Origin of the sequence: Gilliamella apicola (assembly GCF_003202655.1) — a bacterium.
GTDB lineage: Bacteria > Pseudomonadota > Gammaproteobacteria > Enterobacterales > Orbaceae > Gilliamella > Gilliamella apicola_R.
Genome location: NZ_QGLR01000016.1, coordinates 1 through 42172 on the forward strand (window position 1 = coordinate 1; position 42172 = coordinate 42172).

General features: G+C 37.0%; 36 protein-coding genes. 23 read left to right on the forward strand and 13 right to left on the reverse strand.

What is annotated here, in order from left to right:
- Positions 1-442 precede the first annotated feature (442 nt).
- Positions 443-616: a DUF4184 family protein gene (locus tag DKK70_RS17730; protein WP_375335000.1), complete on the forward strand. Its 174-nt coding sequence runs from the start codon at positions 443-445 to the stop codon at positions 614-616.
- A 579-nt stretch (positions 617-1195) separates the two neighbouring features.
- Here DKK70_RS17730 and gmhB read toward each other — a convergent pair.
- Positions 1196-1732: a D-glycero-beta-D-manno-heptose 1,7-bisphosphate 7-phosphatase gene (gene gmhB / locus DKK70_RS14310; RefSeq protein WP_034884786.1), complete on the reverse strand. Its 537-nt coding sequence runs from the start codon at positions 1730-1732 to the stop codon at positions 1196-1198.
- Positions 1733-1848: 116 nt separating this feature from the next.
- Here gmhB and metN point away from each other — a divergent pair, with 116 nt between their 5' ends.
- The 4 genes from metN to tsaA all read left to right on the forward strand — a co-directional run bounded on the left by metN (position 1849) and on the right by tsaA (position 5345).
- Entirely contained in the window at positions 1849-2880 is a 1032-nt protein-coding gene (gene metN, locus DKK70_RS14315; RefSeq protein ID WP_110424368.1) for a methionine ABC transporter ATP-binding protein MetN, read from the forward strand.
- A 112-nt stretch (positions 2881-2992) separates the two neighbouring features.
- On the forward strand, positions 2993-3634 hold the full coding sequence (locus DKK70_RS14320; RefSeq protein ID WP_110424390.1) for a methionine ABC transporter permease: 642 nt from the start codon (positions 2993-2995) through the stop codon (positions 3632-3634).
- 15 nt (positions 3635-3649) lie between these two features.
- Positions 3650-4549: a methionine ABC transporter substrate-binding lipoprotein MetQ gene (gene metQ / locus DKK70_RS14325; RefSeq protein WP_034884566.1), complete on the forward strand. Its 900-nt coding sequence runs from the start codon at positions 3650-3652 to the stop codon at positions 4547-4549.
- A gap of 82 nt (positions 4550-4631) precedes the next feature.
- A complete protein-coding gene (gene tsaA / locus DKK70_RS14330; RefSeq protein WP_110434607.1) occupies positions 4632-5345 on the forward strand; it encodes a tRNA (N6-threonylcarbamoyladenosine(37)-N6)-methyltransferase TrmO in 714 nt (237 codons plus the stop codon).
- Between the two features lie 210 nt (positions 5346-5555).
- Here tsaA and hslO read toward each other — a convergent pair whose 3' ends face one another.
- Both hslO and hslR read right to left on the reverse strand, forming a co-directional pair.
- Positions 5556-6443, reverse strand: coding sequence for an Hsp33 family molecular chaperone HslO (gene hslO, locus DKK70_RS14335; RefSeq protein ID WP_110434608.1), 888 nt, complete (start codon positions 6441-6443; stop codon positions 5556-5558).
- On the reverse strand, positions 6421-6813 hold the full coding sequence (hslR, locus tag DKK70_RS14340) for a ribosome-associated heat shock protein Hsp15 (protein ID WP_110434609.1): 393 nt from the start codon (positions 6811-6813) through the stop codon (positions 6421-6423). The genes hslO and hslR overlap by 23 nt, the downstream gene beginning before the upstream one ends.
- Before the next feature lie 974 nt (positions 6814-7787).
- Here hslR and greA point away from each other — a divergent pair.
- Positions 7788-8264 carry a transcription elongation factor GreA gene (gene greA / locus DKK70_RS14345; RefSeq protein WP_110424373.1) on the forward strand — a complete coding sequence of 159 codons (477 nt, stop codon included), beginning with the start codon at positions 7788-7790 and terminating at the stop codon, positions 8262-8264.
- A 36-nt stretch (positions 8265-8300) separates the two neighbouring features.
- Here greA and yhbY read toward each other — a convergent pair whose 3' ends face one another.
- Positions 8301-8594, reverse strand: coding sequence for a ribosome assembly RNA-binding protein YhbY (gene yhbY / locus DKK70_RS14350; RefSeq protein ID WP_110424374.1), 294 nt, complete (start codon positions 8592-8594; stop codon positions 8301-8303).
- Positions 8595-8692: 98 nt separating this feature from the next.
- On the opposite strand from yhbY, the gene rlmE reads away from it, so the two are divergent.
- The 3 genes from rlmE to folP all read left to right on the forward strand — a co-directional run bounded on the left by rlmE (position 8693) and on the right by folP (position 12262).
- Positions 8693-9319: a 23S rRNA (uridine(2552)-2'-O)-methyltransferase RlmE gene (gene rlmE, locus DKK70_RS14355; protein ID WP_110424375.1), complete on the forward strand. Its 627-nt coding sequence runs from the start codon at positions 8693-8695 to the stop codon at positions 9317-9319.
- A 75-nt stretch (positions 9320-9394) separates the two neighbouring features.
- The gene (ftsH, locus tag DKK70_RS14360) at positions 9395-11275 is read left to right on the forward strand and encodes an ATP-dependent zinc metalloprotease FtsH (protein WP_110434610.1); all 1881 of its coding nucleotides are present in this window, start codon (positions 9395-9397) and stop codon (positions 11273-11275) included.
- A gap of 150 nt (positions 11276-11425) precedes the next feature.
- Positions 11426-12262, forward strand: coding sequence for a dihydropteroate synthase (folP, locus tag DKK70_RS14365; RefSeq protein WP_110434611.1), 837 nt, complete (start codon positions 11426-11428; stop codon positions 12260-12262).
- Positions 12263-12393: 131 nt separating this feature from the next.
- On the opposite strand, the gene DKK70_RS14370 is transcribed toward folP, so the two are convergent.
- From DKK70_RS14370 to rpiB, 3 genes are all read right to left on the reverse strand, one after another.
- On the reverse strand, positions 12394-13983 hold the full coding sequence (locus DKK70_RS14370) for a PTS transporter subunit EIIC (RefSeq protein ID WP_110434612.1): 1590 nt from the start codon (positions 13981-13983) through the stop codon (positions 12394-12396).
- Positions 13984-14226: 243 nt separating this feature from the next.
- The gene (gene rpe, locus DKK70_RS14375; RefSeq protein ID WP_110434613.1) at positions 14227-14880 is read right to left on the reverse strand and encodes a ribulose-phosphate 3-epimerase; all 654 of its coding nucleotides are present in this window, start codon (positions 14878-14880) and stop codon (positions 14227-14229) included.
- Positions 14873-15325, reverse strand: a complete 453-nt coding sequence (gene rpiB, locus DKK70_RS14380; RefSeq protein ID WP_110434614.1) for a ribose 5-phosphate isomerase B — start codon at positions 15323-15325, stop codon at positions 14873-14875. The genes rpe and rpiB overlap by 8 nt, the downstream gene beginning before the upstream one ends.
- A 171-nt stretch (positions 15326-15496) precedes the next feature.
- Here rpiB and DKK70_RS14385 point away from each other — a divergent pair, with 171 nt between their 5' ends.
- Positions 15497-16390, forward strand: coding sequence for an SIS domain-containing protein (locus tag DKK70_RS14385; RefSeq protein ID WP_219999829.1), 894 nt, complete (start codon positions 15497-15499; stop codon positions 16388-16390).
- A 744-nt stretch (positions 16391-17134) separates the two neighbouring features.
- On the opposite strand, the gene ubiA is transcribed toward DKK70_RS14385, so the two are convergent.
- From ubiA to DKK70_RS14410, 5 genes are all read right to left on the reverse strand, one after another.
- On the reverse strand, positions 17135-17965 hold the full coding sequence (gene ubiA, locus DKK70_RS14390) for a 4-hydroxybenzoate octaprenyltransferase (RefSeq protein ID WP_110434616.1): 831 nt from the start codon (positions 17963-17965) through the stop codon (positions 17135-17137).
- A 131-nt stretch (positions 17966-18096) separates the two neighbouring features.
- On the reverse strand, positions 18097-18678 hold the full coding sequence (locus DKK70_RS14395; protein WP_219999830.1) for a TorD/DmsD family molecular chaperone: 582 nt from the start codon (positions 18676-18678) through the stop codon (positions 18097-18099).
- Positions 18679-18708: 30 nt separating this feature from the next.
- The gene (locus DKK70_RS14400; RefSeq protein ID WP_110434617.1) at positions 18709-19548 is read right to left on the reverse strand and encodes a dimethyl sulfoxide reductase anchor subunit family protein; all 840 of its coding nucleotides are present in this window, start codon (positions 19546-19548) and stop codon (positions 18709-18711) included.
- Position 19549: 1 nt separating this feature from the next.
- Positions 19550-20164 (reverse strand): DMSO/selenate family reductase complex B subunit, encoded by a 615-nt coding sequence (locus DKK70_RS14405; protein WP_219999831.1) that lies wholly within the window; start codon positions 20162-20164, stop codon positions 19550-19552.
- A 14-nt stretch (positions 20165-20178) separates the two neighbouring features.
- Positions 20179-22629 carry a DMSO/selenate family reductase complex A subunit gene (locus DKK70_RS14410; RefSeq protein ID WP_110434619.1) on the reverse strand — a complete coding sequence of 817 codons (2451 nt, stop codon included), beginning with the start codon at positions 22627-22629 and terminating at the stop codon, positions 20179-20181.
- 222 nt (positions 22630-22851) lie between these two features.
- Between DKK70_RS14410 and parE the strand changes: the two genes are divergently transcribed.
- From parE to xylB, 9 genes are all read left to right on the forward strand, one after another.
- Positions 22852-24741 carry a DNA topoisomerase IV subunit B gene (gene parE / locus DKK70_RS14415; protein ID WP_110424384.1) on the forward strand — a complete coding sequence of 630 codons (1890 nt, stop codon included), beginning with the start codon at positions 22852-22854 and terminating at the stop codon, positions 24739-24741.
- A 27-nt stretch (positions 24742-24768) separates the two neighbouring features.
- Positions 24769-26997 carry a DNA topoisomerase IV subunit A gene (gene parC / locus DKK70_RS14420; RefSeq protein WP_110434620.1) on the forward strand — a complete coding sequence of 743 codons (2229 nt, stop codon included), beginning with the start codon at positions 24769-24771 and terminating at the stop codon, positions 26995-26997.
- 1 nt (position 26998) lies between these two features.
- The gene (gene djlA / locus DKK70_RS14425) at positions 26999-27856 is read left to right on the forward strand and encodes a co-chaperone DjlA (RefSeq protein WP_110434621.1); all 858 of its coding nucleotides are present in this window, start codon (positions 26999-27001) and stop codon (positions 27854-27856) included.
- A gap of 14 nt (positions 27857-27870) precedes the next feature.
- On the forward strand, positions 27871-29316 hold the full coding sequence (locus DKK70_RS14430; RefSeq protein ID WP_110434628.1) for a TrkH family potassium uptake protein: 1446 nt from the start codon (positions 27871-27873) through the stop codon (positions 29314-29316).
- Between the two features lie 143 nt (positions 29317-29459).
- Positions 29460-31025: a TerC family protein gene (locus tag DKK70_RS14435; RefSeq protein WP_110434622.1), complete on the forward strand. Its 1566-nt coding sequence runs from the start codon at positions 29460-29462 to the stop codon at positions 31023-31025.
- A gap of 251 nt (positions 31026-31276) precedes the next feature.
- On the forward strand, positions 31277-32587 hold the full coding sequence (locus DKK70_RS14440; protein ID WP_110434623.1) for an NCS2 family permease: 1311 nt from the start codon (positions 31277-31279) through the stop codon (positions 32585-32587).
- Positions 32588-32854: 267 nt separating this feature from the next.
- Positions 32855-34297 (forward strand): D-xylose transporter XylE, encoded by a 1443-nt coding sequence (xylE, locus tag DKK70_RS14445; protein ID WP_110434624.1) that lies wholly within the window; start codon positions 32855-32857, stop codon positions 34295-34297.
- A 38-nt stretch (positions 34298-34335) separates the two neighbouring features.
- Positions 34336-35655, forward strand: coding sequence for a xylose isomerase (xylA, locus tag DKK70_RS14450; protein ID WP_110434625.1), 1320 nt, complete (start codon positions 34336-34338; stop codon positions 35653-35655).
- A gap of 72 nt (positions 35656-35727) precedes the next feature.
- Positions 35728-37185 (forward strand): xylulokinase, encoded by a 1458-nt coding sequence (gene xylB / locus DKK70_RS14455; RefSeq protein WP_110434626.1) that lies wholly within the window; start codon positions 35728-35730, stop codon positions 37183-37185.
- 66 nt (positions 37186-37251) lie between these two features.
- Here the strand turns inward: xylB and DKK70_RS14460 are convergent, their stop codons facing one another.
- Entirely contained in the window at positions 37252-38433 is a 1182-nt protein-coding gene (locus tag DKK70_RS14460; protein ID WP_110434629.1) for a XylR family transcriptional regulator, read from the reverse strand.
- Positions 38434-38819: 386 nt separating this feature from the next.
- Here DKK70_RS14460 and rpsL point away from each other — a divergent pair, with 386 nt between their 5' ends.
- The 4 genes from rpsL to DKK70_RS14480 form a co-directional block, all read left to right on the forward strand.
- Positions 38820-39194 (forward strand): 30S ribosomal protein S12, encoded by a 375-nt coding sequence (gene rpsL / locus DKK70_RS14465; RefSeq protein ID WP_034883792.1) that lies wholly within the window; start codon positions 38820-38822, stop codon positions 39192-39194.
- 100 nt (positions 39195-39294) lie between these two features.
- A complete protein-coding gene (gene rpsG / locus DKK70_RS14470) occupies positions 39295-39765 on the forward strand; it encodes a 30S ribosomal protein S7 (protein WP_034883788.1) in 471 nt (156 codons plus the stop codon).
- A 108-nt stretch (positions 39766-39873) separates the two neighbouring features.
- A complete protein-coding gene (fusA, locus tag DKK70_RS14475) occupies positions 39874-41976 on the forward strand; it encodes an elongation factor G (protein WP_086359817.1) in 2103 nt (700 codons plus the stop codon).
- 69 nt (positions 41977-42045) lie between these two features.
- On the forward strand, positions 42046-42172 hold a 127-nt coding region (locus DKK70_RS14480), incomplete at its 3' end, for a GTP-binding protein (RefSeq protein ID WP_084390269.1).

Genomic DNA, 42172 nt, shown 5'->3' on the forward strand with positions numbered 1-42172 from the left:
TAGTCCGTAGACTTTTAATTTTTCGTCTCGTAAGTGCCCACACAGATTGTCTGTTTCTTCTTTTTAAAGAGCTGACAGCTTATTAATTAACTTCACAATTTCTTGTTTTAGTTTGCTGTCTCAAGGGCTGCGTATACTACGCTACACTTTTTCATTCGTCAAGATCTTTTTTTAAAATTTTTGACCTTGCTCACTAACATCGGTTTTGTCTGCTTATCGCTGACGCCGTGTCAGTGGATGCGCATTATAGGGCGTTAAAAAAAACGTGCAAGTGATTATTGCAATATTTCTTACTGTTTGTCTTTTTTTTACGCAGAATGAGCTAAAAACAACCTAAAATTGACATTTTGTAGTAATTTTTGCTTTGGAGCATTTAATCTGTTGGTAATATTTTCTACTATATAAAGTGACCAAATTGGGTAATTTCAGCAAAATTTACTCAATGCTTTTTACTTTTGCACGTCCAACTATAATCTTACCTTTTTATAAACAACCCTATTTATTCTTAATGACGGTCTTCATTATTGCTAGCATGTCCCCAATTTTTGAATATTTTATTAGAATGGCAGTCGAAAGCGATGTGAGTCATCATATAATTGGTATACTTTTATTTTGATTTGCTATTAACTCTCTTTATTGCTTTTCTCTTATACTCCATTATTCGCGATCGCTTAATTAACAATTTGCCAAACTTCTTTTATAAAAGATTTGCTACTTATATTGTTTTTAATTGGCGTCAATACTTTTATCGACACTGATTAGTGGTTTTGACATCCACTTTTATCGGTATTGTTTCTTATATATATTGGGATGGATTTACCCTGATATCGGGTTATTTAGTTAATCTGTCTGGTTTTCTAAAAATGATATTCATTAGGCTCAATGCTGATTCCAATCTATCAGCTACGACAACATAGTAGGACAACATAGTAGCACATTGATTAGTCTGACTTTTATAGTGATACTTATTTTACGGTTACCGATAATTATCCCCAAAATATCAAATCAGTGTGCAATACTGGCGTTTTGTAATAATTATTACCGCCACTATTTTGCCATTTTCGGATACTGTTTTTACTTAAATCAAATAGACAACATAGTTGTCATTTTAATTAGTGCAGCATTTTTAGGTTTAATGTTTACGCCACTTATAATCAAAAAAACAACAGCGTTTAAAATAAACGCTGTTGTTTTGTTATGCTTCTGCTTTAATCTTTTGCGGTAAATCCGCTAAACTATCAATTAACCAATCAGCCTGAGCTAAAGCTTCTTCGGTTATTACATCACCGGTTTTAACTAATACGGTTTTTTTAACCCCTGCTCGTTTACCGGATAATAAATCAGAAACTCGGTCACCAACCATATAGGAATTTGCAATATCTATATTTAGCTCTTTAGCGGCAGTTTGGATCATGCCTGGACTTGGTTTACGACATTCACAATCATCAACTAACGGATCATGTGGACAATAATAAATACCATCTAAATCAACACCACGGTCTTGTAGTGACCAATCCATCCATTCAGTTAACGTATTGAATTGTTCATCAGTAAATATATTTCTGGCAATACCTGATTGGTTAGTGGTGATAACAAGTAAAAAACCCATCTTTTTGAGCTCTTGCATCGCTTCAATAACACCATCAATAAAGTGAAACTTATCAATCGTGTGCACATAATTATAATCTATATTAATGGTACCATCTCGATCTAAAAATATAGCTGGTTTCATATTTAATTATCTTCCTTTTATAGGCGTATCTATCTTACTTTATATAGGATATTATTGATTGACTTAGATGTCTAGACGTCTTAATATTTAACTATTCATATTTTTTAGTTTATATCATGATAAAACTCGAACACATCTCAAAAACTTTTGAGCACAATAACACCACGATTCATGCTTTAAAGGACATCTCATTATATGTTCCTAAAGGTAAAATTTATGGTGTTATCGGCAAGTCAGGGGCTGGTAAAAGTACATTAATACGCTGTGTAAACCTGTTAGAAAATCCAACCAGTGGAAAAATATTTTTTGATAACCAAGAGATCACTCATCTCTCTAATCGAAAATTGATTGAAGTGCGTCGCAAGATCAGCATGATCTTTCAGCATTTTAATTTATTATCGTCAAGAACAGTATTTGATAACATCGCTTTTCCACTTGAATTAAATAAAACCCCTAAAGCGGTAATTAAACAAAAGGTAAAAGCGCTTATTGAGCTGGTTGGTTTAAGTGATAAGGCTGATGTCTACCCAGCTAATTTATCTGGCGGACAAAAACAGCGTGTTGCCATTGCCAGAGCGTTAGCCAGTGATCCGAAAGTATTATTATGTGATGAAGCCACCAGCGCACTTGATCCGGAAACAACGCGCTCTATTTTGGCATTATTAAAAGATATCAATCAAAAATTGGGGTTAACCATTTTATTAATCACGCATGAAATGGATGTAGTTAAACAGATATGTGACCAAGTGGCAGTAATTAGTAACGGCGAATTAGTTGAGCAATCTTCAGTCGGTGAAATGTTTTCACATGCAAAAACCGATATTGCAAGACAATTTATTCAATCAACCTTACACCTTACTATTCCTGATGACTATTTGGTAAGACTTACCCCCGAACATAAAGAAGGCCTCAATCCACTGGTTCGTTTGGAATTTTCCGGCGTATCGGTTGATTTACCTTTATTGTCGCAAATAGCAAAAGAATTCCAAGTTGATAGTAATATTATTAGTGCTCAGATGGATTATGCCGGTGGTGTTAAGTTTGGTTTAATGTTAACAGAAATGAAAGGAACACAGAAAAGTACAGCAGCTGCAATTGCGTTTTTAGAAAATAATAATACCAAAGTTGAGGTTTTAGGCTATGTTTGATTTTATTCCTTCATTTAAACCATTTGAATCACTATTTCGCTATTTAGCTCAACATGGCTTCTGGGCAGATTTTGTTGCTTTTTGTTCTTCATTTAATGGCTTTAACGAAGCAATGCTATTTAAAATGGCTCAAGCGACGGATGAAACTATATATATGGTCATCTTATCTGGTTTTTGGGGTACTGTAATCGGATTACCCATCGGTATATTGCTTTATACTACCCGAAAAGGGCAAATATTAGATTCTTATATAGCAAATAGTCTTATTTCATTTATAACCAATGTTTTCCGTTCTATACCTTTTATTATATTAATTGTATGGATTATTCCTTTTACAACAATTTTAATGGGAACATTTATAGGTAAACAAGCGGCTATTGTTCCACTAAGTATAGGTGTTTCGCCATTGATTGCTCGAATGATTGAAAATGCTTTACTTGATGTACCCAAAGGATTAATTGAAGCCTCTCGTTCTATGGGCGCAACACCATTACAAATAGTCTATAAAGTTTTATTGCCTGAAGCATTACCGGTGATTGTAAATAGTATGACCATTACACTCATTACATTAACAGGCTATATTGCTATGGCCGGAGCTGTCGGAGCTGGAGGATTAGGTCAACTTGCTATTCAATATGGTTATAACGGTTATAAACCTGCTATAATGAATACCGTTTTGATTATCTTAATTATGATTGTCTTTATAATACAATTTATTGGCAATAATATTGTTAAACGCGTTACCCATCATTAATTTTGGAGAAAATTTATGTCTATAAAAAAATTGGCACTGATCACTACATTGGCAAGTGCATTTTTCCTAACTGGTTGTGATAATAACAAAACGACTGTAGCTGAGAATAAACCTGAAGAACCCGCGAAAGTAACTACGCTTAAAGTTGGTGTAATTTCAGGTCCAGAACAAGAAGTGGCAGAGGTTGTTAAACAACAAGCTAAAGATCTCTATAATCTTGATGTTGAACTTGTCATTTTTAATGATTATGTTACGCCAAACCAAGCATTAAATGATGGATTAATTGATGTCAACGCTTTTCAACATAAACCTTATCTAGATGAACAAATCAAAGAAAGAGGCTATAAATTATCTGTTGTTGGTAACTCATTTGTTTATCCGATTGCCAGTTATTCACACAAGTTAAAACCAATTGATGAAAGCAGTGAAACAGGCGAAGGGGTAAAAGTGACTTCACCTCGTGGCGAAACATTCTTTATTCCTGCCAAATCAACAATTGCTATCCCTAATGATCCTACCAATTTAGGTCGAGCATTACTTTTATTACAACATGAAGGTTTAATTACTGTTGATAAAGAAAAAGGCTTATTACCAACTGTACTTGATATTACTAGCAACCCATATGAGTATAAAATTGTAGAACTTGAAGCGCCAATGCTTCCTCGTTCACTTGATGATGCACAAATCGATCTTGCTATTATTAATAATGCATTTGCTGGACAAGCAAATTTAACACCAAGTAAAGACGGTGTTTTTGTTGAAGATAAAGAGTCTCCATATGTTAACATCATCGTATCGCGTGAAGCTGATAAAGATAATGAAAACGTGAAAAACTTTGTTAAAGCTTACCAAACTGATGCCGTAGCACAAAAAGCTGACCAAATTTTCAATGGTGGCGCCATTCGTGGTTGGTAATACAATACTAACAAACTAAAATTTACCCCATTCCGTCGACACTGGTCGACGGAAACCCTTAAAATAATTAACTAATGAATCAATAATGACATATCAATTTGAACCAATTGCTGTCATCCGCTCACCTTACCGAGAAAAATTTGCTGTGCCACGACAAGCCAATTTGGTCAAGGCTGCCCAAGGTGAATTACATTTACTTGCACCCTATAACGATCCACTTAGTGTCAAAGGGTTAGAACAGTTTTCTCACTTATGGCTTCTGTTTCATTTCCATCATATTGACCCCAGCAAAAAGCGATTAACGGTACGTCCGCCACGTTTAGGTGGAAATAAAAGTTTAGGCGTATTTGCGACAAGATCCCCATTTAGACCTAATAATATTGGTCTTTCAGTTGTCGAATTGCTTGATATCGTTATTAAAAAAAATCAGGTGATTTTGACCGTAAGCGGATTAGATCTGGTAGATGGCACCCCAATAATTGATATAAAACCCTACTTACCTTATTGTGACAGCCTTCCTGATGCAAAAGCGGGCTACGCGCAAATGATTCCTGAACAGAAGCTTAAGGTTTCATTCTCAACCGAAGCTAGCTTATTTTTGCAATCCCAACAACAAGACTATCCACAACTAACCGAACTTATTGAACAAGTCATATCTCAAGATCCTAGGCCAGCCTATAAACAAAAAAATAGCCATGAACAAACCTATGCTATCTCATTATATGATTTTAATATTAAATGGAAGGTAGCCGGTTGCTTAGCTAGCATTGAAGAGATACAAATTGTTAGTCGCTAAAATTTATTTATTTAAATAATAAAATTTGACAATAATCTGTTTTTTCATTAGATTTTTTATTTGTAAAGAAAATTTACAAAATAGCTACGCGAAACCGATAATTTTAGTTGGTAAAAAGTTATGATTCTGTTAAATTGGATGTGGGTTTAATTCCCTATATTTCACTTAGCCACTAAAGTTTTAATAGTTTTAGTGGCATTTTTATTTAGCTCAATGATAATTAAGATGTCTCTTATTTCGCAATTGTGCAATATCTATCGCATCAAACAGATAATGTTTGCCACAATAATCACAATGAATATCGATCTTGCCACCCTCTTCATTTAAGATCTCATCAATTTCGCTGGCCGGTAACGTCATTAAACTATCTTCACAACGTTGTCGTGAACAGCCACATTTAAAGATAATTTGATGCGTTTCAAACAGACGAACTTCTTCTTGATTATAAAGACGATACAAAATTTCATCCGTAGGGAGTTGAAATAACTCATCGCCGGTGATAGTTTCGGTTAAAGCACTTAAGTGCTCAAATGAGGCTTGAATATTCTCATTTGCCGGTAATACTTGTAATAAAATACCTGCTGCCATAGGTTTGTTATTATGAACCCCTGTTTTGACAAATAAACGGGTTGGCAGTTGTTCAGATTGCATAAAGTAATTTTCTATACAACCAATTAAAGTCTCTTTTTCAAGACCAACAATACCTTGATAACGCTCGCCTTTTTTAGGTGTTATGGTAATAACAATATAACCGTTGCCAACCATCTGTTTAAGTGTGGCATCATCGGCAATTTCACCATTTACACGCGCGACTCCACGTAATTCTTGTTGGTTATTACCATTGACAACCGCTAACGTCAATGGACCATCGCCTTGTAACTGTACAGCAATATCACCATCAAATTTCAACGTCGCGGTTAATAAGCTAGTTGCGACTAATAATTCACCTAATAAGTTCTGAACCGCAATAGGATAATTATGGTTTTCTAAAATAGATTGGTATGTTTTTTCAAGTCGGGTAATTTCTCCGCGAACGGGATGATTATCAAATAAAAACCGATTTAAGGTATCCATATTAATTGCCTTGTTGTCTATCATATTTAAATTTAATTAGTGTACGCCGCTCTTTTTTATCAGGACGTCGATCCGGATGCGGCATGGTTAGTGCATTAAGTTTTCGTGCCTGAGCAATATTTTCACGCTTGGTGATACTTTCTAGGGTCTCTTGATAAAGGTATTCCGCTTCTCTTGCCGTTCGACGCTGATCACTAATGGCTAAAACGCGAATTGTCTTTTGTTCATTGCCTTGTCGCAGTGTTATCATTGCGCCAACTTCAACAATCTTGCTTGGCTTTGCTCGTTGACCATTATAATGGACTTTCCCACCATCAATCATATCGCGAGCAATAGAACGCGTTTTATAAAACCTTGCAGCCCATAACCATTTATCTAATCTTACTAGATACATCGTTTCCTCATTTAAAACTTAATACATTCTATAACTGATATAAGGATAGATTTATTAAAATCAATGTAATGAATGAATAGATTAATCATCGTCATTAGTCAACAAAGTTCTTAATAACCTAAATGGTACAATTTTAACATGTAAATCAGTGTGACAATTTACCGATTGGAAAAAAATTAGATTAATTTTGCATTGATTAACGCATTAAGTTGTTTTTCAAGATTCAATTAAACCATCTTTGGCATAAAATGGCAGCAATTGGCGATAATTGTCTGCTTGATAACCCAAATAGTTTAATGGTGTCACGCTTTTCTACTAGTCATGGGCAATTCGGCCTGTCATTAAATGAAATTTAATTAGTGAGTTATAAAAATGCTATTCATAGACCAAAAAACAGAGTGGAGAATTGACTGCTATTAAGTTAATCATCCACGATAGTAATTTGATTAACTTGATGAAGCTAGCATAAATTTAACTATCAAAGCCAATAATCAATTGAGCTGCATTAATCACGATTTGTTTATCAGTGGTTAGCCATCAATTACCAATTCATAACACATCAAATTAACCAACGGATGATTTATTTTGCCAATTGAAATAAAATACAACTTAGTTTTGATAATTACGACTTACTATTTTGATAGCCTAACTGATTTGTAAAGCAAAATAGCTGATAGCAGTTAACAACCAAAAAATCGAAATGGACAAGATTAAACAAGATGTTAGTCGCTTCATAAATAAGCGATATAGTGATAGATGATGGGTGTGAATTGTTATTACCCCCTGATTTTGAATAAAAGCACTCTTCATTTTGATATAAATAATTTGTTGTTAAGCCAATTTTAACGTTAATATATAATCAAAACTAATTGTGACATCAGAATAACAAACTCTCTAAATTATTCCTCATTCGTTGACTAGAGTGAACATGTGTTATTCTTTTTTATTGACTATATAAATAGGAAAAAATCGAGATGAAACAGATCCCAATGACGGTGAAGGGAGCCGAATTATTACGTGCAGAACTTGAAGAACTTAAAAATGTCAAAAGACCTCAAATTACTGCCGCCATTGCTGAAGCTAGAGCTCACGGCGATTTAAAAGAAAACGCCGAATACCACGCAGCCAGAGAACAACAAGGTTTTTGTGAAGGTCGTATTCAAGAAATTGAAGGCAAATTATCTCAAGCGCAAATTATTGATATTACTAAAGTCAAAAATACCGGACGCATTATCTTTGGCGCAACCGTAACCGTAATCAATATCGATACCGATGAAGAAACAACTTATCGCATTGTTGGTGATGATGAAGCGGATTATAAGCAAAATTTAATTTCGGTTAATTCACCTATCGCTCGTGGACTTATTGGTAAGGAAGATGGTGATACCGTGCAAATTAAAACGCCAGGCGGTGATGTTGAATTTGATATTGTTAAAGTTGAATATATCTAATATAACTCATGACTAAAACAGGGCAATTGCCCTGTTTTATTTTGGTAAAGTAATTTTTTTCTCGTCACTCGGTCTAAATATGGTAAAAATAGATCCGACTTGTTGAACGGCTAACGCTTTTGTTTCACGAATGATAGCTTCACAAATTAGCTTTTTGGTCTCGCGATCTTCAGCAGATATTTTAACTTTAATTAATTCATGGAAATTTAAGGCATTTTCAATTTCAGCTAAAACGCCTTCGGTAAATCCATTAGCCCCAATCATCACTATCGGTTTTAAATGATGAGCTTCACTTTTTAAATACTGTTTTTGTTTATTTGATAAATTCATTAATTTTTTATCACATTAAGTTGTAATTTTGCTATTCTACCCTTATATATAATTGTAATCAATTGAAGTGACCTCAATACACTAAGGATTTATTCGCTGTGAGTAACAAAAAACGCTCAGCAAGCTCTACTCGTTGGCTAAATGAACATTTTAAAGATCGTTTTGTGCAACAGGCACAGAAAAAAGGCCTACGTTCTCGAGCATGGTTTAAATTAGAAGAGATACAAAAAAGTGACAAACTATTCAAACCGGGAATTACTGTCGTCGATCTCGGGGCAGCACCGGGCGGATGGTCACAATATGTTGCATCACTCATTGGCAATAAAGGACGAATTATTGCTTGTGACCTATTACCAATGGATCCCATTGTTGGCGTAGATTTCTTGCAAGGTGATTTTCGGGATGAAGCCGTATTAAATGCCTTACTTGAACGCGTTGGCGAAGAAAAAGTACAAGTCGTCATGTCTGACATGGCTCCCAATATGAGTGGGCAACCTGCCGTTGACATACCAAGAGCAATGTATTTAGTTGAACTTGCATTGGATATGTGTAAAGACGTTCTTGCACCTAATGGGAGTTTTATCGTCAAAGTATTTCAAGGCGAAGGCTTTGAAGAGTATCTAAAAACAGTAAGATCACTGTTTAAAACGGTCAAAATTCGCAAGCCTGAAGCTTCACGAGCAAGGTCTCGAGAAGTATATATAGTCGCAATGGGGATGAAGTAGCCAGCCGGACAATTTTGTAGTACCATACTTGGTTAATTTTAGTCGTAACTATTAATTTTATGAGAGGTTTTTCTTTTGAACGACATGGTAAAGAATTTACTGATCTGGGGTGTTATCGCGGTTGTATTGATTGCTGTATTTAACCAATTCAGCACGCTATCCAATAGCGGACCTCAAGTCGATTACACCAAATTTAATTCGGATGTAACGAGCGGTAAGCTTAAAGAAGTGCATATTAACGGCCGCGAAATTGTTGCCACAACGAAAGGTAATGGTAATTATGTTACTTACATACCTTATCTGGATGAAAAGCTAGTTGATAATTTGGTGCTTAATGATATAGCTGTATATGGTAGCCCAGATGAAAAACCAAGCTTATTAGTTAGCATTCTAATTTCTTGGTTCCCGATTATCTTACTACTTGGTTTTTGGTTCTTTGTCATGCGCCAAATGCAAGGTGGTGGTAAAGGTGGTCCAATGTCAGTGGGCAAAAGTAAAGCCAAAATGCTAACCCCAGACCAAGTTAAGACTAAATTTACCGATGTAGCCGGCAGTGAAGAAGCGAAACAAGAAGTTACCGAAGTTGTCGATTTTTTACGTGATCCAGGTAAATACCAAAAATTAGGTGGTCGTATTCCAAAAGGAATTTTAATGGTAGGGCCTCCAGGTACCGGTAAAACATTACTAGCTAAAGCTATTGCCGGTGAAGCGAATGTACCTTTCTTTAGCATTTCAGGTTCTGACTTTGTTGAAATGTTTGTTGGTGTGGGTGCCTCTCGTGTCCGTGACCTATTCGAACAAGCTCGTAAACATTCACCATGTATCATCTTTATTGACGAGATTGATGCCGTTGGCCGTAAACGTGGGGCAGGCTCAATGGGTGGTCATGACGAACGAGAACAAACTCTTAACCAAATGTTAGTGGAAATGGATGGTTTTGAAGCTAATAGTGGTATCATCATTATTGCCGCAACCAACCGTGTGGATATCTTAGATCCAGCCCTACTTCGCCCTGGTCGTTTTGACCGTCAAGTTCAAATTGGCTTACCTGATATGAAAGGCCGTGAACAAATCTTAGCTGTTCATGTGCGCAAAGTGCCACTTGGTACTGATGTCAACCTATCCGTTCTTGCTCGTGGTACACCGGGCTATTCTGGTGCTGAGCTGGCAAACTTAGTAAATGAAGCCGCACTATTTGCCGCACGTCGTAATAAGCGTGTTGTCACAATGGACGAATTTGAAGAAGCCAAAGATAAGATCAACATGGGAACAGAACGACGTTCGCTAACCATGACTCAAGAACAACTTATTTCAACTGCTTATCATGAAGCTGGGCATGCAATTGTTGGTTATTTGATGCCAGATCACGATCCAATCCATAAAGTCACTATCATCCCACGTGGCCGAGCATTAGGGGTTACCTTCTTCTTACCTGAGGGTGATCGTGTTAGTGAAAGCCGTGAAAAATTAGAAGGGGATATTGCCACACTATATGGTGGACGTCTTGCCGAAGAGCTTATTTATGGTGTTGATAAAATATCGACTGGCGCATCCAACGATATCAAAGTAGCCACCCAATATGCCAGAGCGATGGTCACGCAATGGGGCTTTTCAGATCGTTTAGGTCCACTATTTTATGAGATGGATGATAATGCCTCTTATGGTCGACCGAAAGATATTTCTGATGAAACTGCCCGAATCATTGATGAAGAAGTGAAAAAAATTATCGATCGTAACTTTGAACGTGCACGCAAAATCTTAACTGACAATATGGACGTACTTCATGCCATGAAAGATGCATTAATGAAATACGAAACCATCGGCGCCAAACAAGTTGCTGATTTAATTGCTCGTAGACCAATTAGCGCACCAGATGATTGGACAGAAAGTGATGAACAAGCAGCCAAAGAGATTCCAAATGAGGGAACTGAGATACCACCTCAAGCAGAAGATTAATGATGACTAAATCTTAAACGCGCTACGGCGCGTTTTTTATCATCAAAAATCAATTAATTTACAAAAGAAGATCAAACAGCAACGGCAATACGTCATCATCTCAATAGCGTACTTAGCAAGAACAATATAGATAAAATAAGGCCTAAAATCATGGAAATTCGTTTTCAAAATTACGTAATGGATCTCTCATTTCCGCAAGTAATGGGAATTGTTAATATGACCCCAGATTCTTTTTCAGACGGCGGTAATTACAACAATCTTGATGATGCAATGCGCCGGGTTGATCATATGATTCAAGCCGGGGCAACCTTTATTGATGTAGGTGGGGAATCAACTCGCCCCGGCGCTGCAGAAGTATCAACTAGCGAAGAGCTTGACCGAGTAATTCCGTTAGTCGAAAAAATTGCTCGCTACTTTGATGTCTGGATTTCAGTTGATACGTCAAAACCGGAAGTTATCACTGAATCAGCCAAAGCCGGAGCACATTTGATTAATGATATCCGTGCATTAACTTTACCGGGTGCATTAGAAGCAGCACAACAAACTGAATTACCGGTATGTATTATGCATATGCAAGGTGATCCAAAAACCATGCAAAATGCTCCCCACTATCAGCAAGATATCTATCAAGAAGTCGATTCATTTTTTGCTGAACATATCCAACGATGTGTGGCAGCCGGTATTGCTCGTGAAAAAATCATCCTTGACCCAGGTTTTGGCTTTGGTAAGACTTTAGCCCACAACTATCGTCTATTGGCTACACTGGAAAAATTTCATCACTTCAATTTGCCTATTTTGGTTGGCATGTCAAGAAAATCGATGGTCGGACAAGTGCTAAATGTACCCCCAAAAGAGCGTGTCCTTGGTAGCGTCTCTTGTGCGGTTATTGCTGCAATTAAAGGTGCACAAATTATCCGTGTTCATGATGTCAAAGAAACGTTTGATGCCATGCGAATAGTCCAAGCAACATTAGCAGAGCAAGGTTAATTTTTGGCGGGATTAACGCGATTTTTTACTATCATTAAATCAATAAGTTAGCCGTTAAAGATTATCTAAAAACGGCTAAATATTTGATTGATTCAACTACTCAGAAGAAATTAGGTTTAAAAATAGTTTTATTATTCTAATGTTGCAATATACTCCTCTAAGTGTGATTTAATTACAGTTACATGAGGACCATAAATCACTTGAACACCTTGTCCATTAATAATTACGCCTTTTGCTCCGGTTGATTTTAAGATTTCTTTATCCACCAATTGATTATCATGTACCGAAATTCTTAATCTTGTTGCGCAACAATCAACATAAGTAATGTTTTCTTTACCGCCTAATCCTTCTAAGATAACACTTGAGAGATCGCTGTTATTTTTATTTTTCTTGGCATTTTCAACATCTTTTCTAGTATATAATTTGGTTTCTTCACTATCATCTTCTCGACCAGGAGTTTTAAAATTGAATTTTTTGATCAAGAATCTAAAGGTGAAGTAATAGATTGGGAATAATGGAAGACCAATGAGAATAACATTAATCCAATGCGTTTTACTATTTCCTTGTAAAACACCAAATAATACGAAATCAATTAAACTACCAGAGAAGGTTTGTCCCACGCCAACATCAAAAATGTGACACAACATGAAAGATAAACCAGCATAAATACAATGAATAACATAAAGTAAAGGACCCGCAAAGAGGAAAGAAAACTCAATAGGTTCAGTGATCCCTGTCAAAATAGCGGTTAAGGTTGCTGAAACAAGAAGGCCTAACACCATTTTACGATTTTGTGGTTTAGCGGTATGGTAAATAGCTAATGCTGCACCCGGAATACCAAATAAATAAAATGGAAACTTACCAGCCATAAAGCGAGTTGCTTCAACTGAAAATTCGGTAGTATTTGGACTAGCGAGTTGAGCAAAGAAAATATTTTGCGCACCAGCAACAAGGGTGCCATCAATCATTGCTGTACCACCAACCCCAGTTTGCCAGAATGGCATATAAAATACATGATGCAAACCAAATGGAATTAAAGCACGTTCAATAAATCCATAAATAAAGGTACCGGCATAACCTGATTCATTAACTAAGCGGCCTAATAATAAAATTCCATGTTGGATTGATGGCCAAATATAAAACATGACAATACCGACAAATAAATAGACGAACGCGGTAATAATAGGCACAAAACGAGATCCACCAAAGAACGATAATATAGCTGGTAATTCAATTCGATAATAACGGTTATGTAAAGCTGCTACGCCTAACCCGACTATAACCCCACCAAAAACGCCCATTTGCAGCGTCTGAATGCCAACCGCATCACCTAAAGATCCGTCTGGCAGTGCACCTTCTTTCAACAGTCCTTTTAACTCTAATAGTGCATGAATAGTTGAATGCATAATAAAGAAGCCAACAGCACCAGATATTGCAGCAACTTCTTTTTCTTGTTTGGCCATTCCCATCGCAACGCCAATAGCGAACAAAATAGGAAGATTAGAAAATACAACACTACCAGCATTTTTCATTATGGTTAAAAATGCATGAAGCAGGGTTCCTTCACCTAAAAAGCCCTGTAACCCATAAGAGACAATAGTTGTTTCATTAGTAAATGAAGCTCCTATGCCCAACATTAATCCAGCCACAGGAAGGAGAGCAATGGGTAACATAAAAGATCGTCCAACCCGTTGCAATACACTAAAAAAAGTACTTTTCATTGTAGTTAATCCTATTTTTTTTATTAAAAGACAACGTGAACAACTTAAATAATTCACAAAATTAATTTTATATGTAAAGTGATTTAAATTAAAGAGATCTAGTTCACATAATTTTAATAAAAAATTAATTTTTAACGCTCTATTACCGGGTTATATGGTGAAAAATGAATTATAAATTATCTTGTTTGAAATATTTTGTGAATTAAGACCTTTATCACATTATCGCAATAAAGGCCTTATAAACTAGGATAGGTTTCGTAACTCATTGATGGTCTGCTTATAAGGTTTATCTTTATTAAACAATCCAGCAGTTCCAAGTATGAAATATTCAACGTAAGGGGATAATTGTTCGATGATATTAGGGCTTATCGCGCCATCAATAGCGATAGTCGTATTTAGATTTCTATCTTTAATCATAGAATTTAAGCGCTTAATTCTATCAATAGAATTAGTGATAAAAGGTTGTCCAGCAAATCCTGGATTAACTGACATTATCAAAACAACATCAATGAGATCTAAAACATCTTCTAATACTACTAATGGCGTACCGGGATTAATGGCAACACCAACCTTTTTACCTGTTGATTTAATTTGATTTAGTGTGCGATGTACATGCACTAACGTTTCCACGTGCACATAAATAATATCACAGCCAAGTTGGGCAAATTTTTCAATGTATGGTGTTGGATTGGTTACCATCAAATGCACATCGTAAGGAATTTTGCTTAATTTGCTTACCGCTTTAATATCTTCTATACCTAATGCGAAATTAGGCACAAAATTACCATCCATCACATCAATGTGAAACATATCGACGCCAGCCTCCTCTAATGAGTTTAGTTCGGCCTCCAACTTAGAAAAGTCAACGCACATAAGCGAAGGACAAAATTTACTCATGAAACTCTCCTTTTTGTATAGCATCGATTTGATCTATTCTAGTTTGATGACGTCCACCTTCGAATTTTGCCATTAACCACTGATCAACAATCATTTTAGCTAATTCACTACCTACCACACGAGAACCAAAAGCAAGAATATTGGTATTATTATGTTCACGAGATAATTTTGCCGAATAGGGGTCACTACAAACAACGGCTCTTATTCCTTGGCATTTATTGGCCGCAATCGAAATACCAATACCGGTTCCACATATTAAGATGCCTAAATCAGCCTCCTTGGAATTAATGGCTTTTGCCACTCGGTTAGCATAAATCGGATAATCGGTTCTTTCTGTTGATGGTGCACCAAGATCAATCACGGTAATATTTTTATTTTCCAAATATTCAATGATATCTTTCTTCAAAATATATCCTACATGATCATAACCAATCGCAATTTTCATATATTTCCTCTCTGCTGACTAAAAATAAGGCGATTTACTTCACTTTTTATGATATTAACGTTAATTTATTTTTTTGTAAAGTTTACCAAAAATAAAAAATTTGCTTTTTACCATGTGCTTAAATTGAAATTGGGTTAAAATTACCCTTCAAAAATGTTACGGAGTAAAAATGTGAAACAGCTAAATGATCCTGAAAGTTCTAATGCGTTAGCAATTGGAGCAATGATTCGTATTTCACTTTCAAGTTTGAGTAATACCGAACAACGAATTATTGAATGGATGATGACTAAAGGTAATTTAAAGCCAAGAACCAGTATTAAAGAGGTGGCCGAAGCATTATCTGTTTCAGAACCATTGCTAGTAAAAGTTTCCAAAAAGTTAGGCTATTCAGGTTTTAGAGAAATTCGAAGTGCATTGCTTTCCTATTTTGATGCCTTGCCTTTTGATAAAGAGCAAGAACTGTCAGAAAAAGATAATGTCGAAGATATTATTGAGAAAGTGTTTAATAACTCTGTGCAAGCATTAAAAGAAGCTCAATCTATTGTTGATGCTAAAATTATTTCCAAAGCTGCACAATGGATTTTCCATGCTAATCGGATCGTTATTCTTGGTGTAGGTGGTTCAGCAATTGTTGGTGAAGATTTTGAGCATAAATTATTGAGAATAGGAATTCACAGCCATACTTATAGTGATAATCATTTGATGGTGATGGTAGCGAGCCAATTAAAAGAAAACGATGTGGTTATTGCTATCTCTCAATCAGGAAACACCGCAGAAATATGTAATGCAATATTGGTTGCCAAAAAGAATCAGGCGAAGATTATTTGTATTACCAATAATCACCAATCAGAATTGGCTGAAATTTCTGACTTATCTATCTTTAGCCCAGCCAAAAATGGACCGTTACTCGGTCAAAATGCTGCCGCTCGAATTATCCAACTCACTTTGTTAGATACACTATTTATCGCAATTGTGGTTTTGGATCATGAAAAATCCAAAGTCCATTTGGAGCGGAGTATTGATGTCGTCAAACCATTACATAAAAAAACGCTATCTAATGAATGAGATAATTTTTAAATAATTAAATATGAAAATCTTGTTAATCTCCTCTTTCCTCAATCTTTTTAGTTGTGATTCGCCTGCATAAAAATATTGAGGAATTTACACTGTCGCAATTGCTAATCATCGACTATTTTTTATAAATAATTAAACGCTAACCAGCAAGATAAGTTGACGCAAACTAAGGTGAATCCGACTATTTCTAATAATTAAAATAGATAGTCGCCTGTCGGATTTTATCACTTTAGAAAGCCAGCATACTTTTCTGTAAAAAATATTGCGAAGCTATATCGTCGCAATTGCTAATCATCGACTATTATTTAAAAATAATTAAACGCTAACCAGCAAGATAAGTTGACGCAAACTAAGGTGAATCCGACTATTTCTAATAATTAAAATAGATAGTCGCCTGTCGGATTTTATCACTTTAGAAATCTAGCATACTTTTCTGTAAAAAATATTGCCAAGTCTATATCGTCACAATTGCTAATCATCGACTATTATTTAAAAATAATTAAACGCTAACCAGCAAGATAAGTTGGCGCACAGCAACGCCAATCCGACTATTTCTAATAATTAAAATAGATAGTCGCCTATCAGATTTTATCTCTTTAGAAAGCCAGCATACTTTCTGTAAAAAATATTGTGAGGCTATATTGTTGCGCTTTTTGATAACAAATGTACTGCAATTAAAAATACTAAAGCCGCACAGTACGACTTTAGTGGTGTTTTAATAAAGATGATAAAATTTTATTCAATAAAGATCGCGATAAATATAAACAGGCCGATATAGTTATTATTCATAAAGGCTTTAAAACAATTGGTTCTATCTCTGTCTTTGATTAACCATTGTTGATAGATAAACAGCAATAAAGCGATGATTAAACCAATATAATAAAATTGATGAAAATGGTTGTTTATGCCGATGAATGCTAAACAAATTAAAGTTAACGTTTGCAATACCCCAATAATAAACTTGTCATAACGACCAAATAGGATGGCTGTAGATTTTATACCAATTTTCAAATCATCATTGCGATCAACCATAGCATATTCGGTGTCGTAAGCGATTGTCCAACAAATATTAGCCAAACAGAGTAACCAACAAGTTAAAGGAAATTGTGCGATCGTGGCGGCATACGCCATCGGTATTCCCCAACTGAAGGCGATACCTAAGGTCACTTGTGGTAAATGGGTATAACGTTTCATAAATGGGTAGACCATTGCGGTAATTAAGGCAAATCCAGCAATTAACCACGTTAATTTATCTAAAGTAAGCAATAAACCCAGTGCAATTACTAGTAACACAAATAAGGTGTATAAGGCATTTTTTTCGCTCAATGCACCACGAGCGAGAGGACGATTTTTAGTGCGTTCGACTTTTCCATCAAAATGCCGGTCAGCATAATCATTAATCACACAACCCGCAGAGCGCATAACAATCACGCCAAGTACAAATACGCTAACGACATGAACCGATGGCGTCGCGGTAGCAAGCCAAATCGCCCACAATGTTGGCCAAAGTAGTAATAAGCAACCAATTGGCTTGTCTAAGCGCATCAACTGTAAATAAGCTAACATAATAGGTAGTCATTATCCTGAATCATAATAGATGGATTATACCTGTTCCCCTAAAAGCTGCAATCCGCTGCGTTCACTGAGCATATTGCATTATCAAATAAACGAACGATCAATTTGCTCTGCAATAAAGTTTATAGCATTGGCAAATAGTTTTCGGCAACTATGGCCAATGCTTGGTAAAACGGGCTGATTTGGTTTTGTTTTAGACTATCTAAATAAGCTGGCGCCCAAGTTAATAGATGTTCGGTCAGTAATTGTTTAGCTGCTTGAAATTGATGTTTTTCAAGCAGTAGTGCATAAGCCATTAACATTAAACCGAACTGATCTTCCGGCTCATTCATCCCGGTATTGAGCCTCAAACCTTGTTGTTGTAAGAATGCCCGGTAGCGTTCTTGTGATTCGCCCATAAGTAATTTGTCTTGATCCAAATAGACCGATCCCCATGGTGGGGCGATCATACTACCTTGACCTTCAAATAGTAGCGAGAATTGATATTCTATTTCAGGATGATCTATCTGTTTTTTTAATATTTGGCACTGTTCTGTTATTAAGGATTGATTTGGCCAATTGGTTAACTGATCGACCTGTAATAATCCTTCAAGCAATGAATTTATCTGCTCACTTTTGGGTGGATAATAAAAAAAAGCGCCTAATATTTTCGCCAAAGTGATAGATGTTAGATTATCCAAACTATTCAATCCTTTATTCATCATTGCATTAATATTGTATAAAGTATTACACCATTAGATGGTTATCATCCACAAATTATAAAAGGTAATACGTTCACAAATTTCGGCGACAAATACGCCAATAAACACCAATAGATAGAGTATTTTGGGATGGCGGCGGCACAAAATCGTTAATAAAAGTAATACCATAGCGCCAATCAACAATCTGCATTGGATAACGTTCAAGTCATGTTGATTATTCGCTAGCTCTGGGGCGATGCTAGTCATGAGTTCTAAGTAAGGTCTTTTTACTAGTAGAATCACCGAGCTACCAATAAAAAAAGCACAATAGCCAATTCGATATAGACCTAACCAAGTAACCGCAATACCGCCTAGCACTAACATTGCAGTATACATTTGTATTGCAGTATAGTGGGTATTCCAGGTTTTAATCGTTGGTAACATATAGGTTTGTACAATTGACCATACAAATAACTGGCTTAATATGACCAACATAGTGGCTAATAAATAGTTTAAACCAGGAATGCGGTTAATTTTTTGACATAGTGGTTTGATGATTTTTAATTTTGTACTATCCGGGTATAGAACAAAATGGTTAAGTATGACAAAGGCAAAAGCGATACCAAATGATAAGCAAAAGGTAAAAATTTCATTACTCATTGGTGAACGCCCTATGCCAAAAATGACATTCAATGCGCGTAATGGTTGCCCTAAATGTAAGGAGGCAACGCCCATGCCAATCATCATAAAGATGAGCGATACTGCATAGATCCTTCGCGTGATAGCTAATTTAGTTGGCGAACGAGAAACAAGATAAAATAATCCACTTAAGAGAATCATTCCTGCTGATAGTTGGCCAATTACCGTAAAAAATACCAGTGGTAGTTCCTGCATTTTAGACCTCCTCTGGATTAAGTATGGAACCAAACGATTCAGCGGTTACTTTAGCTTGTGGATGTGGTTTTATCACAATACTTGGTTTGGTTAATTCTGAACTTGGTAACGGTGCAATATCACACTCTTGGCCATAAAGCTCACGCAATTTGCCAATTTCATCAAAATCCAAAGCACGTTGAGGACAAGACTCAACACAAACTGGTTTTAAACCTTGCGAGACACGTTCATAACAACCATCACATTTGGACATAACTCGTTTTTGATGATCATAATGTGGTGCACCATAAGGGCAACGCATTTCACAATAACGACAACCGATACAGATATCTTGATTGACAACGACTAAGCCATCTTCTTGACGTTTATGCATGGCACCGGTTGGGCAACCTTGTACACAGGTTGGTTCTTGGCAATGGTTGCAGGAGACCGATAAATAATAGACAAAGGTATCATTTTGCCAACATCCATCGACTTGTTGCCAACTGCCGCCGCCATATTCATAGACACGCCGGAAATTAATCCCTAGCGCATTATCTTTTTCATCTTTACAGCTTACTTGGCAAGTTTTGCAACCGGTGCATTTGGCTGAGTTAATATAGAATCCATATTGCATTTTTATCATCTCCCTTACGATGCCGCCGGCGTAACCGTTAATGGTTTCATTTCAACCAAATTGGTATGCTGAGGATTAGATTTGGCCAGTACAGATGGTCGCAACGAGGTTAAACGATTAATACAGCCTCCAATATCAATACCTGCCGCATTGGTTTTGGCCCATAATCCCTGTGGAATAGCAATAATGCCGGGTAATATGCGTGGTGTGACTTTAGCTGGAATATAAAGTCGGCCACGATCGTTATAAACTTCAACCAATTGACCATGTTTTATTTGCCTTACTTCAGCATCTAATGGATTAATCCAGATACTACTTGCCACCGCTTCTTTAAGTTGCGGAAGATTACTATAACTTGAGTGACAATGCCCTTTGATATGAAAACCAATCAATTGTAATGGATATTTTTGCCGTTTTTGAGTATCTTCGCTACCCTCAATTGCGGGCAAATAGGCCGGTATCGGGTAGAGGATATCACCTTCATCAAACTCCCACTGCTCGGCAATTTGGACTAATGCCTCTGAATAGATTTCGATTTTACCAGACGGCGTATTTAGTCGATTTTTTATTGGATCATCGCGAAACGCTTTTAAGCCAATATGGGCATCACTATTAGCTAATTTACGATCAACAACCCCCATACCATCAGTGTCAGCAAAAGAAGGTAAATTTGGATCGAGTTTCCGCATTTTTTCATAACTATAGGCGATCCAATCATCTTGGCTTCGGCCTTCGGTAAATTTGTCTTTAACACCCATTTTTTCAGATAGTTCAGTCAATACATCATAAGCTGGGCGATTTTCCCAAAGTGGCTTAATGGCACGTTGCATACGGATAACATAATGATAAGCACCCGATGCATATGAGTTATTGATTAAATCGTTACTTTCAACTGATGAGACATCTGGTAACAATAAATCGGCATATTTTGCCGAAGCAGTCATATGCGTATCCCATACTAAAATAAATTCACACTTTGATTCATCTTGTAGAATTTGATGAGTTCGGTTGAGATCGGAATGTTGATTACCGATGACGTTGCTGGCATAACTCCAAAGGAATTTAATACCAACATCTAATTTATCTTTACCTTTTATATAAGAATTTTGGGCGGTCATACTGAGCGGTTCTTCGATCGCTTTAGTCCATAAAAAGAAAGGAATACTAGTTTTAATTGGGTTAACCATATTTAAGCCAGGTACTGGATAGGTAATACTTTCCCCCCAAGTTCCAATATTGGTACCTTGCTTACCAAATTGACCGGTAATGATAGGTAAGATCATAATCGCTCTTGTGGTATGCTCACCATTTTGCCAACGTTGTGGTCCCCAACCTTGGGAAATCCATGCAGCTTTGGCATTGACAATATCTAACGCCAATTTTCGAATCTGATCGGCCGCAATCCCGGTTTTTTTGCTCGCCCACTCTGGGGTTTTAGGTATTCCATCATCACCCAATCCTAAAATATAAGATTTATAGTCACTAAAAAGTGGCGCTTCATCAGGTAAAGTTTCGGCATTCCAACCAATACAATATTTGGTTAACATCGCCTCATCAATACGATCTTTTTCAAGTAAAGCATAAATAATTCCAGCGACCAGTGCGGCATCTGTTCCTGGGATAATCGGCATCCATTCAGCATTAAAACCCACCACACTTTCACTACGGCGTGGGTCGATAATGATGACTCTAGCTTTACTTTGCGCTAAGGCATTAAACATTTCGTTAACTTGGCCACCACCGGACATACGGGTTTCTGCAATATTGTGACCAAACATGACAACCAGATCGGAGTGCTTAATTTGATCTAATAATGAAGCTTTAGCATTACCATAAATAAACGGTTGCATCGCGGTGATCTGTCCACTGGAATAATCGCCATGATAATTTAGATGACCGCCGATTGTGCTTAAAAAGCGCTTACAAGCGTTACGCCCCGAGATATTTGCACCTGTGGTACCCGTGCCATATTGATAATAAATAGCTTCATTACCATAGTTATTAATAGTGTATTTGAGTTTTTCGCTTAATAGATTGATGGCTTCATCCCACGAGATACGCTTAAATTTACCTTCACCGCGTTTACCAATTCTCAGCATTGGATATTTTAATCGTTCAGGATCATAAGTCCGCCAGCGAACAGCACGTCCACGAAGACAAGGTCGAATTTGATGTTGTCCAAAGACAGCATCATTAATTCCATCTTCAGAAGATATTTTGGTGATAATGTCGTTTTTAACATGTACTTTTAATGGGCAACGACTGCCACAATTGACTAAGCAAGCACTATAAAAAATCTTTTCTTCGTTAGTCGAATTAGTTGGCGGCACTTTATTAGGATCTGTCTCAGGCGTTGCATAAGCAAAAGGTAATTGTATATTACTAGCTAATGCAGCCACCCCACTTATTGCTAATGATTTTTGTAAAAAATCACGCCGAGTTATCTTATTTTCTGACCTGCTCATCCTATTCCATCATCTCTATCTGGGAGGTATTTATCATAATAAATTTATTAAGATTATAATACAGAAAAACGATTAAAATCGAATTTAACTTAAAATAAATTAATTAAATAAGAATTATTATCAATTACAAATTTATTTTACTTGCTATTATAAATTTAATTTCATGCATCTTAAAGAAAGACTGGTATAATACGACCATTTATTCGAATAAATAGAAAAGTTATGTCACAATCCACTTATAATGCTGTTGATATTGAAGTCTTAAAAGGACTCGATCCTGTTCGCCATCGACCAGGCATGTATACTGATACCGCTCGCCCAAATCATTTGGGACAAGAGGTTATTGATAACAGTGTCGATGAAGCTATTGCGGGACATGCTCGCCAAGTTAAAGTCACCCTTTATGAAGATAATTCACTTGAGGTTATTGACGATGGGCGCGGTATGCCGGTTGATATTCATCCTGAAGAGGGTGTGCCGGCTATTGAACTTTTACTTTGTCGTTTACATGCTGGTGGTAAGTTTTCTAATAAAAATTATCAATTTTCTGGCGGTTTGCATGGCGTGGGTATCTCAGTGGTTAATGCGTTATCCAAACGAGTGGAAGTTACCGTCAACCGGGATGGACAAGTTTATCAAATTGCTTTTGAAAACGGTTATAAAGTAGAGGATTTGCAGGTGATAGGTACCTGTGGTCGTCGTAATACCGGAACCAAAGTACGTTTTTGGCCGGATGAAAAGTATTTTGATTCACCTCGATTTTCCGTGCCACGCTTAACTCATTTGCTTAAAGCGAAAGCAGTACTCTGTCCTGGATTGGAAATCATTTTCAAAGACAAAATTAATAACACTGAGCAACGCTGGTGTTATCAAGATGGCTTAAAAGATTATTTAATGGAGTCAGTTAGTGGATATACTCTATTACCAGAAGAGCCATTTACCGGTAATCATACCGGCGAAACAGAAGCGGTCGAATGGGCATTACTTTGGTTACCGGAAGGTGGCGAACTGTTAACCGAAAGTTACGTTAACTTGATTCCAACGGTGCAAGGTGGTACTCATGTGAATGGTTTACGCCAAGGCCTACTTGATGCGATGCGGGAGTTTTGTGAGTTCCGTAATTTACTGCCTCGAGGGTTAAAGCTAACCGCTGATGATATTTGGGAACGTTGTGCTTATGTGTTATCAGTGAAAATGCAAGAACCGCAATTTGCTGGTCAAACTAAAGAACGTTTATCATCAAGACAAAGCGCAGCATTTGTTTCGGCGATTGTTAAAGATGCCTTTAGCCTTTGGTTAAATCAGCATGTACAAATTGCTGAATTATTAGCTGAAATGGTAATTTCCAGTGCACAAAAACGGCTACGCGCATCGAAAAAAGTCATTCGTAAAAAATTGACCAGTGGTCCGGCCTTACCGGGTAAATTGGCCGATTGTTCGTCACAAGATTTAAGTCGTACTGAACTATTTTTAGTCGAAGGTGATTCTGCTGGTGGTTCAGCTAAACAGGCTCGCGATCGTGAATATCAAGCGATTATGCCGTTGAAAGGTAAAATTTTAAATACTTGGGAAGTCTCTTCTGACGAAGTTTTGGGCTCTCAAGAGATTCATGATATTTCTGTTGCGATTGGTATCGATCCTGATAGTGATGATTTGAGTCAATTACGTTACGGTAAAATCTGTATTTTAGCTGATGCTGACTCAGATGGATTGCATATTGCCACATTACTTTGTGCATTGTTTGTTCGTCACTTTCGGGCGATGGTGGAACATGGTCATATTTTTGTTGCTATGCCGCCACTTTACCGTATTGATTTAGGTAAAGAAGTATATTACGCCCTAGATGAAGAAGAAAAAGAAGGCATTTTAGATCAACTGAAACGTAAAAAAGGCAAACCGAATGTTCAACGTTTCAAAGGGTTAGGTGAAATGAATCCATTACAATTGCGTGAAACAACGATGGATCCTAATACCCGCAGATTAGTGCAGTTATCACTTGATAGTGCCGAAGAAACCATGGCATTAATGGATATGTTGTTGGCGAAAAAGCGCGCCGAAGATCGCCGAGAGTGGTTACAAGAAAAAGGTGACCAAGTTGAACTTGATGTCTAATATACAGAATAATTTAGAGGAACAATAATGAGTGAAATAACTCATGACGGAGTAGAAGTTCAGTCGCTACGAACATTTACCGAAAGCGCCTATTTAAACTACTCAATGTATGTCATTATGGATCGCGCATTACCTTTTATTGGTGATGGCTTAAAACCTGTGCAGCGCCGCATTGTTTATGCCATGTCAGAATTAGGGTTAAATGCGCAAGCTAAATTCAAAAAATCCGCGCGTACTGTCGGTGATGTGTTAGGTAAATATCACCCGCATGGTGATAGTGCTTGTTATGAAGCCATGGTGTTAATGGCACAACCATTCTCTTATCGTTATCCGTTAGTTGATGGCCAAGGGAACTGGGGGGCACCTGATGATCCTAAATCATTTGCCGCAATGCGTTATACCGAATCACGTCTATCAAAATATGCAGAATTATTATTAGGCGAATTAGGCCAAGGTACCGTTGACTATATCCCAAATTTTGATGGTACTTTGCAAGAGCCGAAAATGTTGCCAGCGCGATTACCAAATATTTTATTAAATGGCACCACCGGTATTGCAGTTGGTATGGCAACCGATATCCCGCCACATAATATTCGAGAAGTGGCCAATGCCGCCATCATGTTGGCTGATAACCCGAAAGCAACGCTTAGCGAAGTGATGGCTCACATACCGGGGCCGGATTATCCAACCGAAGCCGAAATTATCACCTCACCAGACGATATAGCTAAGATTTATCAAACTGGACGCGGCTCAATCCGCATGCGTGCAGTATGGAAAAAAGAAGATGGTGATATTGTTATTACTGATTTGCCACATCAAGTTTCTGGTGCAAAAATCTTAGAGCAGATTGCCTCACAAATGCGGGCGAAAAAATTGCCGTTAATTGAAGATTTACGTGATGAGTCTGATCACGAAAACCCAACTCGTTTGGTGATTGTGCCAAGATCTAATCGCGTGGATCTAGAGCAAGTAATGAATCATCTCTTTGCTACTACCGATCTTGAAAAAAGCTATCGCGTTAATATGAACATGATTGGACTAGATAATCGTCCATCAGTTAAGGGATTGCTCGAAATATTAACCGAATGGTTAGAATATCGACGTTTAACAGTAACACGTCGTCTAAATTATCGTTTGGATAAAATACTTAAAAGATTACATATTTTAGATGGTTTATTAATTGCGTTTTTAAATATTGATGAAGTGATTGAAATCATTCGTCATGAGGATGATCCAAAAGCCGAATTAATTAAACGATTTGCCTTAAGCGAAACCCAAGCGGAAGCTATTTTAGAGTTAAAACTTCGCCATTTAGCCAAATTGGAAGAGATGCGCATCAAAGGCGAACAAGCGGATCTGGCTAAAGAACGTGATCAACTGCAAGCTCTACTTGCATCACCAAGAAAGTTAAGTAATTTAATCAAAAAAGAGTTACAAGCCGACGCTGAAAAGTATGGCGATGAACGCCGTTCGCCAATTGTTGAGCGCAGTGAAGCCAAAGCAATTACCGAGCAAGAATTAACACCTTCTGAACCCGTCACTATTGTATTATCAGAAATGGGATGGGTAAGAGCGGCTAAAGGCCATGATATTGATCCAGTTGGGTTAAGTTATAAAGCCGGTGATAGCTTCAAAGCGGCAGCAAAAGGTAAAAGTAACCAACCGGTTGTCTTTATCGATTCAACCGGACGCAGTTACGCTATTGAACCAAATACGTTGCCATCCGCCCGCGGGCAAGGCGAACCGCTTACCGGTAAATTAACTTTACCGGCTGGTGCAACCGTTGAACATGTTTTAATGTCAACCAATGAAGACCAAAAATTGTTACTTGCCTCAAGTGCTGGTTACGGCTTTATTTGCCAATTTAGTGATTTAATCGCGCGTAACCGCAACGGTAAAGCCATAATTAATTTATCTAACGATGCCAAAGTGCTTGCACCGATAGAAATTATATCTGAAGAGAGCTTGCTTTTATCAATTAGCCAAGCAGGTAGAATGCTTATCTTCCCGGTAAAAGATTTACCAGAATTATCTAAAGGTAAGGGAAATAAAATTATTTCACTCTCTGGCAGTGATGATAGCCTCGCTTATATGATGCTAATAACACCTGAGACATCGTTAACATTATATGTTGGTAAACGCAAACTCACGCTTTCCTCAGCTGATTTACAAAACTTTAGAGCAGAGCGAGCCCGTAAAGGGACATCATTACCGCGCGGATTACAAAAAATCGATCGAATTGAGGTGAACGAATAATATGTCTTTGATCTGGTCCATTATTTTCGGATTAATACTAAGTTCAGTATTAAAATCGGGATGGGGATTTATAATTGGACTATTTATTGGTCCAATGCTATATCAAGCATTGGGCAATAAATTGACTGAAAAAAGGACACAATCAAATCCAACTCTATACTTAACTATTGCATTTGAAGTATTGGGACATTTAAGTAAAGCAAAAGGCGTTGTTACTCAAGATGATATTAATCTTGCTCGGCAATTTATGGATCGGCTACAACTCGATGCCACCAGTCGCCAATTAGCCCAACAGTCATTCAATCGTGGTAAAGCGAGTGATTACCCACTTCGATCGCGCTTGCGAGAACTCTACTTCCAATATCGTTTTAGGCGGAATGTATTAAATATTTTTTGTGAACAACTGATCCAAGCAGCATTAGTCGATGGCAAGTTAGATGAAAAAGAGTCACAAATTTTGTTTATTGTTGCCGATGAATTTCATATTCCTCGCCAACGAATGGTTATTTATATTCAGATGATGATGGGAAGTTTTCATTTTCGTCATGGGCATTATGATAATCAACAAAATAGTCAGTACCAACAAAATAATCAGTATAATCAAAGTAATCATTATGGCGGTTATCAAAGCAATTCTCGACAGACAGATTTACAAAATGCGTATAAAATTTTAGGAATAGATTCATCGGCTGATATTCCTGAAATTAAACGTGCTTATCGTAAATTAATGAATGAACATCATCCCGACAAGTTAGTATCAAAAGGCTTGCCAAAAGAGATGCTAGAGGCAGCCAAAAAACGGGCTCAAGAGATTCAAGCCGCTTATGACCTTATAAAAGCATCACGTGGATTCAAATAGAGATAATTGCTATGATGCATTGGCGCTCAATTATAAGAATTATCGGATTATTAATATCACTGTTGTCGGTATTTATGCTAATACCGGCACTGGTAGCATTAATTTATCGTGATGGTGCTGGCGCAATTTTTGTCCGTTCGTTTTTTGCGGCATTAATTTTGGGCGGATTATTGTGGTTTCCTAATCGCAATCAACGCCACGAATTGAGCACCCGAGAAGGCTTTTTTATCGTGGTATTATTTTGGATAGTATTAGGTACTATTGGTGCATTCCCATTCTTGTTTGATAATCATATCAATCTTAATTTAACCACCGCATTTTTTGAGTCTTTTTCAGGGTTAACCACCACTGGTGCAACAACCATTGTTAATCTAGATCATTTGCCAAAAGCACTACTATTTTATCGTCAATTGTTACAATGGCTTGGTGGGATGGGGATTATCGTACTTGCAGTTGCTATTTTACCACTATTAGGTGTTGGGGGCATGCAGCTCTATCGTGCCGAAATTCCTGGTCCACAAAAAGATAGTAAAATGCGCCCGCGAATTGCTGAAACTGCAAAAACATTGTGGTCTATCTATATTTTACTTACCACCTTATGTGCAATAAGTTTGTGGTTTGCAGGAATGGATATCTTTGATGCAATTTCCCATAGCTTTTCAACGATATCAATGGGGGGATTTTCAACCCATGATAGCAATTTAGCCTATTTTAATAGTCCGGCAATTAACTATATTGTTACCCTTTTCCTTATTTTGTCTGGTTGTAATTTTGCCCTACATTTTGCCGCATTAAATGGTATTTCACTCAAAGTATATTGGCACGATCAAGAGTTTAGAACGTTTATTTTTATCCTTCTTACTTTAATTGCTATCTGTGCCTTTGTTATCTACTTTTATCAGCCACAACGAAACCTGAGTATTGATAAAATTGTATTACAAGTGGTGTCGGTTTCTGCAACTGTCGGCTTTACCGTTGATGATATTAATACTTGGCCATCCTCATTACCGATTTTTCTATTATGTGCTTCGTTTATTGGTGGCTGCGCGGGTTCAACTGGCGGGGGATTAAAAGTCGTCCGTGTACTACTGTTATTTATGCAAGGCTCGCGGGAATTGAAACGGCTTATTCACCCGAATGCGATTTATACATTAAAATTAAATCATCGGGTGGTACCAGAACGGATTATTGAGGCGGTTTGGGGCTTCTTTTCTGCCTATGCATTAGTATTTTTAGTCAGTCTATTTATCATTATGACATCAGGGATTGACGCAACTGACTCCTTTTATATTGTTGCTTCATCACTCAACAATTTAGGGATTGGTCTGGGAAGTGTCAGTGATAATTTTGCTCATGTCAGTGATATGGTGAAATGGGTTATGGTTGTTGATATGTTATTTGGGCGACTGGAAATATTTACATTGTTGGTTCTATTTACGCCAACATTCTGGCGAAGTTAACTTTCCTCACCTAATTAAGTGTTAATTTGAAGAATTTTCACAAAATAGCTAAAAATTTAAATATTTTATTGATTATTTGCTCAATTACCGCCAGAATTATCAAGCAGCATGTGCTGTATTCATTAGAGGTAATCACCTGACATATGGAATGGATCATGGATCCTACAATTTGGATTGGTTTATCCACTCTGGTTGTACTTGAAATCGTCCTTGGCATTGATAACATTGTGTTTATTGCCATTCTTGCCGAGAAACTTCCACCCCAAGAACGAGATAAAGCACGCATTACCGGCCTTGCTTTTGCATTAATCACACGAATACTGTTATTAATGTTTACTGGTTGGTTAGTTACACTCACTACCCCACTATTTTCAATATCAGGAATCAGTTTTAATGCTCGGCAATTGATTATGTTGCTTGGTGGTGTATTTTTGCTGTTTAAAGCCACGATGGAACTTAATGAACGTCTAGAAGGTGCAACACATGAAGATGGTAAACCGAAAAAGACATCCCATTTTTGGACAGTCGTTGCGCAAATCGTGGTGCTCGATGCCGTATTTTCACTCGATTCAGTAATTACCGCTGTAGGAATGGTTGAGCACATTCCTGTGATGATTATCGCTGTTTGTATTGCTATTGGTATTATGATGGTTGCCAGTAAACCATTAGCCTATTTTGTTAACTCTCATCCAACGATAGTTATTTTATGTTTAAGCTTTTTATTGATGATTGGCTTCAGTTTGGTTGCCGAAGGTTTTGGTTTTATTATTCCTAAAGGCTATCTCTATGCCGCTATTGGCTTCTCAATTATGATCGAGTTTTTCAACCAATTAGCCATATTTAATCGCCGAAAAGCATTAAACAAAAAACCGTTACGTGAACGTACCGCCGAAGCAATTTTACATCTGCTCAAGGGCGATGTCGAAGAAGATCCCGATACTCACAATATTGATGTTGTCTCGGATAATAATAAGAAAACATCAGTATTTAATCATCAAGAATTAAACATGGTTGAACGGGTGCTAGGTTTAGCGCAACGTTCTGTTAGTAGTATTATGACTTCTCGATTAGACGTAGATATGGTCAATATCAATGATGATCGCGAGGTGATATTAAAAGAGATATTTGATAATCCTCATTCGCGTCTAGTGGTGACCGATAATGCCTCAATTGATGAGCCATTAGGGATTATTCAAGTTAATGATCTTTTAAAAGATGTTTTACAAAATAAACAACCTATTGATATTAGTACTTTAATAAAACAACCATTAATCTTTCCAGAAACTGTCTCTTTACTTGTTGCTCTGGAACAATTTAAAAAAGCCAAAACCCATTTTGCGTTTGTGGTTGATGAATTTGGTTCAATGCAAGGTGTTGTGTCAGTAACTGATATTATTGAAACCATTGCCGGCGATTTTCCAACCGAAGAAGAGGAAATCGATGCCAAACATGATATTCAATGTATCGATGATAATAGTTGGCTAGCTAATGGCTATATTCCAGTTGAGGAATTAGTCAGATTCGTTCCGATTCCTATAGATGATAAGCGGGAATTTCATACTCTTGCTGGATTATTGATGGAAAAAGCGCAACATTTACTTAATGTCGGGGAAACTATCCAGATTGGCGATTATTTATTTGAAGTTGCCGAAGTTGAAAGTCATCGTATTTTAAAAGTAAAAATTACTAAAAATAAATTAGAGACATAAAACAACCAGTTTGCTGATATTTTACCTATTTGGAAGGTAAGTTATAAAAATTATCTATCTATAATTCGAGGCTACTCTTAATATGAATAACGCTTGACCAAAATAAATTACTGGCAATAATAGCGCTGTGTTTTGTCGTTTTTTGAGATATGAAGTGATAACTTTGTATCTTTTTTATTTTTACCACAAATTAATCTAGGTAAAAATAGCGATTATATTGATTATTATCAACCTAAATTGGGCTTTAACATATGAATTCACTATTCGAAAAAATTTTTCAACTCAAAGAGAAGAAAACCACCATCAGTACTGAGGTTATCGCAGGCTGTACCACCTTTTTAACCATGGTTTACATTATCTTTGTTAACCCTTCTATTCTATCTGCAACTGGTATGGACAAATCAGCGGTCTTTGTTCTAACGTGTGTAGTAACCGCTTTGGCTACTATTTTAATGGGGCTATTTGCTAATCTACCGATTGCCTTAGCGCCAGCGATGGGGCTTAATGTCTTCTTTGCTTATGGAATATGTGGTGCGATGGGCTACTCATGGCAAGTCGGTATGGGGGCGATATTTTGGGGTTCATTAGCCTTTTTTGCATTATCATTATTTAAAGTTCGCCATTGGTTGATTGAACATATTCCGCAGTGTTTGCGAGCGGGCATCAGTGCGGGTATTGGATTATTTATTGCTTTTATGGGATTCCAGAACATGGGCATTGTGGTCGGCTCACAAGCCACATTACTAACCTTAGGCAATATCTTATCACTTAAAGTATTATTAGGTTCGCTTGGATTTTTTATCATTATTATTCTTGCATCACGCAATTTTCATGCCGCGGTATTAGTTTCAATTCTTGTGGTTACCTTACTTGCGCTATGGCTTGATCCAAATATTAGTTATCAAGGAATTGCATCTGCTCCACCAAGTGTTAGCAGTGTTGTTGGTCATGTTGACCTAGCTGGCTCGCTTAATATTGGTATTATGGGGGTTATCTTTTCAGTTATGATTGTCAGTCTGTTTGACTCTTCAGGCACAATTTTAGCTTTAACCGACAAAGCAGGACTTTCTGACGAAAAAGGGCGTTTTCCTAAAATGCGTCAAGCGTTGTTAATCGATAGTTTCAGCTCTTCACTAGGCGGATTATTTGGGACTTCATCAGTATTAACTTACATTGAAAGTTCCGCAGGTATTTCAGTTGGTGGACGTACTGGCTTAACAGCAGTGGTAGTTGGCCTATTATTTTTAATGATGACTTTCTTATCGCCTTTAGCGCATTTAGTACCACCTTATGCCACATCGGGGGCACTAATTTTTGTTGGTATCTTAATGGTATCTAGTTTAATGAAAGTTAACTGGTCTGATTTAACTGATGCAACGCCAGCATTTATCACTGCATTAATGATGCCGTTTGCTTTTGCAATTACTGAAGGGGTCGCACTTGGCTTTATCTCTTATGTAATATTGAAAACATTTACTGGTAAATTTAAAGAGTTAAATCTTTGTGTGATCGTTTTCGCAGTACTGTTTGCTTTAAAATTTATCTTTATTGATCATCACTAATTTCATCAAACTATTTCTACCATTAACATGGTAGAAATAGCTTCTTCCCCCCCCATAAAATTATTCCATCTGAAATTTCAAACAAATTACAGCAATCATTTCACCTTCTTCAAACTCTTTAGAGAATTTGATCTGCGTCACAAAAAACAAAAAACATAAAATCGTTACAAAATTTAGTAATTGTTGCTGTACTTAATATTCATGCATATTGATTGAACAGTTTTAGATTTAATTAAAACTTAATTTGATAAACAGGGAGGTATGAATATGAGTACGCATTACAATTCTCTATATGTTTTCCGAATTACCCTAGTTGCAACTTTAGGTGGCCTATTATTTGGTTATGATACAGCCGTTATCTCTGGAACAGTTGAATCTATATTTAAAGTTTTTGTTGAACCGCAACATTTAAGTGAGACGAGTGCCAATTCCTTATTAGGTTTCTGTGTGGCAAGTGCTTTAATCGGTTGTATTATCGGCGGTTTAATGGGGGGTTATTTAAGTAATCGTTTTGGTCGTCGAAATTCATTACTAATTGCCGCATTTTTATTCTTTATCGCTGCAATTGGCTCCGCTTGGCCGGAACTAGGCTTTCATACAGTAGAATCGCAAAAAATACCCTATTATTTAGCTCAATATGTACCTCACTTTGTGTTTTATCGCATCATCGGTGGTATTGGTGTTGGCTTAGCTTCTATGTTATCACCTATGTACATTGCAGAAGTAGCGCCAGCAGAGATTCGAGGTAAGCTAGTATCGTTTAACCAATTTGCTATTATTTTCGGACAACTCTTAGTTTATTGTGTTAATTACTGCATAGCAAGTTCAGGCGATCAAGTTTGGTTGAATATAGTTGGTTGGAGATATATGTTTTTGTCTTTAGCCATTCCAGCATTACTGTTTTTTGCCTTATTATTCACCGTACCAGAAAGCCCTCGTTGGTTAACCGCACAAAATAAAATAAACAAAGCTCAACATATTCTTGTTAACATTTTGGGAAAGCAAACAGCCGATCAAGCATTAAAAAGCATTATCAATTCCCTCTCATCCAATTGTGATAAAAAAAGCAGCTCATTATTAAAATATGGTATAGGCGTTATTATTATTGGAATTTTATTATCTGCATTTCAACAATTGATGGGAATTAATGTTGTTCTTTATTATGCACCAGAAGTATTTAAAACATTAGGTGCTAGTACTGATTCCGCATTATTACAAACCATTGTAGTTGGTATTATCAATCTAGCCTTTACTACCATTGCCATTTTTACCGTTGATAAATTTGGTCGAAAACCATTACAAATAATCGGTGCCATTGGCATGGCTATCGGCATGATCACATCAGGCACGACATTTTATTTACAGTTATCAGCAAGTATTGCCCTTGCGGCAATGTTGTTCTATATCGCTTCTTTTGCTATCTCTTGGGGACCTGTATGCTGGGTATTATTAGCAGAAATATTCCCTAACTCTATCCGCAGTAAAGCGTTATCCATTGCGGTTGCAGCACAATGGATTACAAATTACCTAGTATCTTGGACTTTTCCAATTATGGATAAAAATACTTATCTTATATCTCATTTTAATAACGGTTTTGCCTATTGGCTATATGGCGCAATTAGCATACTGGCAGCTATTTTTATCTGGAAATGGCTTCCTGAAACAAAAGGAAAATCTTTAGAAGAACTTGAAAAGTTCTGGAATAAATAAACCAAAACTTATTTTAAAACAATATTAAGGAGAATATTATGAAACATTACTATGACCAAATAGAACGCATTAATTACGAAGGAACACAAACTAATAATCCTTTTGCGTTCAGACATTACAATCCAGAGCAGATAATTTTGGGTAAAACAATGGCCGAACATTTACGCTTTTCTATCTGTTATTGGCATACTTTTTGTTGGGCTGGAACAGATATGTTTGGTTCGGGTTCATTTAACTATCCATGGCAATCCAGCGCCGATCCATTAAGTAACGCAAAAGCTAAAGCTGATGTTGCCTTTGAGTTTTTTTATAAAATGAATGTACCTTTTTATGCATTTCATGATGTGGATGTTGCTCCTGAAGGCAATTCGATTCAAGAATATATCAACAATTTATCAATAATGACCGATATCTTGCTAGAAAAGCAACAACAGACAGGCGTTAAGCTACTCTGGGGAACAGCAAATTGTTTCACTAATCCAAGATATGCCGCTGGTGCAGCAACCAATCCTGATCCGGAAGTTTTTGCCTGTGCGGCCACTCAAGTTGTCCATGCAATGAATGCTACTCATAAGTTAGGCGGTCAAAATTATGTACTGTGGGGTGGTCGAGAAGGTTATGAAACACTATTAAATACCAACCTACGTCAAGAACGTGAACAACTTGGTAAATTCATGCAATTAGTTGTCGAAAATAAATATAAGATTGGTTTTAACGGCACATTACTCATTGAGCCAAAACCACAAGAGCCAACCAAACACCAATATGATTACGATGTCGCAACCATTTATGGCTTTTTAAAACAATTTGGCTTAGAGAAGGAAATCAAGGTCAATATTGAGGCAAATCATGCAACCCTTGCCGGCCATTCATTTCAACATGAAGTCGCTTCAGCTATTGCCTTAGATATATTTGGATCACTTGATGCTAATCGAGGGGATCCACAATTGGGGTGGGATACCGATCAATTTCCAAATAGTGTCGAGGAAAACACACTGGTTATGTATGAAATTTTAAAAAGTGGCGGATTTACCACTGGTGGACTTAACTTTGATGCCAAAATAAGACGGCAAAGCATTGATAAATATGATGTATTCCATGGCCATATTGGTGCCATCGACACCATGGCATTATCATTAAAATGTGCAGCAAAAATGATTGAAGATAAGCGATTAGATCAAAAAGTAGCTGAGCGTTATGCCGATTGGGACAAAAATCTAGGTAAAGACATTTTACAAGGGAATATGTCGCTACAAGAAATTGCTCAATATAGCCTAGTAAATAATCTACAACCTAAAGCACGTAGCGGTGCTCAAGAGCAATTAGAAAATATTGTTAATAAAGCTATTTTTGGCTAAAAAAATCATTGTGTATTTACCGTTCAGAACTATTATGTTTATAGTTCTGATAGCTACATAATGGAGGCAGATATGTATATTGGTATTGATTTAGGCACTTCCGGTGTCAAAGTAATTTTAATGGATGAAAAACAACGTATTGTGGCATCAAATACCAAGCCACTCTCTGTATCGCGTCCTCATCCATTATGGTCCGAACAAGATCCACAGCAGTGGTGGCAAGCAGCCGATTCAGCAATACAAGAACTTAGTCATAAGCATGACTTAACCCAAGTCAAGGCAATTGGCCTAAGTGGACAAATGCATGGTGCTGTATTATTAGATAGTTCATCTCAAGTATTAAGACCGGCAATTTTATGGAATGATGGCCGTTGTGATATTGAATGTCATGAGTTAGAACAATTAGTGCCAAATTCTAGAAAAATTACGGGCAACTTAATGATGGCAGGTTTTACCGCACCGAAAATTAAATGGGTACAAAAACACGAGCCAGAAACGTTTGCCAAAATAGATATGGTACTGTTACCAAAGGATTATTTACGCTTTAAAATCACAGGTGAATATGCATCTGATATGTCTGATTCAGCTGGTACCATGTGGTTAGATGTTGAAAAACGAGATTGGAACGATCAATTATTAAATGCTTGCGGTTTAAATCGCCAACATATGCCTACCTTATTTGAAGGTAATCAAATAACTGGCTATGTTACTGATGATATTGCTGAACGCTGGAATATCAACTCAATTCCAGTGATTGCCGGTGGTGGCGATAATGCAGCAGGTGCTATCGGTGTTGGGCTTTATCGTTCTGGACAAGCAATGCTCTCACTAGGTACTTCAGGGGTTTATTTCGCGGTCACCGATCGTTTTATCAGCCAGCCTGAACAAGCAATTCATAGCTTTTGTCATGCATTACCTAATCGCTGGCATCTGATGTCAGTGATGTTAAGTTGTGCTTCATGTCTAGATTGGGGATGTCAATTGTTAGGCATTAAAGATGTTGCTACCTTATTCAGTTTGATTGAGGAACAACCGTCTGACGATAAACCACCAGTCTACTTTTTACCTTACTTATCTGGTGAGAGAACACCACATAATAACCCTGAAGCCAAAGGCGTATTTTTTGGTCTAACTTATCAACATAACAAGGTAGATCTAGCAAAAGCAATATTATTGGGCGTCAGCTATGCGCTTGCCGATGGTATTGATGTTGTTCATCAAACCGGAACTTCGCCGGATAAAATCCTGATTATTGGTGGCGGTGCCCGTAGTGGCTATTGGCGGCAATTGATCAGTGATATTTCAGGTTACCATATCGAATATTGTGAAGGGAGCGAAGTGGGACCTGCTTTAGGATCAGCGAAACTGGCACAAATTGCCTGTAATCCCAATACTCACTTAGAGGTGTTGTTACCACCATTACCAATGGTTCAAACCCACCAACCCGATATGAAAAAACATGCAGAATTCCAACAACAACGTTCAATTTTTAGAAAAATTTATCAACAATTAAAACCATTAATGTCTTGATATTTAACTAGCAGAATTTCATATCTATATGATTTTCTGCTTTTTTATGGTTTTATTTTAAACAAATTACAGTAAATTAAGGTTTGTAAATTTACTTCTAAAATCCTTAGGCGTCATTGCATAGAACTTTTTAAATAAAAAATAAAAATACTGAACCGATGGATAGCCACACTGCTCAGAAATAGCTTGAATAGACAATGATGATTCAATTAGTAGATATTTAGCACGATTAAATTTCTCTTCATGAATGACCGTGTGAATAGTTTTACCTAATGATGTTTTAAAGCGAAGTTCTAAATTGGAACGAGATATTTGCAATTCCGAAGTTACTTGATCTACTTTAATGCCTTTACAAGCATAATCACGGATATAATGAATAGCTTGTATAACATAAGGATCTTGTATTGAACGGTAATCCGTCGAACGACGTTCAATGACTTTTTTCGGTGAGATTAACCTTGGCGAGGTAGCAACCTTCCCTTTATTGAATATTTTTTGCAACAGTTTAGCTGCTTCAAATCCCATCTCCTCAGTTCCTTGTTTAACGGTAGATAAGGAAACCATCGACAGATCATTAATTACTTCTTCATTATCTATACCAATTAAACATAACTCTTCAGGTATTTTTATTTCAACTCTATCACAAGCTTGTAAAATATGGTGGGCTCTAGCATCATTTACGGCAATAATACCGGTGTTAACAGGTAAGGATAATAACCATTTAGAGAGTTTATCTAAGCTATCTTGCCAATTATCAAGTGATGTGGAGGTTCCTTGATAAATAAATCCTTCATAACCCTTTTGGCTTACAATTTGCGAAAAAAATTGTTCTCTTACAGCTGCCCAACGACAAGATCGATTCAATGGTAAACCATAAAAGGCAAATTTATTAATTCCTTTCGAACATAAATGGTTAAAAGCACTCTCTATAATGGCAAAATTATCCGCGGCAACATACGGCACTTTAGGATAATTTGAATCATGGTGATGCGAACTACCTACGCCAATTATTGGTATATCTACATCAGCGAGCAAATCTTGAATATCTGGATCATCAAAATTAGCAATAATACCATCGCAATCAAAATAGAAAGGTGCATTAGTATCATAGCGCATGGTTTCGGAAATATAGATATTCCAGTGAATATTATTCGCTTTTAAAAAATTCCCGATACCTTTTAGTATTTGCCGATCATAAATATTATTTGCATTAAATAGCAAAACAACTCGGTAACTCTTATTCTGCATCTCGATCATTATCACCTACTAATATATTTAACTTATTAGCATTAATTTGTAGTCTGCTTATTAGAATAAACCAGTGTTACATAAAATATCAATTTGTATAGTTGTATAGTGCAAATAACTACCATATTCAGCCTAAATTTTCTCAACAACGTTTGCTCAAGACACTATCAAAATTAAGAGAAAAACTCATTTTTATATTACATCTGAAGGCCATATAAATTATTATTAAATAACATAAAGATCTTATGCTGATACTTGACATTATAGCTATTGAGGTCTAGAATCTTGCGACCCAAAACTTATATAAATAGGCTTTGGGCTACAGTTATTAATTACGTATCTAAAAAGCAATTTTAAATTTATTTTAATTAATCAGGAGCTTATTAATGGCAACAATTAATCAGCTGGTACGCAAACCAAGAGCACTAAAGGAAGCGAAAAGTAACGTTCCTGCACTTGAAGCATGCCCGCAAAAACGAGGTGTTTGTACACGTGTTTACACTACTACACCTAAAAAACCAAACTCAGCATTACGTAAAGTATGCCGTGTACGTTTAACCAACGGTTTTGAAGTTACTTCTTATATCGGTGGTGAAGGTCATAACTTGCAAGAACATAGCGTGATTTTAATCCGCGGTGGTCGTGTTAAAGATTTACCTGGTGTTCGTTATCACACTGTTCGTGGTGCATTAGACTGCGCAGGTGTTAAAGATCGCAAACAAAGCCGTTCTAAATACGGTGTGAAACGACCTAAAGCTTAATGGAACTCCGTTAAGTAAGGCCAAACTATAATAATTCCATTTAACTCATTTGAGTTTTGGGTAAACCTGAAAATTTATAACATATAAACGGAGTATTCCAATGCCACGTCGTCATGTTGTCGGTCAAAGAAAAATTTTACCTGATCCGAAATTCGGTTCAGATTTGCTGGCGAAATTTGTAAATATTTTAATGATAGATGGTAAGAAATCTATCGCAGAATCAATCGTATATTCAGCTCTTGATAAATTAGCTGAGCGTAGTGGAAAAGACCACTTAGCAGCTTTCGAAGTTGCATTAGATAACGTAAGACCAACTGTAGAAGTTAAGTCTCGTCGCGTTGGTGGTTCTACATACCAAGTTCCTGTTGAAGTGCGTCCTGTCCGTCGTAATGCACTTGCAATGCGTTGGATTGTAGATGCTGCACGTAAACGTGGCGATAAATCAATGGCATTACGCCTAGCGAATGAACTTATGGATGCTTTTGAAAACAAAGGTACCGCTGTGAAAAAACGTGAAGATGTTCATCGTATGGCTGAAGCTAATAGAGCGTTTGCACATTATCGTTGGTAATTTGAGCGCTTTTATAAGCCGCTTGAAATTAGACTGATAGCGCATATCTACTATCAGTCAACCTGAAAAGATATTTTATAAGCAAACGATTCTAAATAGAGGATTAATATGGCTCGTACAACCCCTATAGCACGCTACCGTAATATCGGTATCAGTGCACATATTGACGCAGGTAAAACTACGACTACTGAACGTATTTTGTTTTACACTGGCGTAAGTCACAAAATTGGTGAGGTTCATGATGGCGCAGCTACCATGGACTGGATGGAACAAGAACAAGAACGTGGTATTACTATCACGTCTGCAGCGACTACAGCTTTCTGGTCTGGTATGGGTCAACAATATGAACCACACCGAATCAATATCATCGACACCCCGGGACACGTTGACTTCACAATCGAAGTTGAACGTTCTATGCGTGTTTTAGATGGTGCTGTAATGGTTTACTGTGCGGTTGGTGGTGTTCAACCTCAATCAGAAACAGTATGGCGTCAAGCAAACAAATATAAAGTTCCACGTATTGCTTTCGTAAACAAAATGGACCGTATGGGTGCTAACTTCTTACGTGTTGTTGATCAAATCAAAACACGTTTAGCGGCAGTACCAGTTCCATTAGTACTACCTATCGGTGCAGAAGAAGGCTTTACTGGCGTAGTTGATTTACTTAAACGTAAAGCAATTAACTGGAATGATGCTGATCAAGGCGTTACTTTCACTTATGAAGATGTTCCAGCGGATATGGTTGAGCAAGTCGAAGAGTGGCGTGCAAACCTAATGGAAGCTGCAGCTGAAGCAAATGAAGAGTTAATGGAAAAATACCTTGGTGGTGAAGAGTTAAGCGAAGAAGAAGTCAAAGCAGCGTTACGTGAACGCGTACTTGCTAACGAAATCATCTTAGTAACTTGTGGTAGTGCCTTTAAAAATAAAGGTGTTCAATTCATGCTTGATGCGGTAATTGAATACTTACCAGCACCAACAGATGTTCCTGCGATCAAAGGTGAATTACCTAATGGTGAAGCAGCTGAGCGTCACTCAAGTGATGACGAACCATTCTCATCACTAGCATTTAAAATTGCAACTGACCCATTTGTTGGTAACTTAACATTCTTCCGTGTTTACTCTGGTGTGGTTAACTCTGGCGATACTGTTCTTAACTCTGTTAAAGATAGAAAAGAACGTTTTGGTCGTATCGTTCAAATGCACGCTAACAAACGTGAAGAAATTAAAGAAGTTCGCGCTGGTGACATTGCTGCGGCAATCGGTCTTAAAGATGTAACAACTGGTGATACATTATGTGCTGAGAGCGCACCAATCATTCTAGAAAGAATGGAGTTCCCAGAGCCGGTAATTTCTGTTGCTGTTGAACCAAAAACTAAAGCTGACCAAGAAAAAATGGGACTTGCTTTAGGTCGACTAGCACAAGAAGATCCTTCATTCCGTGTTCACACTGATGAAGAATCAGGTCAAACAATTATTTCTGGTATGGGTGAGCTTCACTTAGAAATCATCGTTGACCGTATGAAACGTGAATTTAAAGTGGAAGCAAATGTTGGTAAACCACAAGTTGCTTACCGTGAAACCATTCGCAATGAAGTTGAACAAGAAGGTAAATTTGTTCGTCAGTCTGGTGGTCGTGGTCAATATGGTCATGTATGGTTAAGAATTAAACCATTAGAAGCTGGTGGCGAAGGCTACAAATTCAACAATGAAATTGTTGGTGGTGTGGTTCCTAAAGAATACATCCCGGCAGTTGATAAAGGTTGTCAGGAACAAATGAAAAACGGTGTTCTTGCTGGCTACCCAATTGTTGATGTTGAAGTCACTATCTATGATGGTTCTTACCATGATGTGGACTCATCAGAAATGGCATTTAAAATTGCCGGTTCAATGGCATTTAAAGATGGCTTCATGAAAGCTAAACCTGTGCTTTTAGAACCGATCATGAAAGTAGAAGTCGAAACTCCTGAAGATTATATGGGTGACGTAATCGGTGACTTAAACCGTCGTCGTGGTATGATCGAAGGAATGGAAGATACTGCAACTGGTAAAACAGTTAAAGCACAAGTTCCACTTTCAGAAATGTTTGGTTATGCAACTGACCTTCGTTCACAAACCCAAGGTCGTGCTTCTTACTCAATGGAGTTCTTGAAGTACAATGAAGCGCCAACCAATATTGCAACTGCAATTATTGAAGCTCGTAAAGCGAAATAATTATTTATATAAATAAAGTAACACTTCCCTATAATAACTAGGGAAGTGATTTAATAAAGGAACATTAAGATGTCTAAAGAAAAATTTGAACGTACAAAACCCCACGTTAACGTTGGTACAATCGGCCACGTTGACCATGGTAAAACAACTTTAACTGCAGCTATTACTTCTGTACTTTCTAAAAAATACGGTGGTC

Bases quoted from the DNA above. Each gene is read 5' to 3' on its own strand.
- xylE (WP_110434624.1), top strand. From the start codon at position 32,855: ATGAGTACGCATTACAATTCTCTATATGTTTTCCGAATTACCCTAGTT.
- rpsG (WP_034883788.1), top strand. From the start codon at position 39,295: ATGCCACGTCGTCATGTTGTCGGTCAAAGAAAAATTTTACCTGATCCG.
- DKK70_RS14440 (WP_110434623.1), top strand. From the start codon at position 31,277: ATGAATTCACTATTCGAAAAAATTTTTCAACTCAAAGAGAAGAAAACC.
- DKK70_RS14405 (WP_219999831.1), bottom strand. From the start codon at position 20,164: ATGCAATATGGATTCTATATTAACTCAGCCAAATGCACCGGTTGCAAA.
- parC (WP_110434620.1), top strand. From the start codon at position 24,769: ATGAGTGAAATAACTCATGACGGAGTAGAAGTTCAGTCGCTACGAACA.
- djlA (WP_110434621.1), top strand. From the start codon at position 26,999: ATGTCTTTGATCTGGTCCATTATTTTCGGATTAATACTAAGTTCAGTA.
- DKK70_RS14460 (WP_110434629.1), bottom strand. From the start codon at position 38,433: ATGCAGAATAAGAGTTACCGAGTTGTTTTGCTATTTAATGCAAATAAT.
- rpiB (WP_110434614.1), bottom strand. From the start codon at position 15,325: ATGAAAATTGCGATTGGTTATGATCATGTAGGATATATTTTGAAGAAA.
- folP (WP_110434611.1), top strand. From the start codon at position 11,426: ATGGAAATTCGTTTTCAAAATTACGTAATGGATCTCTCATTTCCGCAA.
- DKK70_RS14370 (WP_110434612.1), bottom strand. From the start codon at position 13,983: ATGAAAAGTACTTTTTTTAGTGTATTGCAACGGGTTGGACGATCTTTT.
- DKK70_RS14395 (WP_219999830.1), bottom strand. From the start codon at position 18,678: ATGATGAATAAAGGATTGAATAGTTTGGATAATCTAACATCTATCACT.
- xylB (WP_110434626.1), top strand. From the start codon at position 35,728: ATGTATATTGGTATTGATTTAGGCACTTCCGGTGTCAAAGTAATTTTA.
- gmhB (WP_034884786.1), bottom strand. From the start codon at position 1,732: ATGAAACCAGCTATATTTTTAGATCGAGATGGTACCATTAATATAGAT.
- hslR (WP_110434609.1), bottom strand. From the start codon at position 6,813: ATGTATCTAGTAAGATTAGATAAATGGTTATGGGCTGCAAGGTTTTAT.
- DKK70_RS14410 (WP_110434619.1), bottom strand. From the start codon at position 22,629: ATGAGCAGGTCAGAAAATAAGATAACTCGGCGTGATTTTTTACAAAAA.
- xylA (WP_110434625.1), top strand. From the start codon at position 34,336: ATGAAACATTACTATGACCAAATAGAACGCATTAATTACGAAGGAACA.
- DKK70_RS14430 (WP_110434628.1), top strand. From the start codon at position 27,871: ATGCATTGGCGCTCAATTATAAGAATTATCGGATTATTAATATCACTG.
- DKK70_RS14435 (WP_110434622.1), top strand. From the start codon at position 29,460: ATGGAATGGATCATGGATCCTACAATTTGGATTGGTTTATCCACTCTG.
- metN (WP_110424368.1), top strand. From the start codon at position 1,849: ATGATAAAACTCGAACACATCTCAAAAACTTTTGAGCACAATAACACC.
- hslO (WP_110434608.1), bottom strand. From the start codon at position 6,443: ATGATAGACAACAAGGCAATTAATATGGATACCTTAAATCGGTTTTTA.
- DKK70_RS14320 (WP_110424390.1), top strand. From the start codon at position 2,993: ATGCTATTTAAAATGGCTCAAGCGACGGATGAAACTATATATATGGTC.
- rpe (WP_110434613.1), bottom strand. From the start codon at position 14,880: ATGAGTAAATTTTGTCCTTCGCTTATGTGCGTTGACTTTTCTAAGTTG.
- greA (WP_110424373.1), top strand. From the start codon at position 7,788: ATGAAACAGATCCCAATGACGGTGAAGGGAGCCGAATTATTACGTGCA.
- metQ (WP_034884566.1), top strand. From the start codon at position 3,650: ATGTCTATAAAAAAATTGGCACTGATCACTACATTGGCAAGTGCATTT.
- rpsL (WP_034883792.1), top strand. From the start codon at position 38,820: ATGGCAACAATTAATCAGCTGGTACGCAAACCAAGAGCACTAAAGGAA.
- yhbY (WP_110424374.1), bottom strand. From the start codon at position 8,594: ATGAATTTATCAAATAAACAAAAACAGTATTTAAAAAGTGAAGCTCAT.
- DKK70_RS17730 (WP_375335000.1), top strand. From the start codon at position 443: ATGCTTTTTACTTTTGCACGTCCAACTATAATCTTACCTTTTTATAAA.
- parE (WP_110424384.1), top strand. From the start codon at position 22,852: ATGTCACAATCCACTTATAATGCTGTTGATATTGAAGTCTTAAAAGGA.
- ubiA (WP_110434616.1), bottom strand. From the start codon at position 17,965: ATGTTAGCTTATTTACAGTTGATGCGCTTAGACAAGCCAATTGGTTGC.
- fusA (WP_086359817.1), top strand. From the start codon at position 39,874: ATGGCTCGTACAACCCCTATAGCACGCTACCGTAATATCGGTATCAGT.
- DKK70_RS14400 (WP_110434617.1), bottom strand. From the start codon at position 19,548: ATGCAGGAACTACCACTGGTATTTTTTACGGTAATTGGCCAACTATCA.